The sequence below is a fragment of the Stenotrophomonas sp. 364 genome (assembly GCF_009832905.1).
Classification (GTDB): domain Bacteria; phylum Pseudomonadota; class Gammaproteobacteria; order Xanthomonadales; family Xanthomonadaceae; genus Stenotrophomonas; species Stenotrophomonas maltophilia_AP.
The window spans coordinates 3,167,721-3,223,091 of the sequence record NZ_CP047135.1; the positions used below are offsets into that span (position 1 = coordinate 3,167,721).

General features: G+C 67.9%; 53 protein-coding genes and 1 tRNA gene (2 of these 54 running past the window's edge). 18 read left to right on the top strand and 36 right to left on the bottom strand.

Annotation, left to right across the window (positions count from 1 at the left end; all coding sequences use genetic code 11):
- From GQ674_RS14345 to GQ674_RS14375, 6 genes are all read right to left on the bottom strand, one after another.
- Positions 1-295, bottom strand: partial view of an ATP-dependent DNA helicase gene (locus GQ674_RS14345; protein ID WP_159497612.1) — the 5' end (the start) only. The gene continues 1,766 nt to the left of window position 1, outside the view; the window shows 295 of its 2,061 coding nt (coding positions 1-295); its start codon is at positions 293-295; its stop codon lies beyond the left edge, outside the window.
- A gap of 203 nt (positions 296-498) precedes the next feature.
- Complete coding sequence (locus GQ674_RS14350; RefSeq protein ID WP_159497613.1) at positions 499-1,029, bottom strand: hypothetical protein; 531 nt, start codon at positions 1,027-1,029, stop codon at positions 499-501.
- A gap of 23 nt (positions 1,030-1,052) precedes the next feature.
- Complete coding sequence (gene mrcB, locus GQ674_RS14355; protein WP_159497614.1) at positions 1,053-3,494, bottom strand: penicillin-binding protein 1B; 2,442 nt, start codon at positions 3,492-3,494, stop codon at positions 1,053-1,055.
- Positions 3,495-3,590: 96 nt separating this feature from the next.
- Complete coding sequence (locus GQ674_RS14365; protein ID WP_236546089.1) at positions 3,591-4,472, bottom strand: glycosyltransferase family 2 protein; 882 nt, start codon at positions 4,470-4,472, stop codon at positions 3,591-3,593.
- Positions 4,473-4,628: 156 nt separating this feature from the next.
- Positions 4,629-6,182, bottom strand: a complete 1,554-nt coding sequence (locus GQ674_RS14370) for a hypothetical protein (RefSeq protein WP_159497617.1) — start codon at positions 6,180-6,182, stop codon at positions 4,629-4,631.
- A 29-nt stretch (positions 6,183-6,211) separates the two neighbouring features.
- A complete protein-coding gene (locus tag GQ674_RS14375; RefSeq protein WP_159497618.1) occupies positions 6,212-8,365 on the bottom strand; it encodes a bifunctional (p)ppGpp synthetase/guanosine-3',5'-bis(diphosphate) 3'-pyrophosphohydrolase in 2,154 nt (717 codons plus the stop codon).
- 154 nt (positions 8,366-8,519) lie between these two features.
- Here GQ674_RS14375 and GQ674_RS14380 point away from each other — a divergent pair, with 154 nt between their 5' ends.
- Entirely contained in the window at positions 8,520-9,044 is a 525-nt protein-coding gene (locus tag GQ674_RS14380; RefSeq protein WP_128097907.1) for a hypothetical protein, read from the top strand.
- 30 nt (positions 9,045-9,074) lie between these two features.
- On the opposite strand, the gene hrpA is transcribed toward GQ674_RS14380, so the two are convergent.
- Positions 9,075-13,175, bottom strand: a complete 4,101-nt coding sequence (gene hrpA, locus GQ674_RS14385; protein ID WP_159497619.1) for an ATP-dependent RNA helicase HrpA — start codon at positions 13,173-13,175, stop codon at positions 9,075-9,077.
- Positions 13,176-13,264: 89 nt separating this feature from the next.
- On the opposite strand from hrpA, the gene GQ674_RS14390 reads away from it, so the two are divergent.
- The 6 genes from GQ674_RS14390 (at position 13,265) to GQ674_RS14415 (ending at position 20,611) form a co-directional block, all read left to right on the top strand.
- Positions 13,265-13,816, top strand: coding sequence for a Dps family protein (locus tag GQ674_RS14390; RefSeq protein WP_038686762.1), 552 nt, complete (start codon positions 13,265-13,267; stop codon positions 13,814-13,816).
- A gap of 780 nt (positions 13,817-14,596) precedes the next feature.
- Positions 14,597-16,399 (top strand): DNA helicase RecQ, encoded by a 1,803-nt coding sequence (recQ, locus tag GQ674_RS14395; RefSeq protein WP_128096813.1) that lies wholly within the window; start codon positions 14,597-14,599, stop codon positions 16,397-16,399.
- Positions 16,400-16,493: 94 nt separating this feature from the next.
- A complete protein-coding gene (locus GQ674_RS14400) occupies positions 16,494-16,886 on the top strand; it encodes a CopL family metal-binding regulatory protein (RefSeq protein WP_159497620.1) in 393 nt (130 codons plus the stop codon).
- Between the two features lie 104 nt (positions 16,887-16,990).
- Positions 16,991-18,769, top strand: a complete 1,779-nt coding sequence (locus GQ674_RS14405; RefSeq protein ID WP_159497621.1) for a copper resistance system multicopper oxidase — start codon at positions 16,991-16,993, stop codon at positions 18,767-18,769.
- Positions 18,766-19,821 carry a copper resistance protein B gene (locus GQ674_RS14410; protein ID WP_159497622.1) on the top strand — a complete coding sequence of 352 codons (1,056 nt, stop codon included), beginning with the start codon at positions 18,766-18,768 and terminating at the stop codon, positions 19,819-19,821. The genes GQ674_RS14405 and GQ674_RS14410 overlap by 4 nt, the downstream gene beginning before the upstream one ends.
- Positions 19,822-20,098: 277 nt before the next feature.
- Positions 20,099-20,611: a GNAT family N-acetyltransferase gene (locus GQ674_RS14415; RefSeq protein ID WP_159497623.1), complete on the top strand. Its 513-nt coding sequence runs from the start codon at positions 20,099-20,101 to the stop codon at positions 20,609-20,611.
- 22 nt (positions 20,612-20,633) lie between these two features.
- Here the strand turns inward: GQ674_RS14415 and GQ674_RS14420 are convergent, their stop codons facing one another.
- A complete protein-coding gene (locus tag GQ674_RS14420; RefSeq protein ID WP_159497624.1) occupies positions 20,634-20,927 on the bottom strand; it encodes a zf-TFIIB domain-containing protein in 294 nt (97 codons plus the stop codon).
- A gap of 154 nt (positions 20,928-21,081) precedes the next feature.
- Between GQ674_RS14420 and GQ674_RS14425 the strand changes: the two genes are divergently transcribed.
- From GQ674_RS14425 to GQ674_RS14435, 3 genes are all read left to right on the top strand, one after another.
- Positions 21,082-21,852 carry a CPBP family intramembrane glutamic endopeptidase gene (locus GQ674_RS14425; protein ID WP_328803784.1) on the top strand — a complete coding sequence of 257 codons (771 nt, stop codon included), beginning with the start codon at positions 21,082-21,084 and terminating at the stop codon, positions 21,850-21,852.
- Between the two features lie 75 nt (positions 21,853-21,927).
- On the top strand, positions 21,928-22,329 hold the full coding sequence (locus GQ674_RS14430; protein ID WP_128097278.1) for a response regulator: 402 nt from the start codon (positions 21,928-21,930) through the stop codon (positions 22,327-22,329).
- Between the two features lie 114 nt (positions 22,330-22,443).
- Positions 22,444-23,106 (top strand): DUF3011 domain-containing protein, encoded by a 663-nt coding sequence (locus GQ674_RS14435; protein WP_159497626.1) that lies wholly within the window; start codon positions 22,444-22,446, stop codon positions 23,104-23,106.
- 10 nt (positions 23,107-23,116) lie between these two features.
- Here the strand turns inward: GQ674_RS14435 and GQ674_RS14440 are convergent, their stop codons facing one another.
- A complete protein-coding gene (locus GQ674_RS14440; protein ID WP_159497627.1) occupies positions 23,117-23,785 on the bottom strand; it encodes an MliC family protein in 669 nt (222 codons plus the stop codon).
- A 79-nt stretch (positions 23,786-23,864) separates the two neighbouring features.
- On the bottom strand, positions 23,865-24,686 hold the full coding sequence (locus GQ674_RS14445; protein WP_159499464.1) for an alpha/beta hydrolase-fold protein: 822 nt from the start codon (positions 24,684-24,686) through the stop codon (positions 23,865-23,867).
- A gap of 260 nt (positions 24,687-24,946) precedes the next feature.
- On the opposite strand from GQ674_RS14445, the gene GQ674_RS14450 reads away from it, so the two are divergent.
- Positions 24,947-25,102, top strand: coding sequence for a hypothetical protein (locus GQ674_RS14450; protein ID WP_159497628.1), 156 nt, complete (start codon positions 24,947-24,949; stop codon positions 25,100-25,102).
- Between the two features lie 84 nt (positions 25,103-25,186).
- Here the strand turns inward: GQ674_RS14450 and GQ674_RS14455 are convergent, their stop codons facing one another.
- Positions 25,187-25,624, bottom strand: a complete 438-nt coding sequence (locus GQ674_RS14455; RefSeq protein WP_159497629.1) for a hypothetical protein — start codon at positions 25,622-25,624, stop codon at positions 25,187-25,189.
- Between the two features lie 216 nt (positions 25,625-25,840).
- Between GQ674_RS14455 and GQ674_RS14460 the strand changes: the two genes are divergently transcribed.
- Complete coding sequence (locus GQ674_RS14460) at positions 25,841-27,319, top strand: S41 family peptidase (protein ID WP_159497630.1); 1,479 nt, start codon at positions 25,841-25,843, stop codon at positions 27,317-27,319.
- A 10-nt stretch (positions 27,320-27,329) separates the two neighbouring features.
- Here the strand turns inward: GQ674_RS14460 and GQ674_RS14465 are convergent, their stop codons facing one another.
- From GQ674_RS14465 to GQ674_RS14475, 3 genes are all read right to left on the bottom strand, one after another.
- On the bottom strand, positions 27,330-28,220 hold the full coding sequence (locus tag GQ674_RS14465) for an NAD(P)-dependent oxidoreductase (protein WP_159497631.1): 891 nt from the start codon (positions 28,218-28,220) through the stop codon (positions 27,330-27,332).
- Positions 28,221-28,341: 121 nt separating this feature from the next.
- Positions 28,342-28,866: a hypothetical protein gene (locus GQ674_RS14470; protein ID WP_159497632.1), complete on the bottom strand. Its 525-nt coding sequence runs from the start codon at positions 28,864-28,866 to the stop codon at positions 28,342-28,344.
- Positions 28,863-30,092, bottom strand: a complete 1,230-nt coding sequence (locus GQ674_RS14475; RefSeq protein WP_159497633.1) for a PAAR domain-containing protein — start codon at positions 30,090-30,092, stop codon at positions 28,863-28,865. The genes GQ674_RS14470 and GQ674_RS14475 overlap by 4 nt, the downstream gene beginning before the upstream one ends.
- Before the next feature lie 344 nt (positions 30,093-30,436).
- Between GQ674_RS14475 and GQ674_RS14480 the strand changes: the two genes are divergently transcribed.
- A complete protein-coding gene (locus tag GQ674_RS14480) occupies positions 30,437-31,180 on the top strand; it encodes a hypothetical protein (protein WP_159497634.1) in 744 nt (247 codons plus the stop codon).
- 172 nt (positions 31,181-31,352) lie between these two features.
- Here the strand turns inward: GQ674_RS14480 and GQ674_RS14485 are convergent, their stop codons facing one another.
- Positions 31,353-31,724, bottom strand: a complete 372-nt coding sequence (locus GQ674_RS14485; protein ID WP_236546090.1) for an ankyrin repeat domain-containing protein — start codon at positions 31,722-31,724, stop codon at positions 31,353-31,355.
- A 198-nt stretch (positions 31,725-31,922) separates the two neighbouring features.
- Between GQ674_RS14485 and GQ674_RS14490 the strand changes: the two genes are divergently transcribed.
- Both GQ674_RS14490 and GQ674_RS14495 read left to right on the top strand, forming a co-directional pair.
- Positions 31,923-32,582: a DUF6058 family natural product biosynthesis protein gene (locus GQ674_RS14490; RefSeq protein WP_159497635.1), complete on the top strand. Its 660-nt coding sequence runs from the start codon at positions 31,923-31,925 to the stop codon at positions 32,580-32,582.
- A gap of 60 nt (positions 32,583-32,642) precedes the next feature.
- Positions 32,643-32,966: a hypothetical protein gene (locus GQ674_RS14495; RefSeq protein ID WP_201290164.1), complete on the top strand. Its 324-nt coding sequence runs from the start codon at positions 32,643-32,645 to the stop codon at positions 32,964-32,966.
- Positions 32,967-33,107: 141 nt separating this feature from the next.
- Here GQ674_RS14495 and GQ674_RS14500 read toward each other — a convergent pair.
- The 20 genes from GQ674_RS14500 to aspS form a co-directional block, all read right to left on the bottom strand.
- A tRNA-Lys gene (locus GQ674_RS14500) sits at positions 33,108-33,183 on the bottom strand.
- 74 nt (positions 33,184-33,257) lie between these two features.
- A complete protein-coding gene (gene queC / locus GQ674_RS14505; protein WP_159497637.1) occupies positions 33,258-33,923 on the bottom strand; it encodes a 7-cyano-7-deazaguanine synthase QueC in 666 nt (221 codons plus the stop codon).
- A 108-nt stretch (positions 33,924-34,031) separates the two neighbouring features.
- Positions 34,032-34,730, bottom strand: a complete 699-nt coding sequence (queE, locus tag GQ674_RS14510) for a 7-carboxy-7-deazaguanine synthase QueE (protein WP_159497638.1) — start codon at positions 34,728-34,730, stop codon at positions 34,032-34,034.
- Between the two features lie 135 nt (positions 34,731-34,865).
- Positions 34,866-35,675, bottom strand: coding sequence for a tol-pal system protein YbgF (gene ybgF / locus GQ674_RS14515; protein ID WP_201290165.1), 810 nt, complete (start codon positions 35,673-35,675; stop codon positions 34,866-34,868).
- 3 nt (positions 35,676-35,678) lie between these two features.
- Positions 35,679-36,197 (bottom strand): peptidoglycan-associated lipoprotein Pal, encoded by a 519-nt coding sequence (pal, locus tag GQ674_RS14520; RefSeq protein WP_038686727.1) that lies wholly within the window; start codon positions 36,195-36,197, stop codon positions 35,679-35,681.
- Positions 36,198-36,262: 65 nt separating this feature from the next.
- Positions 36,263-37,582: a Tol-Pal system beta propeller repeat protein TolB gene (gene tolB / locus GQ674_RS14525; protein ID WP_159497640.1), complete on the bottom strand. Its 1,320-nt coding sequence runs from the start codon at positions 37,580-37,582 to the stop codon at positions 36,263-36,265.
- Between the two features lie 155 nt (positions 37,583-37,737).
- Complete coding sequence (locus tag GQ674_RS14530; RefSeq protein ID WP_159497641.1) at positions 37,738-38,109, bottom strand: TonB C-terminal domain-containing protein; 372 nt, start codon at positions 38,107-38,109, stop codon at positions 37,738-37,740.
- 43 nt (positions 38,110-38,152) lie between these two features.
- Positions 38,153-39,211, bottom strand: a complete 1,059-nt coding sequence (tolA, locus tag GQ674_RS14535) for a cell envelope integrity protein TolA (RefSeq protein WP_159497642.1) — start codon at positions 39,209-39,211, stop codon at positions 38,153-38,155.
- On the bottom strand, positions 39,201-39,629 hold the full coding sequence (tolR, locus tag GQ674_RS14540) for a protein TolR (RefSeq protein WP_159497643.1): 429 nt from the start codon (positions 39,627-39,629) through the stop codon (positions 39,201-39,203). Before tolR ends, tolA begins: the two co-directional genes overlap by 11 nt.
- 24 nt (positions 39,630-39,653) lie before the next feature.
- Positions 39,654-40,433, bottom strand: a complete 780-nt coding sequence (gene tolQ, locus GQ674_RS14545; protein ID WP_038686716.1) for a protein TolQ — start codon at positions 40,431-40,433, stop codon at positions 39,654-39,656.
- A gap of 10 nt (positions 40,434-40,443) precedes the next feature.
- Positions 40,444-40,875, bottom strand: a complete 432-nt coding sequence (ybgC, locus tag GQ674_RS14550; RefSeq protein WP_128095693.1) for a tol-pal system-associated acyl-CoA thioesterase — start codon at positions 40,873-40,875, stop codon at positions 40,444-40,446.
- Positions 40,865-41,905 (bottom strand): Holliday junction branch migration DNA helicase RuvB, encoded by a 1,041-nt coding sequence (gene ruvB / locus GQ674_RS14555; protein WP_159497644.1) that lies wholly within the window; start codon positions 41,903-41,905, stop codon positions 40,865-40,867. The genes ybgC and ruvB overlap by 11 nt, the downstream gene beginning before the upstream one ends.
- Before the next feature lie 497 nt (positions 41,906-42,402).
- Positions 42,403-44,253: a potassium transporter Kup gene (locus GQ674_RS14560; protein WP_185753526.1), complete on the bottom strand. Its 1,851-nt coding sequence runs from the start codon at positions 44,251-44,253 to the stop codon at positions 42,403-42,405.
- Between the two features lie 118 nt (positions 44,254-44,371).
- A complete protein-coding gene (ruvA, locus tag GQ674_RS14565; RefSeq protein WP_038686709.1) occupies positions 44,372-44,962 on the bottom strand; it encodes a Holliday junction branch migration protein RuvA in 591 nt (196 codons plus the stop codon).
- Positions 44,963-44,972: 10 nt separating this feature from the next.
- Positions 44,973-45,494, bottom strand: a complete 522-nt coding sequence (ruvC, locus tag GQ674_RS14570) for a crossover junction endodeoxyribonuclease RuvC (RefSeq protein WP_038686707.1) — start codon at positions 45,492-45,494, stop codon at positions 44,973-44,975.
- A 129-nt stretch (positions 45,495-45,623) separates the two neighbouring features.
- Complete coding sequence (locus GQ674_RS14575; protein ID WP_128097646.1) at positions 45,624-46,355, bottom strand: YebC/PmpR family DNA-binding transcriptional regulator; 732 nt, start codon at positions 46,353-46,355, stop codon at positions 45,624-45,626.
- A gap of 93 nt (positions 46,356-46,448) precedes the next feature.
- Positions 46,449-47,081, bottom strand: a complete 633-nt coding sequence (locus GQ674_RS14580) for an alpha/beta fold hydrolase (protein WP_159497645.1) — start codon at positions 47,079-47,081, stop codon at positions 46,449-46,451.
- Positions 47,082-47,207: 126 nt separating this feature from the next.
- Positions 47,208-47,732, bottom strand: a complete 525-nt coding sequence (locus tag GQ674_RS14585; RefSeq protein WP_159497646.1) for a GNAT family N-acetyltransferase — start codon at positions 47,730-47,732, stop codon at positions 47,208-47,210.
- Positions 47,733-47,751: 19 nt separating this feature from the next.
- A complete protein-coding gene (locus tag GQ674_RS14590; protein ID WP_159497647.1) occupies positions 47,752-48,093 on the bottom strand; it encodes a DNA primase in 342 nt (113 codons plus the stop codon).
- Positions 48,094-48,153: 60 nt separating this feature from the next.
- Entirely contained in the window at positions 48,154-49,905 is a 1,752-nt protein-coding gene (gene aspS, locus GQ674_RS14595) for an aspartate--tRNA ligase (protein ID WP_159497648.1), read from the bottom strand.
- A gap of 203 nt (positions 49,906-50,108) precedes the next feature.
- Between aspS and GQ674_RS14600 the strand changes: the two genes are divergently transcribed.
- Positions 50,109-51,050 (top strand): DUF3011 domain-containing protein, encoded by a 942-nt coding sequence (locus GQ674_RS14600; RefSeq protein ID WP_236546091.1) that lies wholly within the window; start codon positions 50,109-50,111, stop codon positions 51,048-51,050.
- A gap of 210 nt (positions 51,051-51,260) precedes the next feature.
- Here the strand turns inward: GQ674_RS14600 and GQ674_RS14605 are convergent, their stop codons facing one another.
- Entirely contained in the window at positions 51,261-51,890 is a 630-nt protein-coding gene (locus tag GQ674_RS14605; protein ID WP_159497649.1) for a hypothetical protein, read from the bottom strand.
- 126 nt (positions 51,891-52,016) lie between these two features.
- Between GQ674_RS14605 and GQ674_RS14610 the strand changes: the two genes are divergently transcribed.
- Both GQ674_RS14610 and ggpS read left to right on the top strand, forming a co-directional pair.
- Complete coding sequence (locus GQ674_RS14610; protein WP_159497650.1) at positions 52,017-53,282, top strand: MFS transporter; 1,266 nt, start codon at positions 52,017-52,019, stop codon at positions 53,280-53,282.
- 62 nt (positions 53,283-53,344) lie between these two features.
- On the top strand, positions 53,345-55,371 hold the 5' portion of the coding sequence (gene ggpS / locus GQ674_RS14615; RefSeq protein ID WP_159499470.1) for a glucosylglycerol-phosphate synthase. The gene runs 205 nt beyond the window's last position; 2,027 of the gene's 2,232 nt are visible here — the first part of the coding sequence; its start codon is at positions 53,345-53,347; its stop codon lies beyond the right edge, outside the window.

Below are 55,371 nucleotides of genomic sequence, written 5' to 3' on the forward strand. Positions count from 1 at the left end.
CGAGCGCGGCGCGCACCCGCGGCAGGTCGCGGTGGTACAGCTGGTCCTGCAGCGCGCGGGTGCCGGTGGAAATGATGATCTTCAGCCCCGACAACAGCGCCGGCACCAGGTACGCATAGGTCTTGCCGGTGCCGGTACCCGCTTCGGCCAGCAGCACGTCGCGCTGGTCGAAGGCCTCGGCGATGGCGGCGGTCAGGCGCAGCTGCGCCGGGCGTGCAACAAAGGCATCCAACTGGCTGGCAAGCGTCCCGCCCTCGCTGAGGGCTTCGCTGCTGGCATGGGCAAGGCGTGACATGTGCCCATGATAAAGGGTGCCACCCGCCTGATGGATCGCGCGCACGCGGAAGACAAAACCCGCATGAACCAGGCGCACGCGCGGAACGCAACACCCACATGGACTGCGCGCACGGAACGTAAACCCCGCGTAGAGCGGGGCTCTGCCCCGCTGCACCGGGCGCAGGCAGCGGGGCAGAGCCCCGCTCTACGGGGTGCCTGCGGTCAGTACCGCTTGATGCCCGGCACCGTGCAGCCTTCCAGCTGGGCGTGCGCGGAGGCGGCGTTTTCCTTCTGGCCACGGGCCAGGCGCGACTGCTCGATCGTGGCCCAGTGGCGGCGGCACAACGGACCGGTCTTCGAGCCCAGGTCAACGGCCTTGCGCGCCAGCGCTTCGGCACGTGCCCAGTCGCCCTGCAGCAAGGCGATTTCGGCGCGTTCCTGCAGGATCGACGGATCGCCTTCGGAGATCAGCAGCGCCTGGTTCAACGCTTCGGCGGCGGCGGGCAGGTCGTTGGCCTGGCGACGCATCTGCGCGGTCAGGCGCAGGTCTTCGATCTCGGCGTCGCGCAGCGGCTGTACGGCCAGCTCCTTGTCGTCGGCACCCACGGCCACGGCCTCCACGGCCGCCATCCGCTGGGCCGGGGTGGTGGTGTCCACCGGCGCCTTGACCGGCGGTGCCGGGGTGACGCAGGCGGTCAATGCCATGCCCAGGGCGAGCACGCAGGTGGAACGGATCAGGGTTCGGATAGTCATGGCGGGCCGGCCTCGCTCCGGAATCATCGCGCTGGGGGAGTCGTTGCAGCGGCCGGCGCCGGCTCGGCGGCCGGTTCGGGCTTCTTGCCCATGCCGAACCAGCTGCGCCAGCCACCACCTTCGGTGCTGCCTTCGCCGCCCTCTTCCTCCGGCAGGGCGGCCGGCGGCGGCGCACAGGGCGCATACGCCGGTGCATAGCCCACCACGAACGGGAAGCGGCGCGCGCCCGGGCAGCTTTCATCGGTGCTGGCCGTGCCGCTGGCCTCCACGTACTGCCAGTCCAGGCCCTTGCTGCTGACCTTCAACGGCGCACTCGGCAGGCGCTGGAAAATGCTCGACCACACGCGCATCGAACCGGTGGCGCCATACAGCCCGGCCTGCTCGTTCTGGTCGTTGCCCATCCAGATCACGGCCAGGTGGTCGCCGGTGTAGCCGGCATACCAGCTGTCGCGGCCATCATTGGTGGTACCGGTCTTGCCGGCCGGCTGCAGCCGGCCCAGGCCGTCGGCGTTCAGGCGCTGCGCGGTGCCGCTGGCCACCACCTGCTGCAGGCCGATGCTGATCAGGTTGGCCGCAATCGAGTCGCCTTCCTGGGCCGGTGCGGGCGACTTGTCGTAGCGCTTCATCAGCTTGCCCTGCGGGTCCAGCACGCCACGCACGGCATGCAGCGGCTGGATCTCACCGCCGGAGGCGAGGAACTGATACAGCTGGGCCATCGCATACGGGCTCTGGTCGGTGGAGCCCAGGATCACCGCCGGATTCGGCTCGGCCTTTATCCCGGCCAGCACATGGATCAGCTGGGTCACGCGCTCCGGCCCCACCTGCATGCCTACCCGAACGGTGGCCTGGTTGTAGGAATGGGCCAGCGCGTCGATCAGGCGCACGGTGCCGTGGCTGCGGTTGTCGGCGTTGCCGGGCGACCAGTTGCGGCCACGCGACAGCTGCACCGTCACCGGTGAATCGTCCACCCAGGTGGCCAGCGAGTAGCGGTCCGGCTGGGCCAGTGCCAGCAGGTACACGAACGGCTTGAGCAACGAGCCGACCGGGCGCTGCGCCTCGATGGCACGGTTGAAACCGGGCTCGGCGAAATCGCGGCTGCCGACCACGGCCAGCACGTCGCCGTTGTGCACGTCGGTCAGCACCATGCCGGCCTGCAGCTCGGGGCGCTTCTTGCTCTCCAGCGACTTGATGGTCTTGGTGACCGCGCCTTCGGCGTACGCCTGGGCCGACGGCGCCATGCCGGTCATCACGCTCAGGCCGGCGCCCTGCAGCACCGATTCCGGGTAGTCGTGGCCCAGCTGGCGGCGCACCAGGTCCACGTAGGCCGGGAACCGGTTGGCGGCGATCAGGCCTGGCACCTTGGGCACGCCGAGCGGCGCCTTGAGCGCGCGCTGGTACTCGGCGTCGTCGATCAGCTGGCTTTCGTGCAGCTTGCCCAGCACGAAGTTGCGGCGGTCCAGCGCGCGTTCGGGATTGCGTCGCGGGTCGTAGTAGGACGGGCCTTTGACCAGGCCGATCAGCAGCGCGACATGTTCGGTGTTGAGCGAGGACAGGTCGCGGCCAAACCAGAACTCGGCGCCGGAGGACATGCCATGGATGGCCTGGCTGCCCCGCTGCCCGAGGTACACCTGGTTGAGGTAGGCCTCCAGGATGGTGCGCTTGTCGTAACGCGCTTCCATGATCAGCGCGTACAGCACTTCATTGAACTTGCGGGTGACGGTCTGTTCCTTGCCGATGCCCAGCAGGCCGCTGCGGGCCAGCTGCTGGGTCAGCGTGGACGCACCCTGGCGGCTCTGGCCACCGGACCGCACGGTCACCCAGATCGCGCGGGCGATGCCGCTCAGGTCGATACCGTGGTGACGGTTGAAATCCTTGTCCTCCACGGCCTGCAGGCCGGTGACCAGCAGTTCGGGGGTTTCTTCGATGCGGACCAGCCGCCGCTCTTCCTGCTTCTGCCCGTACAAGGTGGCGATACGCGCCGGGTCCAGCCGCGCGGCCTTCAGCGCCTTGCGGGTGTCGGCATCGCGCAGCGAGGCGATCTGCCCGCCGGACAGGCTCAGCTCGACGCGGCGCGGCGCCACCGGGCCATCGACGTCGCTGTAACCACGGCTGGCAATGACGAAGCGGCCCCCTTCCTGCTGGTAGGTGGCGGCCGATTTGCCGGTGCCGTCATCGCGGTAGGCTGCGGCGGCCAGCTCGGTCTTCAGCGTGGAGGCATCCATCGCCACGCCCGGCGCCAAGGCCAGGGGGCGCGCATACACGCGAGTCGGGATCTGCCAGCGCAGCTCACCGAACCGCTGGGTGACCTGCTTGTTCAGATAGACCGTGTACGGAATCAGGAAGCCCAGGGACAGCGCGACCGCGGCCATCCCCCAGGTGATCAGCCGACGCCGCCACAGCGGGCCGGGGCTATCGGTGTCGTCGTCGAACTCGTCGGTGTCGTCGGTATCGTAGCGTCGGGGCACGGGCATCTGGAAACAGTGGGCTCGGCGCAGTCTAACGCAGCACACCTGCGTCGGCGGCATCGCCGTGGCGGCCGTTCCGGCGCACTACAGCAAGTGTTATGGCGCCGGCATGGGCCCGCTACGACCGCGGATCCCATCCCACAGCCCCCGGAACATGAACCGCAGCCGAATCCAACGGGGCGCAATGAACAGACCATTGCCAATCAGCTTGAGCACCAGCCGCGGCAGGTCCTGGGCCACCCACACCCGCGGCGTGCTGGCACGCGGATACAGCAGCAGCCGGTTGCGCATGATGTAGTACAGCCGGAACGGCTTGTGCACCACGACCCCATCGCGCTTGACCCGCGAAGCACGCAGCTGTTCTCCGATGCGGTGGTGCATCTGTGCGTCGCACACGCCATGCAGAGCAAGCCCGGCCGCCTTGGCCCGGAAGCACCAGTCCATGTCGATGTTGTCGATGAACAACGATTCGTCCATGCCACCGACCCGGTCCAGCATCGCCAGTGGAATCAGCGAACCGGAGGTGATCAGGAAATCGCAGGACACGGTCTGCCCCGGCGCGCCGTAGTCCTTGACGTTGAGCGGAAAGCCCATGCGCACGAACGGGGCGGCCTTCCCACTGCGCGCATCCACGAACTGCGGCCCCACCGCTGCCACCGGCCCGTGCTGCAACAACGTGGCCAGGGCCTGCGCCAGGGTGGCCACCATGCCCGCATCGAGCACGCTGTCCTGGTCCATCAACAGCACATGACCGAAACCCAGCGCGCGTGCGCGTTCAATCGCACGGTTCAGCGCCGCCGCCAGCCCCACATTGGATGCCGAGGCGACCACACTGACCGCCTCCCTTCTCGATAATGCGGCGGCGACATCCAGGCCGGGGCTGCCGTTGTCGAACACCACCACATGGCCCACCTGCGGCTGCACGCTGTCCAGCACCTGGGTCAGCAGCTCCGGTTCGGGGGCATAGGTGACGATCACCGCGCAGATGTCTGCTGCAGTGATGGCCGGTTGCCCGCAAATCGGGAGGGACTGACGGGTCGCTGCGGGATCTTGAGAGGTCATACCGGAGAAAAAGGCGGGCGAAACAGCGCCCGCACTATAGCCGACCCACCCCGCCCCGGTTGTGCGCCGCGTTCAGCGTTCCAGCGTGGCTGCGTCGCGCAACCGCGCCTGCAGCGGTTCGATCTCACTGGCCGGCACGCCCAACGCGGCCGCCTGCTCCAGTGCCTCGCGGGCGTAGCGCGCATCGCCGGCGCCCAGGCGTTCGCTGCCGATGGCCAGCCAGCGTCGTCCCAGGCGCCGTCGCGCCTCGCCCAGTTCGTTGTCGTGTGCGGCCAACGCCTCCCAGGCCTGCAGGCAATCACCGGCTGCGCGCACCCGGTTGCGGCGCAGTTCATCGTCAAAGCACGTCACCAACACCGGCACCAGTTGATGCGCAGCCGCCCGCACGGCCGGGTCGGCAGGGGCCAGCGCCTGCGCGGCGCGCAATGCATCGTAGGCACTGCGCCCCGGCGGCAGCAACCAGTCGCCACGTGCCTGCGCCTGTTCGAAACGCTCCAGCAGCACGCGCAGCTCGCCCTTGGTGCGGGTCGACTGCGGGGCGCGCAGCGCCTGCTGGGCATGCCGGGCCTGCTCGATGGCGGTGCGCGCAGTGGCCAGCGACGGTGCCTGCGGGTCGATTGCCTTCGCCTTGTCCAGCGCCTGGGTGGCCTGCGGGAATCGGAAATCGCCCGCCAGCCGGGTCGCGTGGCGGGCTTGGCGATCGGCCAGTTCGCGCAGCCCGGCCTGGGCGCGCGGGTGGCTGGGTGCGGCAGCTGCGACCTGGCGATAACCCGCCCAGGCCGCGTCTGTACGGCCGCGGGCAAGATCGCGGTCGGCGCGCATCAGCGCCTGCTCCAGCGCGGCATTGAACTGTGCCTCGGTCTGCGGCAGATCCACATGCCCGGGGTCGTAGCGGCGGGCACTGCCGAGCAGGGTTGCCGCCGTGGCCAGCTCACCGCTGGCGCACGCGCTACGCGCCTGCAGCAGCAGGTCGGACAGTGCATCTTCGCGCCCTTCCAGCGCGCGCAGCTGGTTGGGCGCCACCGCCAGCACCTGCTGGAACAGGGGCAACGCGCTGTCCGGGCCATCATCCAGGCGCTGTGCCTGCAGCGCCGCCTCGGCGCGCCCCAGCAACACCGCGATGCCGGCGTGGGCGCCGCCCCGCTGCTGCAATTGCTGCGCCAGCTGGTCGGCATCGCGCTGTGGCACCTGCAGTTCGCGCGCCAGCGCCAGGGCGCGCCGTGCCGCGTCCAGGTCGCCGGCGTCCAGCGCATCGCGTGCCTGCTGCAGCGCCGCCTGCGCCGTGCGTGCCAGGCCGGTGCGTGCCTGGCTGCGGTCACCGTCCAACGCCAATGCGGCCTGGTACCACTCGCGCGCGCCGCTGCCGTCGGCCGCGCTCAGGCGACCGGCGGCCAGCGCGCGATCACCCTGGTCCAGCAGTTGTTCGATCTGGGGTTCGTTCCAGAACCAGTTGGCCAAGGGCCGCCGCAGCAGCACCAGTGCCATGAACAGCAGCACGGCCACCAGCAATGCCCAGCGCCACACGCGCCGCGCATGGCGCGCCTGCAGCCACCACCAGCGCCCTTCACGGCGCACCCGGCGCAAGGCGGCGTGCGCAGCGTCCTGCTGGTCGCGATGGGGGCTCATCCGCTGAGCCTAGCCGCTGCCACGTGATGTCAGCCTAGACGCCGGGCTTCGCTGACGCCGGGCAACGCATCCAGCTTGCCCAGCAGCGTGGACAGCTGGCCGTAGTCGCTGACCTTCAGGCGCAGGCGCAGATGCGCACGCCCGCTGTTGCGCACGTTGTCGCTGTGGATGTCCAGCACATAGGCATCTTCCTGTGCGATCAGGTTGGTGATGTCCTTGAGCAACCAGCGCCGGTCCACCGCATCGACCACCACGTCCACCTCATAACCACCGCCGGCCTGGCCCCACTCCACCGGCAGGATCCGCTGCGGACTGGCGGCCGACAACCGCGCCAGCGCGGCGCAGTCGGTCCGGTGCACGGTCACGCCGCGGGTGCGGGTGAGGTAGCCGACGATTGGCTCGCCGGCCACCGGTTGGCAGCAGCGCGCCAGCTGCACCAGCAGGTTGCCCACGCCCTGCACGGTGAACTTGGAGGTGCCCAGGCTGTTGCGGCGCGCGGTCGGGCGCGGCAGCGCCGGGGCGACGGGCTGGCTGGCGGCACGCTCGGCTTCCAGCAGCGCCCGGCTGACCTGGTTGGGACCGGTGTCGCCCAGCGCCACCTGGATGTACAGGTCGTCCACGCTGTCGGCATGGAACTTCTTCGCTGCCACGGCAAGGTCGGCATGCTGCAGGCCGAGCCGCTTCAGTTCGCGGTCGAGCAGGTCCCGGCCGGCCTGCACGTTGCGCGCACGATCCAGCTTGTGGAACCAGCCGCGCACCTTTTCGCGCGAACGGTTGCTGGCCAGGAAGCCGTTGGACGCCAGCAGCCAGTCGCGGCGGGGATCGGCTTCCTTGGAGGTCAGGATTTCCACGCGGTCGCCGCTGCGCAGCCGGTAGGTCAGCGGCACGATGCGGCCGTTGACCTTGGCCCCGCGGCAGCGGTGCCCGACCATGGTGTGCACGTGATAGGCGAAGTCCAGCGGGGTGGCACCCTGCGGCAGATCCATCACCTCGCCCTTGGGGCTGAGCGCGTACACCCGGTCTTCGGTGAGCTCGGCATCGAGGGCACCGGCCAGTTCGCCGGCGGGACTGTCCTGCGAATGTTCCAGCAGCTGCCGCATCCAGGTGATCTTGCGATCGAACGCCTTTTCCGCGCCTTTGCTGCCTTCCTTGTAACGCCAGTGCGCGGCCACGCCAAGTTCGGCCTGGGCATGCATGTCGTGGCTGCGGATCTGCACTTCGATGGTGCGCCCGTCCGGACCGATCACCGCCGTATGCAGCGAGCGGTAGTCGTTGGCCTTGGGCCGGGCGATGTAATCGTCGAACTCGCTCGGCACCGGCGCCCACAGCGAATGCACCACGCCGAGCGCGGCGTAGCAGGCGGCCACGTCATGCACCATCACCCGCACCGCGCGGATGTCGTACAGCTGCTCGAAGGCGAGCTTCTTCTTCTGCATCTTCCGCCAGATGCTGTAGATGTGCTTCGGACGGCCACTGACCTCGGCGTCGATACCCTGCGCGAGCAGTTCGCGCGACAGCACCTTTTTGACCGTCTCGACGTAGCGTTCGCGCGCCAGCCGGGTCTCGTCCACTTCACGTGCGATGCGCCGGTAGGTCTCCGGCTCCAGATGGCGGAAGGCCAGGTCTTCCAGCTCCCACTTGAGCTGCCAGATGCCCAACCGGTTGGCCAGCGGTGCATGGATGTCGCGGGTCAGCTGGGCCAGCGCGCGGCGCTCCTCTTCGGGCAGCCGGTCGGCGCCACGCATGCGCGCCAGCTGACGGGCGAGCAGGATCGGCACCACCCGCAGGTCCTGGATGATCGACAGCAGCAGGCGGCGCAGGCCTTCGCTGTTGCGCCCGGCATCGCGCCCGGCGTGCAGTGCCCAGACCTGGTCGGCCGCATCCTGGCCGTCCAGCAGGCCGACCACCGCAGGTTTCAGCGCGCCCAGCGGCAGCGTGTCCAGGCCGGCCCGCAACCCGGGCAGGTCGAACAACACCGTGGCCAGCAGCGCGCTTTCATCGGCAGACAGCAGCGCCAGCGCATCCAGCGTATCGGCCAGTACCGACCAGCTGGAGTGCATCTGCCCGTCGGCATCGGGCAGCTGCCAGCGCTGCAGCAGCGCCTCGCGCAGGGCGGGCGGCAGCGACGCCGCCGAGGGTCGGTTCAACAAGGCATCCAGGCCGGGGACAGAAGCGCGGTTCACAGCATCGTGCAGGCAAGACAGAGACCCCTACACTAGCGCCGAGGCCGGTCGCGGACAATCAAAACCACCGCATCGGCCGGCATGTCCTCATGCCGGGCCCGCACCACCACCACCCCGCTGGCCCTACACTGCGGTAAACCCAAGGAGATCTGCCATGCGCTTTTCGCGTCTTCGCCTGCTGGCCAGTGCGGCCGTCCTGTTGAGCCTGGCCAGCCCGGCGCTTGCCCAGCGCGTGGTCGAAGGCGACCTGCAGCAGCAGATGTCGCCGGCCGAATTCAAGGCCGCCGGCCTGGACAAGCTCAGCCCGGCCGAACTGACCGCGCTCAATGGCTGGCTGCAGGGCAAGGTGGCGGCAGTGGCTGCCGATACGCGCGAACAGGTGCGCGAACAGGCGCGTGAGGAAGGCCGCCAGGAAGTCATCGTCAAGAACCGTGGCTTCTTCGACTTCGGCAGCAACGAGCCGATCACCAGCACCCTGCAGGGCGAGTTCCGCGGTTTTGGCAAGGCGCGCAGGTTCGTTCTGGCCAATGGCCAGGAGTGGGAGCAGAGCGATGACACCGTGCTCTCCGGCGTGCGCAAGACCAATCCGGCGGTGTCCATCAGCCCCGGCCTCCTGGGCGTCTGGTATCTCCGCGTGGACGGGGTGAACACCCGCGCCAAGGTCCGCCGCACCAAGTAGGCGGGGCATCGACCCGGGCACGGGGCGTTCTCAGAGCTGGCGCAATGCGTCCATCCGCTGCGCCAGCTTCTTGGCCGAAATCCCGGTTTTGGCCCCCAGTTCCTGCGCGAACAACGACACCCGCAGTTCCTCCAGGTCCCAGCGCAGCGCCTGCCATTGCGGGCGCTGGCGCAGGCCGCGGCGGTCCGCATCGGCCAGCGCGTCGATGAACGGCCGCAGTTCCAGCATGCGTGCCTGGTCACGCGGCGGATCGCGCTTGGCGCGTTCGCTGCGCAGGATCATCGCGCGCAGGTAGCGCGGATACTGGGCCAATGCATCGGCTGGGGTATCACGCAGGAACCCGGGGTGCACCAACCCGGCCAGCTGCTGCTCCAGGTCGTCCAGGTTGCCGCGCGCCCAGCCCATCAGCGTGGACTGCAGTGACGGCTTGAGCTCGGCCACGTGGGCCAGGATGTTCTCGGCCAGCTTCAGGCGCGCCATCGCTTCGGCGAACAATCCCTTGCCGGCCGCATCGCGGCGCTGGGCAAAGGCGGCCGGGTCGCGGATGTCGCCCAGTCCGTCGGCCAGAACCGCGTTCATCGCGGCATCCACCAGGTCGCCGCGCAGGCGCTCCTGCGACTCGATCGCGGCGTACAGCAGCCCGGTCTTGGGCGGCACCGGCAGCTGCTTGCGTGCCTGCTTGGCCTTGTCGGCCAAGGCAATATCGAACAGGCGACGCACCCCCTGCGGATGCTGCTCGGCCGCTTCGTTGCGGTCGGCGAAGATCCGCAGCGCAGCACTCTCACCGGTATCCACCAGGGCCGGGTAAGCAGGAACGCCGGCTTCGCCCGGCACCTGCACCGGGATCGGCGTGGCCGGGAAATCGCGCAACCCTTCAACGGCCAGGGCGCGTCCTGCGCGGGCGGCAAAGGCCTCGCCGGCCTGCCCGCCGAAGCGTGCGCGCAATGCATCCAGATCGCGCGCACTGGCCAGCAGTCTGCCCTGCGCGTCGAACAGCCGCAGGTTCATGTGCAGGTGGTTGTCCAGCGCGGCCAGGTCGAAATCGGTGGCCGCCACCTGTGCCCCGGTGGCTCGCGACAGGAACCGCGCCAGCTCGCCGCGGATGTCATCCGCACTCGGGTCGGGGAACGCTTCGGCGAAGGCACGCCCGAAATCCGGCGCCGGCACGTAGTTGCGGCGCATCGCCTTGGGCAGGCTGCGGATCAACGCGGATGCCTTGTCGGCGACGAAGCCCGGGGCCAGCCACGACAGGCGCGCGGCATCGAGCGCGTTGAGCAGGTGCAGCGGCACGTCCAGGCTGACGCCATCGTCGTCGCTGCCCGGCTCGAAACGATAGTGCAGCGCCAGGCGTGCATCACCCAGCGGCAGGTACTTGGGATAGCGTTCGGCATCGCTGCCTTCGCCGGGCAACAGGTCGGCCAGCGACCAGGCCAGGCCATGCCGCTTCTCCGGGGTCAGGCCCTTCCACCAGGTATCCAGCGCGGTGGCCGAGTGGATCTCCGACGGCACCCGGTCCAGGTACCAGCGCGCCTGCCAGGCTTCGTCGGCGACGATACCGGCGCGTCGCAGCTTGGCCTCCTCCTCGCGCGCCTGTTCGAGCACGGTGAGGTTGTCGGCGATGACACTGGCGCGGGTGTTGATTTCGCCGGTCACCAGGCCTTGCCGGACGAAGATGTCGTGCGCTTCGCCGGGCGCGATGCGGCCGTAATGCACCGGCTTCTTCGGTGCCAGCACCAGCCCGAACAGGCTGATCTGCTCCGACGCCAGCACCTGGCCCTGCGCACGTGACCAGTGCGGGTCGAAGTGCTTGCGCAGCAGCAGGTGCGGCAGCTCGGCGATCACCCAGTCCGGTTCGATTGCTGCGTTGGTCAGGCCCCAGATCTTCTGCGTATCCAGCAGGGTGGCGGTGAGCAGCCACGGCGGCGGCCGCTTGGCCAGCACCGAGCCGGGGAACGGCAGGAAGCGGCGCTGGCGCGGCGCCAGGAAATCGCCCTTGTCGCTGCGATGCCCGATCTGCGTGGGCAGCCCGGCAATCAGCGCGCGGTGCAGGGTCTGGTAGGCCGCGGCACGCACCTTGTCACTGAAACCACTGCGCGTCTCGCGCCCCCCCACCTCCGGCGCAGCGGCCGGCGCCGGGGCGGCCGGCTCGGACTTGCCTTCGCGGGCCAGGCGCGCGGCGCGGTGCTGCTGGCCGCGCGTGGCCTTGGCCTTGGCTTCGTCATCGCGTGCCGGGGCGGGCGCCGACGAACCGGCCAGCAACGGGTCCAGCGCAGTGGCCGCCGCTTCTTCGGTCCAGCCCAGCTCCTCGCACAGCACGCGCAGCTGGCGATGCAGTTCGCGCCATTCGCGCATGCGCAGGAAGCCCAGGAAATGCCGCTCGCACCAACTGCGGAGCTTGGATTGGGTGAGGTCCTCGTGGGCCTGGCGATAGGCATCCCACAGGCGCAGCACCCCCACGAATTCCGACCGCCCATCGGCGAACAGCGCATGCGCGGTGTCGGCCGCGCCACGTGCTTCGGGCGGGCGCTCGCGCGGGTCCTGGATGCCCAGGAACGAGGCGATCACCAGCATCGGCCGCAGGCAGCCCTGCGCCTGCGCGGCCACCAGCATCCGCGCCAGCTTGACGTCCACCGGCAACCGCGCCATCTGCCGCCCGACCGGGGTCAGCCGGCGCTGGTCGTCCACCGCGCCCAGCTCGCCCAGCTGCTGCCAGCCGTCGGCGATGGCGCGCTCATCCGGCGCTTCCAGGAACGGGAAATCCTCGATCCGGCCCAGGCCCAGCTGCAGCATCCGCAGGATCACCCCGGACAGGCTGGAGCGGCGGATTTCCGGATCGGTGAAGGCATCGCGCGACTGGAAATCGGCTTCCGAGTAGAGCCGGTAGCAGATGCCTTCGGACACGCGTCCGCAGCGGCCCTTGCGCTGGTTGGCGCTGGCCTGAGACACCGGCTCGATGTGCAGCCGGTCCAGCTTCTGGCGCGGGCTGTAGCGCTTGACGCGGGCCAGGCCGGGATCCACCACGTAGCGGATGCGCGGCACCGTCAGCGAGGTTTCGGCCACGTTGGTGGCCAGCACGATGCGGCGCTTGCTGCCGGGATTGAAGACTTCGTCCTGGTCCTTTACCGACAGCCGCGCATACAGCGGCAGCACTTCGGTTTCACGGTACTTGCGCCGCTCCAGCGCCTGGTGCGCGTCGCGGATCTCGCGTTCGCCGGGGAAGAACATCAGGATGTCGCCGCGCGGATCCATGCGGGTGATCTCGTCCACCGCGGCCACGATGGCCTCGTTGACGGTGCGCTCGCCATCGCGGCCACCGTCTTCATCGCCACCGCCCTCGCCTTCCAGCGGGCGGTAGCGCACTTCCACCGGGAAGGTGCGGCCTTCGACGCTGATCACCGGCGCATCGTTGAAATGCTCGGCGAACCGCGAGGTGTCGATGGTCGCCGAGGTGACGATCAGCTTCAGGTCCGGGCGTTTGTGCAGCAACTGCTTGAGGTAGCCCAGCAGGAAGTCGATGTTGAGGCTGCGCTCGTGCGCCTCGTCGACAATGATGGTGTCGTACTGGGACAGATAACGGTCGCTGCTGATCTCGGCCAGCAGGATGCCGTCGGTCATGAACTTGATGCGGGTGTCGTCGCCGACGCGGTCGGTGAAGCGCACCTGGTAGCCCACCACCGTGCCCAGTTCGGATTTCAGCTCCTGCGCGACGCGGGTGGCCACTGCACGTGCGGCAATCCGTCGCGGCTGGGTGCACCCGATCATGCCGGCCACGCCGCGACCGGCGGCCAGGCACAGCTTGGGCAGCTGGGTGGTTTTGCCCGAGCCGGTTTCGCCGGCGATCACCACCACCTGGTGGTCGCGGATCAGGGCGGTGATGCGTTCGGCTTCACGCGCAATCGGCAGGCTGTCGTCCAGAGTGATCGACGGCTGGTGCCGGGCGCGGCTCTCGCGCCGCTGCACCGATGTCTGCAGGGCCTGTTCGAACGCGGCGGCCACGCCTGCATCGTTGGGCTTGGACTGGCAACGCGAGAGCAGGCCGAGCAGACGACCCCGGTCGCGGCTCATGCCAGCATCGATCGCGGCGCGAAGTTGGCGCAGGCGGGAAGCAGATTGTTTGTCGATAGTGCTCATCAATCGAATCGGTTAGAACTTTGATTACTACTGAAAGGTTAGTCTGATCTATTGTGAAGGCCATCCATTCCACAAGGAGCATCATCCCCATGGCGAAGACCAAGACACCGGTGAAGAAGACCCAGACCGGTAAGCAGAAGCTGGCATCGGCCGCCCCCTCGGCCCCGAACATTGATATCGGGATCAAGGAAGGCGATCGCAAGAAGATTGCCGATGGGCTGGCCTCTTTCCAGGCCGATGCGTTCACGCTCTACCTGAAGACGCACAACTTCCATTGGAATGTCACCGGGTCGATGTTCAACTCGCTGCACACCATGTTCGAGACCCAGTACACCGAGCAGTGGGCAGCCCTGGACGACGTTGCTGAACGTATCCGCGCATTGGGCTTCAATGCCCCGGGCTCCTACCGCGAGTTCGCGGCCCTGACCTCGATCGCCGAGGAGCCGGGCCTGACCGACAGTGCGGACTGGCGTGAGATGGTACGCCAGTTGGTGGCCGCCAACGAGGCGGTGTGCCGGACGGCGCGCAAGGTGCTGGACGTGGCCGACGACGCCGACGACGCCCCCACCGAAGATCTGATGACCCAGCGCCTGCAGACGCACGAGAAGTACGCCTGGATGTTGCGGTCGTTGCTGCAGTAAAGCGCGCTGGCGCTTTAGTTATCTGCGCGCGGCGAGGGTTCCACCCCCTTGCCGGGACACGCCGTAAATCCATCCTTGGAGGCTCGTGGGCGCCATCCATGGCGCCCAACGGTCCCGGCAAGGGGGTGGAACCCTCGCCCAGATGGATGTGTGCATCCGGCGGTTGGGAAGAGTGAGAAGCATGCAGAACAGGCGCCCGGTGGCGCCTGTTCTGCGTTTTGGCCCCCCTCTTCAGCGATTGGGGAAAAAAATCCGGCTCTGGCTCTAGCTCTGCCTTTTGCCCTTGATTCTGCCATTTGCCCTTGCCTCTGCCTTTGCCCTTGCCTCTGCCTTTGCCCTTGCCTCTGCCTTTTGCCCTCGCCTCTGCCTTTTGCCCTCGCCTCTGCCTTTTGCCCTCGCCTCTGCCTTTTGCCCTCGCCTCTGCCTTTGCCCTTGCCTCTGCCCTTTGCCTTCGCTTCGCCTTTGCCTTGCCTCAGCCTTGGCCTCGGCTCTCCCCCCATGAGCACCAACCAACCGTCGGGGCGTGGGGTGGGTGGGTTGGCGGGACCGTTGGGCGCCATGGATGGCGCCCACGAGCCTCCAAGGATGGATTTACGGCGTGTCCCGCCAACCCGCCCACCCCGCGCCAACCATCGGCAGTGAAAACCATTGGCTCTGGCTCTGGCTTTGGCTCTGGCTCTGGCTTGAGATTCGGCTTGGGGAGACCCGTGGGCAAGCCCCTACCCACTGATCCTCTGTTGGAGGACACGGCCGGCGCGCGTGGCGGGGTAAACTAGTCCGATGTCTTCCCGCCCCGCGCACGACCTGCTCAGCCGCATCTTTGGTTACGACGATTTCCGCGGTCCGCAGCAGGCGATCGTTGAACATGTCGCTGCCGGCAATGACGCGCTCGTATTGATGCCCACCGGCGGCGGCAAGTCGCTGTGCTACCAGGTGCCGTCCCTGCTTCGCGAGGGGACCGGCATCGTCATCTCCCCCCTCATCGCCCTCATGCAGGACCAGGTCGAAGCCCTGCGCCAGCTGGGCGTGCGCGCCGAATTCCTCAATTCCACCCTCGATGGCGACACCGCCGCCCGCGTCGAACGCGAACTGCTCGCCGGCGAGCTCGACATGCTCTATGTCGCTCCAGAGCGCCTGCTCACCGGCCGCTTCCTGTCCCTGCTCTCGCGCAGCCGCATCGCCCTGTTCGCCATCGACGAAGCCCACTGCGTCTCCCAGTGGGGCCACGACTTCCGGCCTGAATACCGCCAGCTTACCGTCCTCCACGAACGTTGGCCCGACGTCCCGCGCATCGCCCTCACCGCCACCGCCGACCCGCCCACCCAGCGCGAAATCGCCGAACGCCTCGACCTGACCGGCGCCCAGCACTTCGTCAGCTCGTTCGACCGGCCCAACATCCGCTACACCGTCGTCCAGAAAGACAACGCCAAGCGCCAGCTGCTCGACTTCCTCAAAGTCCACCGCCAGGAAGCCGGCATCGTCTACTGCATGTCACGGCGCAAAGTCGAGGAAACCGCCGAGTTCCTCTGCAAGGAAGGCCTCAACGCCCTGCCCTACCACGCCGGCCTTCCCGCTGAAGTGCGCGCTGCCAACCAGCGCCGCTTCCTGCGCGAGGATGGCATCGTCATGTGCGCCACCATCGCCTTCGGCATGGGCATCGACAAACCCGACGTCCGCTTCGTCGCCCACACCGACCTGCCCAAGTCCATGGAAGGGTATTACCAGGAAACCGGCCGTGCCGGCCGCGACGGCGAACCCGCCGAAGCCTGGCTCTGCTACGGCCTGGGCGACGTGGTCCTGCTCAAACAGATGATCGAACAGTCCGAGGCTGGCGAAGAACGCAAAAGCCTCGAACGCAACAAGCTCGACCACCTGCTCGGCTACTGCGAATCCATGCAGTGCCGGCGCCAGGTGCTGCTCGCCGGGTTCGGCGAAACCTACCCCCAGCCCTGCGGCAACTGCGACAACTGCCTGGTGCCGCCCGACGCCTGGGACGCCAGCGTGGCCGCCCAGAAAGCGCTCAGCTGCGTCTACCGCAGCGGCCAGCGCTTCGGCGTGGGCCACCTGATCGACATCCTGCGCGGCGGCGAGAACGACAAGATCCGCCAGTTCGGTCACAGCGAACTGAGCACCTACGGCATCGGCAAGGACCTCGACGCCCGCACCTGGCGCAGCGTGTTCCGCCAGCTGGTGGCCGCCAGCCTGCTCGAAGTGGACACCGAAGCCTACGGCGGCCTGCGCCTCACCGACGGCAGCCGCGAGGTCCTCAAGGGCCAGCGCAAGGTCATGATGCGCCGCGAAAGCCCCAAGACCCGCGAGCGCGACCGCAGCGGCCAGCGTACCGGCCTGTCCGTGCTGCCCGAGGATCTGGTCCTGTTCAACGCGCTGCGCAGCCTGCGCGCCGAACTGGCCAAGGAACAGAACGTACCGGCCTTTGTGATCTTCCACGACAGCACCCTGCGCAATATCGCCGAACAGCGTCCCACCAGCATCGACGCGCTTGGCAAGGTCGGCGGCATCGGCGGCACCAAGCTCGCCCGCTACGGCGAGCGCCTGGTCGAGATCGTGCGCGAGGAAGGCTGATGCCCCCCCGCGCCCGCACGGACCCGCATCCAGAGTTGAACGCCGCGTTCAGCCACAGGTGCGGGCGCCCGGTTTTGGCGCTAGGGTGACGCCCATGACCCCCGGTGGCCTGCTCCTGCGCGTGGTACTGATGCTCAGCCTGTTGCTCAACGGGCTGAACGCGGCCATGGCCGGCCCGATGACCCTCGCCATGGCCCACGCCGCCAGCGCCGAGCCGGCGGTGCCGCCATGCCACGGCGATGCCCCGGCCATGCCCGCCCATCATGACCACGCCGCTGCCGACACCGCCGGCACGCACGCGCCGCACGACGGCGACCACTGCAAGATCAAGGACTGCCTGCGCAGCTGTGCGCAGCAGCCCAGCCTGACTGTGTCCGTCGCGTGGCTGCCCAGCCCGCCGCCGCCCGCGCTGGCGCCCCTGGGCCACACCCGCGCGGCATTGCCGATGCCGCCCCTGGACCGCATCACCCGCCCTCCGATCGGCTGAGCCTGCGCTCACTGCGAGCGCCTGTGCGACGCGATGCCGTGCGCTGCCATGCGTACGCGTCTTGATGGCACCTGTGTGCCTTTCGAATCCGATGCGGAGTTGCAATGTCCTTTTCCCCTCCCCCCGGCCCGGGCGCCCCGCCCATGCCGTCGCGCCGCCTGTTCGTGCAGGGCGCTGCCGCCGGTGGCGTGGTCGCCGGCCTGGTGGCCAGCGGCCTGCCCAGCCGCGCCTTCGCCGCCGCCGGCCCTGTCGTGGCTACGGCCCCGCAGGTGCTCAGCGGCCCCGATGTCCAGTTGAGCATCGGCGAATCGCTGGCCAACTTCACCGGCCGCACCCGCCCGGCGATCACTGTCAACGGCAGCCTGCCGGCCCCGATCCTGCGCTGGCGCGAAGGCGACACCGTCAGCGTGCGCGTGGCCAACGCGCTGCAGGCGCACCCCACCTCGATCCACTGGCACGGCATCCTGCTGCCGGCCAACATGGACGGCGTGCCCGGCCTGAGCTTCAACGGCATCGCCCCGGGCGAGGCCTACCAGTACCGCTTCACCCTCAAGCAGTCCGGCACGTACTGGTACCACAGCCATTCGATGTTCCAGGAACAGGCGGGCCTGTACGGCGCACTGATCATCGACCCGCTGCAGCCGGCGCCGTTCCACTTCGACCGCGAGCACGTGATCATGCTGTCGGACTGGACCGACATGGACCCGGGCGCCCTGTTCCGGCGCATGAAAAAGCTGGCCGAGTTCGACAACTACTACAAGCGCACCCTGCCCGATTTCCTGCGCGACGTGCGCCGTGACGGCTGGGCCGCGGCCACCGCCGACCGCGGCATGTGGGGCCGCATGCGGATGACCCCCACCGACATCTCCGACATCAACGCGCACACCTACACCTACCTGCTCAACGGCACCGCGCCCGCCGGCAACTGGACCGGGCTGTTCCGCAGCGGCGAGAAGGTGCTGCTGCGCTTCATCAACGGCGGCTCGATGACCTACTTCGACGTGCGCATCCCCGGCCTGAAGATGACCGTGGTGGCCGCCGATGGCCAGTACATCCATCCGGTCAGCATCGATGAGTTCCGCATCGCGCCGGCCGAAACCTTCGACGTGATCGTGGAGCCCACCGGCCAGGACGCATTCACCATTTTCTGCCAGGACATGGGCCGGACCGGCTTTGCCGCCGGCACCCTGGCGGTGCGCCACGGCCTGCAGGCGCCGATTCCCGCGCGCGATCCCCGGCCGCTGCTGACCATGGGCGACATGGGCCATGACATGGCCGGCATGGGCCACGACATGAAAGGGATGGAAGGCGGCTGCGGCGCCAGCATGGGCCACGGCGCGCACGGCAGCAATGACAAGGCCCCGCGCCACCCAGCCAGCGAGAAGGGCAACCCGCTGATCGACATGCAGAGCATGGCCACCGCGCCCAAGCTGGATGACCCCGGCATCGGCCTGCGCGACAACGGCCGCACCGTGCTCACCTACGGCGCGATGCGCAGCCTGTTCGACGACCCGGACGGCCGCGAACCCAGCCGCGAGGTCGAGCTGCACCTGACCGGCCACATGGAGAAATTCAGCTGGTCGTTCGACGGCATCCCGTTCGCCAGCGCCGAACCGCTGCGCCTGAATTACGGCGAGCGCATGCGCATCGTGCTGGTCAACGACACCATGATGCAGCATCCCATCCACCTGCATGGGGTGTGGAGCGACCTGGAGAATGCCGACGGCCAGTTCCACCTGCGCAAGCACACCATCGACATGCCCCCGGGCACCCGCCGCACCTACCGCGTGCGCGCCGACGCGCTGGGCCGCTGGGCCTACCACTGCCACCTGCTGTACCACATGGAAGCGGGCATGATGCGCGAAGTGAGGATCGAAGAATGAGCCGCTTCCCCACGCCAACCCGCCGCCTGCTCACCGCCGCGCTGCTGATCGCGCTGACCACCCCGGCCTGGGCGCAGTCGCATGTACACGGCACCGCCGCTGCGCCCCCGGCCACCAAAGAAATGCCGGTGGATCCGCCGGTCGACCACGGCAGCATGGACCATAGCCAGATGGACCATTCGATAATGGATCACGGCAGCACGGACCACAGCCAGATGGACCATTCGACAATGGACCACGGCAGCATGGACCACAGCCAGATGGACCATTCGACAATGGATCACGGCAGCATGGACCATGCCGCGCACAAGACAACCGCGCCAACCGCGCCAAGCGAACCGCGCGAGCCGATTCCCGCCGTCACTGCCGCCGACCGCCTCGCCGCGTTCCCGCCGATCGAACACGGTGCGATGGAACACGCGCCGGAAATCCACAGCATGCTGCTGGTCAACCGCCTGGAGCAGTGGGATGGCCAGCACGGCAACGGCCAGGCGTGGGAAGCCAGCGGCTGGGTCGGCGGCAACATCCACCGCCTGTGGGTGCGCAGCGAAGGCGAACGCAGCGGCGGGCGTACCGAAGCGGCCGATGTCGAAGTGCTGTACGGGCGCAGCGTCTCACCGTGGTGGGATGTGCTGGTGGGCGTCAAACAGGACCTTGGCCCCGGCGATTCCCGCACCTGGGCGGCGCTGGGCATCCAGGGCCTGGCGCCGTACAAGTTCGAGACCTCGGCCACCGCCTACGTGGGCGAAGGGGGCCAGATGATGGCCACGGCCGAAATCGAGTACGAACTGCTGTTGACCAACCGCCTGATCCTGCAGCCGTTGCTGGAGGCCACGCTCGCGGCCAAGGACGATCCGCGCCATGGCACGGGCAGCGGCTTGAACAAGGTCGAAGCGGGGCTGCGCCTACGCTACGAGTTCAACCGGCGGTTCGCGCCGTACATCGGCATCAGCCATGAACGCCTGTTCGGCGATACCGTCGATTACCACCAGGCCGCCGGCGAGCGTGCGCGCGATACCCGCTGGGTGGCCGGCGTACGCGTCTGGTTCTAAGGCCAAGGCCTGCGCAAAAAAAAGTCCCGGGCGCGGCATGCGCCCGGGACAACACAACAGGGATGGTGCAAGCCGGATCCGACGGGCCCGAACGGGGCGTCACAGGGCGCGCGCGTACCGCAGCGCACCCTGCCCGACACCCGGGTGCCGTGCTCAGCGGCGCTCCCGGATAGTGATGTGATGCGCCGGGGCCAGGGTTCCGCCATCCTCGCCCCGGTTTTGTCGGGGGCGCCCCGGATGGCGTACGCTGCCACCCCCCTTCCGTGCCCCCCCTGCCATGTCCCTGCAGATCCGTCGCGCTACCCCGGCCGATGCACAGGTTGTGTCGGCGATCGCCATCGCCACCTACACCGAAACCTTCGGCGATTCCTACCCGCCGCAGGACCTCCACGCGTTCCTGGACGAGCATTACAGCCCGGCGCCGCAGCGGCGCGAACTGGAGGACCCACGCAGTGCGGTCTGGCTGCTGGAAGAGGACGGGCGCGCGGTGGGTTATCTGGCCGCCGGAGCGAATACCCTGGCGCACGCCGATGCCGTCGACGGCGATGTCGAACTCAAGGGCTTGTATGTGCTGGCCAGCCACCAGTCCGGGGGGCACGGTGCACGCCTGATGGAGGCATTCCTGCAGTGGCTGGATCGCCCCGCACGCCGCACCCTGTGGGTGGGCGTGTGGTCGGAGAACTTCGGCGCACAGCGCTTCTATGCGCGCTACGGCTGCGTCCAGGTCGGCACCTACTACTTCGTGGTGGGCGACAGCCGCGACCTGGAATTCATCCTGCGCCGGCCCTGATCAGACAGGACCGGCACCCGGCTCAGAAATCGAACAGGTCCGACAGGAAGCCTTCTTTCTTCTTCTTGCGGTAGCCGTGCTGGTCGCCGTACTGCTGCTGCCCCAGGTGGCGGGTATCACGGTGCTGCACGGCCTGCGGCGGCGGTGGCGGTGTAGCGGCACGCATCGGCGCAGCGGAATCGGTCGAGCGCTCGATGATTTTGTCCAGTTCACCGCGGTCCAGCCACACGCCGCGGCACTGCGGGCAGTAGTCGATCTCGATGCCCTGGCGCTCGGACATCACCAGCGCCTGGGTCTTGCATACGGGGCATTGCATCGTCGCGGCTCCATCGTTCAAACCCCGACTCTACCCTGCCGCGCCTGAGCGCCGCGCAACGTGCGCATGACCGAGGTCCCCCTGACCTATGCCCCATGGCGACGCCTGCCTGACCTGCCGACACTGTGCGGCACACACGCCAAGGATGTCGCCCATGACCCCCCACCCGTCCCGCCCCCGCTGGCTCACCGTCGGCCTGATCGTCATCACCCTGGTGGCCTCGATCAACCTGCGCGACATCGCCGCATGGGCCGGATGGACAGTGCCGGGCCGGCCGATGCCATTCGGGGGCGCGGTGGTCGACAACGGACTGGGCGTGCTGCTGGCACTGGCGGTGGCCGCCTGGCTGCTGCGCCCCGGGCACTCGCTGGTACGCGCCGTGGGGCTGGCCGGCACTGGCTGGCAGGGCCCGGCGGTGGTGCTGCTGGCAACCCTGCCGTGCTGGTTCGGGCTGTGGTGGCTGGGCGGTGTCGGCACGGACTGGACCTGGCTGTCGCTGCTGATGTTGGCGGTGCTGTTTCCGCTTGCCGAGGAAGTGATCTTCCGCGGCGTCGGCTTCATCTTCGTGCGTCGCCAGATGCGCTGGCCCTGGTGGCCCGCAGCGCTGCTGCAGTCGGCGGTGTTCGGTGCGATCCACTGGTGGTCGTTCGGCGGCGGTGGTGGCGTCGCGCTGCAGGTGCTGGCGATGACGTTCATCGGGGGGCTGGTGTTCGCCGCGTTGTGCAGCCTGGACCGCGATACCGTATGGAGCGCGGTAGTGCTGCACGTGTCCCTGAACATGGCGTGGAATGTCATGCAGGTCAGCGAAACCACGGCCATCGGCTGGCAGGGCAACAGCCTGCGGCTGTCGGCCGCGCTGCTGGCGGTGCTGGGGCTGGTGGCGCTGCGGCGGTGGCGGCGACGCACGGAATGCCGCCAACGCTGACGTGCACGATCCCCTCACCCGGTGACGCCGCATACTTGCGCGCCATTCCGAACCACTGCCAGGGAACACTGCGTCATGTTGCTGTCCAAGCGCCACGTTGCACCGCGCGTGCTGTTGATCGAAGACACCGAAGAAACCCGCGAACTCAGCCGCATGGTGCTGGAAAGCCAAGCCTGTGACGTTGCCGCCGTGAGTTCGGCCGAGGCCGCGCTCGGCCTGCTGCAGGCCGGCGAACGGTTCGACCTGGTATTCACCGATGTGTGCCTGGGCGGCGTGAGTGGCATTGAGGCGGCGCACCGCATCAAGCAGTACCAGCCCAGCCTGCCGGTGCTGGTGACCTCGGGGCTGGAGCCGGCCGACGTGCTGCCGCAGCTGCGCCCGGGCATCCACTTCCTGCCCAAGCCGTATTCGATGAGCGAACTGCTGGACGCCATCCGCGCGTGTTTCCAGCAGCAGGACGTCGGCCAAGCCGCCTGATCGGCGGTCTTCATCCGGTTTTCATCGGCAACTGTCATCGTCCGGTTCGACAGCCCGCTGTCGCGCCCGCCCGGGCCAGCGGTGCAACGCTTCCCTGCCACCGGAACCGCCACCATGCAGATTCGCCTGTTGCTGACCGCTCCGCTGTTGTTTGCCGTGTCGATCGCCGACGCGCGCGCCGATGACCTGGTGACCTGCGAAAGCCGCAACAACCGCTACCAGTCGTGCGACCTGCCCCGCGCCGGCTACGTCAGCCTGGAGCGCACCTTGTCCGGGGCGGACTGCCGGCAAGGCCGAAGCTGGGACTATGACCGCCGCCAGGTGTGGGTGGATGACGGCTGCCGCGCCACCTTCCGCGTCCACGACGGTGGCTCCCGCGACGACGACCGTGGCGACAACCACGACGCCAAGGTCGCCGCCGGCGTGCTGATCGGCGCGGCCATCCTCGGCGCGCTGGTGCACAACGCAAACAAGCAGGACGAGCGCTATGACGACGACAACTACCAGGGGCCGCGCCACAGCTCCTATGTGCCCGGCTGGATGGTGGGCGAGTTCGAAGGCTACAACCCCATCTACGGCGCCGACATCCGCATGCGGATCGACAGCGACGGGCGCATGTCCGCCCAAGCACGCGGGCAGAACCTGAGCGGGTGGGTCAACGGCGGCCAGCTCAACGTGGGCGGCAGCGTGTTCGACATCAACCAGAGCCGGGACGGCTTCGTCACCACCGAAGTGGGCGATCGCCAGAACGAAGTGCGCTACCGCCGGGTGCGGTAGCGCAGCGGCGTCAACCGGCGGCCTTGCAGCTCAGCGTGGTGCCGTAGAAGTCCAGCGTGGCCTCGCCCTGGTGTTCCCAGAACTCCACGCCTTCGCGGGTGTAGCGGCTGCCGCTTGCGGCCTGGGCGGGGAAGACGATGGCCTGGTCCTTGCCCAGGCTGACCACTGCGGCCTGCGGGTCCAGTTCGTTGTAGAACACCACGCTGACCGGCTTGCTGGCGTCATCGCACTGGTAGTGCACAGGCGTGGGCGCAGGCACGCCGCCGCTGCCGATGTTCAGTTCGACGATGCGGGTCTGGTAGGACTCGATCAGGCACCGGTGGCGGTCGACCGCCTGCCAGCAGGCATCACGGCCCTTGACCCAGCCCCGTTGCTCGGCGGCGATATCCAGTTCGTCCGGGCTGGTCTGCACGCGCTTGTAGAGCGCGGCCAGCTGGCGGTCGAGCGCGGCCAGGCGGGCGTCGCCGCAGACCAGTTTCTCCGACTCGGACTGCGCCTTGGCGCAATCGAACGAGGGCGGCTGCAACGTGGCATCCGTGGCGGCAGCCGGTGCGGTCGGCGTCGGAGCCGGCGCAGCGGTGGCGGGCGGTTGCGCCGGCGCGGCGGTATCGGACGGGGCCGGTTTGGAACAGCCCGCGAGCGCAAGCGCCCCCACACCCAGCAGGACGAATCGGTTCATGGCACCTCCAACAACAGTCAGCAAAAGACGCGCTATTGTGCGCCCGCCGCCGCGTGTTGGGTGTGCACAAACAGATCGCTCAGGGCGCGGCGGCCGGCGGGGTGAACAGGCTGCGCAGCGCCAGCAGCGCGGCCGGGTGGTAGAGCGTCTGGTGGCTTTCATCGGGCAGCGCCACGTAGCGACGCCTGACTCCCGGAGCATGGGCCGTCAGTGCCTCCATGAAGCGGGCGCTGGGCACGGCGATGCCGCGCTCGGCACTGGTGGCCACGAACACGGTCTTGCCCTGTGGCGCGTGGAGGGCCAACAGCGCCTCGGCTTCATCAACCAGCCCGCCCCGGTTCCACCACAGGCTGGGATCCAGCGCGATGTAGGTATCGAACAGCGCGGGCTCGCGAAGCAGCGTCTCCACCACGAACAAGCCGGCCAGCGATTCACCCATGATCGCCGTTTCCGGCGTGGTCGCGTACCGCCGCCGCACCTGCGGCATCAACTCGTCTCGCAGAAAGCGGCGGAACGCGGCCGATCCGCTCACCCGCGGCGCGATCCGGCGGTCGTCCGGATCGGAGGTGGGGCCGGTCATGTCGCGGCGACGCTCGGTATTCTCGATTCCGACCAGCAGGAACGGGCGCATGCTGCCGTTGGCCACCAGTACCTGGACCAGGCCAGCCACGTGCAGAAAATCCTCGCCGATGCCACCGTCGGGCATGTACAACACCGGCAGGGGCTGGTCGGCCGGCACGTTCCAGGCAGAGGGCCGGTAAACGTTGATGCGTCGGGTTTCCCCCACTGCCTGCGACACCAGCACGAAGGTCTCGCCGATCACCAACGGCGTTGTGTCGCCTGCAGACACGGGTGTCCCGGCACGCGCGTTCACCGTACCCGCCAGCCACACCAGCAGCATCGCCACGCATACCAGCGCGCCGCGTATACCTGCCCGCCACCACGTGCGCCCCTGCTGCCTGCCCGGAAGTGCTGCCATGCGTTGTCGCCCGTCATCGAAGGCCCCATCGGCCCGCGCGCATTATGAACACTGCGCCGCGCATGAACGCCAGTCCGTGCTCAAAGCCACCCTGACCCTACCCTCATGCCAGTGTGACCGCTGCGTAACAGCACCCGGTCCAGTGTGGATCGCACGACATCACGTCGTCCTGGAGTACCGCAATGTCCACCATGCAGAACAACGAAAACAACGTCCAGAAAAATGCCGCTGCGCAGATCGACCAGCAGAAGGAGCAGGAGCGCAAGGACACGTTGGCCAAGCAGCAGAAGCAGGAACAGGGCAACAAGGACGCACCGAAGAACCCGCAGCAGAAGTAACTGCGACGCAGACAGTGGGGCTGCGCGCTACGCGCAGCCTCATGCCGCCGGTGATTCCTCCCGGCCCCTCAGGTGTGAACAGCACTACACCTCGCGCGCGCGAAGACCGTCCAGCCAACCATGCAGTTGCTGCCAGTCGTGCTGTGCGTGGCGCATCATGTCGTCCAGCATCGGCCGTGCATCCTCCGGCAACGTCGCGTCGTTCAACGCAGCCTGCAGAGCGCGGATCAGCCTGCCCCTGCACGCCTGCCCCTGGCTGGCGTACTGAATGCCGGCATCCCCCAGCACCGTGCCCCACCAGCCGAAGCCTGCGCGCACCCCACCCAGCAGTGTGCCGTGCCGTGCGGGTCGTCCGCCAGCCTGCCGCACGCGTCTGCCCAGGGTGGCGATGATGGCCGCGCTTGAGCCCGCCATGTGCATCATCACGGCACACAGGGCAGCATCGCTTCCCTGCAGCCGGGCCGCGGCGTGGGCATGCAGGGCATGGTCGTCGCGCGCCACCGCGACGATGCGGTTGAGCATGCGGACCTGCCGTTGTCGCTCAACAATGTGCGTGGACATCACACGGCTCCGCTGGAGTGCAGTCCCAGCTGTTGAATCGCCTTCAACCTGCGCCCCGGCACGGGACGGCGGTGTGAGGCCAGTATTAGCCCGACTACCCGCCCTTCCGCCCCCGTGCCGGCGGGGCTAGGATCGGGGTTCGCAGGCGCAGGCAGCGCCTTGGCAGGGAGCACGGCGATGTGGGCAGGACACACACTGAAAGCAGGGGCGCTGATGGTCATGGCGCTGTCGATGGCCTTTGCCAGCCACGCAGCCCCGGGCATTGATCGCGAGGCCTGGCGTGGCGATCTGGCGGTCCTGAAGCAGACGCTGCAGAACGATTATGCGCACTTGGCCTGGGTCGCCTCCGCGCAGAGCGGCGTCGACCTGCCCGCACTCGAACGCGATGCGCAGCAGGCCATCGCCACGGCCGGCAGCGATGCGCAGGCGGAACAGGCGCTGCGCACCTTCCTGGCCGGGTTTCACGATGGCCACCTGAGACTGCTCGATCGGCAGGCAGCCGGCGCGCCCGCCGCGGCCCCCGCCGCAGTGGATCCGCGCACGCTGGATGCGTCCACCGGCTGCGCGGCGCTGGGCGTACTGGACGAGGGCCGGCACGACTACAGCGTGCCGCTGCAGGCCCTGCCCGGCTACCACGCCACCGCCGGTGGGGCCGACCCGGCACTGCGCAGCGGGGTGATCGCGCTGGCCGATGGCCACCGCCTGGGCCTGCTGCGCCTGCATGAATTCGATGCGCTGCGTTACCCCGGCCTGTGCCACCGCCTGTGGGGTCAACTGCGGCATGCCGACGCGGTGAACGACATGCGGGCCACGTTGAATGACGCGTGGGTGGCCGAGATCGCCGGGACGCTGCGTCGCTTCCAGCAGCAGGGTGTGGATGCGGTACTGGTGGACGTGGGCACCAATCCGGGCGGCGACGACAGCGGCGACACGCTTGCCCGCCTGTTCAGTAACGCGCCGGTGCAGTCGGCGCCGCTGTGGGTCAGCCAGTCGGCAGCCGGTCGCGACTACCTGCAGGAGCAGTACGAGCGCATTGACGACGCCCTGCGCCACCATCATCCCGACGCCACCGCGCGCCCGCTGCTGGTGCAGCAGCGCGACCGCTTCGCCGCGTCCCTGCGCGCCACGCGGGCGCCGCCCTGCGACATGGCGTGGGTGTGGCAGGCACCGCGCGACTGGCCGGCGCTGCCCTGCCGGCAGCTGGTCGCCGCCGGCAGTTCGGGCGGCCCGCTGGCCACCCCGGCGGTGGACGCGATCAGCGATTTCCTGATTGCCCACCGGCTCGACTGGGCGCAGGACCTGCGCCGACACTGGGCCGCCTGGCAGGGGCCGGTGTACGTGCTCACCGATGCGAAAACCGCCTCTTCGGCGGAAATGTTCGCCGCACGGCTGCAGGACAACCGTATAGCACGCGTGGTCGGCAGCACGACCGGCGGCTACGGCTGCGGCTTCATGAGTCCGCCGCCACCACGCGCCTTGCCGCACTCTCAGCTGCGCATGCGTATTCCGAACTGCGTGCGCCTGCGTGCCGATGGCAGCGACGAAATGGCGGGCATTACGCCGGACCTGCCCATCGACATGCGCGCCGATGAATCGGCCCGCGCCCGCGCGCAGCGGATGCTGGATGCGGTGGCCGTGGACCTGGCCCGGCACTGACCCGCGGCGGTCAGTCCACCGTGCAGTCTGCGTCGCGCATCGGATGCGGCAGCACTTCGATGGAGTGCTCGGCCAGTTGTGCCAGCACCGCTTCCGGCCCGCGCTGGCTGCGCCAGCCCAGGCCGATGCTGGCCGCGGTGGCGTCGTGGATGCGGTCGATCACCGGCAGCGCCCAGCCGCGCCGGTCGTACTCGGCCAGCCACTGCGGGCAGCGCCGCGCCAGCACCGCGCGCGGCTCACTGACCAGCCGTTCGCAGTCTTCCGGGCCGAACGGCGTGGCGCCGCTGGCGATATAGCGCTGGAACATGGGCCCGGTGTTGCGCAGTGCCGCCGCGTGCGCATCGGCCACGTCGCGCACGTCGATGCCGCGATGCAGGCGATACAGCAGCATGCGCTGGGCGGTTTCAGGGAAGCACCGCGACATCCGGATCACCCGCACCTGGAAGCCGGGGCTGGCCGCCTCCTCCAGCCAGTGCTCGGCCGCCAGCTTTGACCGGTGGTAGACCGTGCGCGGTTGTGGCGGGGTACGCTCGTCGATCCACGTGCAGCGGCCCGGCACAATCGCATGACCGTACAGCGCGGTGGTGCTGGTGAACACGAAGCGCGACACCCCCGCATCGCGGGCCAGCATCGCCAGGGTGCGGGTGCCTTCCACATTGATGCGGTGGAACTCGGTGTCGGGCATCAGCCCCACGTGCGGGGCGTGCAGCGCCGCGCAGTGGATCACGGCATCCACGCCCACCAGTGCCGTGCGCAGCGTGCGCATATCGGTGATATCGGCCACGTGCCGGGTGGTGTTGAAGGGGCTGCGGTCCAGCCCGACTACCTCGTGCCGTGCGGACAGCGCGCCGAAGATCGCGCGCCCCACCCGGCCTGAACTTCCTGTCAGGAGAATCTTCACTGTGTGGCACTTGGTCAGCGCCCGGGAGCTACCGGGATGATTTGATTGTAGCCAGAGTCGGCGCCCGGGCGTCCACGGCTGCGGCCGGCCAGGCGTCGGAATCGTTGCGACCTGCGCGCGCTCAGCGCCCGGCCTGGCCTACCGGCTGTGCAGGGGACCCGCAGGTGTCCCAACGCAGCGCGCCGTCCTTTCCCTGCTGGACCGCGTTGATCTTCGCTACTCCGCCTGCGTCAACTACGCAGAAGTAGCCGTTGAACCAGCGCGACTGGGGCGCCCCGCGCTGTGCCCGTGCACTGCCCCACATTTCCACCTGGTACCGCTTGCCAGGCTGCAGGCGCGGCGGTGGCGACGTTCCCCCGTCGCCGTAGCGCAGGCATTGATCCGGCGCGAGCGTGGGTTCGGCCTGGCCATCCCGCAGGAAATCACGTTCCCAGATCGCCGCGCCGCCCGAACCGACCTCCATCACCGACACCCCGGTTATCTTCGCAGGCGCGTCGCCCGTGCGGATTGCCGGCACGCCAAAACAGGGCGCCCCCTGCTGTTCCTTGACCAGCGCCTGCTGATACCGGCCGGCGGGCGAGGCGCAGCTTGCCAAGCCCGGCACCAGGACACCGATCAACAGCAGGGAAACATGCAAACGGCTCATTGCGTCGTCCTGGGCAGGTTGTTTTTGTCACTGCGCGCGGCAAGGAAGGGCTGCAAGGTGCGCTCGAGCTGCGCACCGATATCGGGCACGGTACGGTAACGCACATTATTCATGCGTGACTGGGAGCCGCGGAAGGCCACCAGAAAATAGTCGGCCAGCATGTCGCCCTGCGCTTCCATGTTGTAGTCAGGGAACAGGCGGATCTCATCCAGCACGTAGTCGTAACTCATGTTGGGGCGCGGCGCGCGGACCAGTTTGACGTTGTAACCGAGCTGGTACTGCCAGACATGGGTCATTTCATGGATGAAGAACTGCTGGAAGCTGACGCTGTCGGTCGAATAATCGTCCTTGTAAATGCCCTTGGGGAAATACATCTCCCCGTTGGGCGTCACCGCGGTGTCCTTGTTCTGGAAACCGAAGAACATCCAGTAGCCGTGGTTGTGGACCTTCACCTGGGCGTAGTCGACCGCATCGCCAAAGACCAGGCGGGCCATGTCGATCTCTCCGGGCGTCAGGCCGCGCTCGTGGCCGGGTGCGGTGACCGGGGCTATCGAGGTGCCCAGCGCTTCCGATGTGGTCACCACGCCGTCAACGTCGAAGACCTCGGCGTCCTCGGCGTCGTCCGGCGCCACGCGCGCGCAGCAACCGACCGGCTGTGCGGGTGCGCGTAGTTCAGCGCGCACGATGGTCTGGCTCTGCTCTGTCGAGACGCGCGTGGTTTCTCCTTGGGCATCGGTGGTCCCAGACACCGTGCGGCCATCGGCCAGGTGCAGGGTGTACGGCACCTCGGCCAACGGCGTCCCCTCTTTGCCAACGAAGCGGATTGCCTGATCGAACGTCGCCGCCGAGGCCAACACCGCTTTCAGGACACCTGCTGCGCCCGCCGCCGCACTGCCCGCCCCTGCGGCGGCGCCGGTGCCTGCGCTGGCGGCGGCAGCGCTTCCCGCGGCCGCACCACTGTCAGCGAAGACGTTGGCCTGCTTGCCGGACAGTACGCGACACCCACAGGCCAAGGCGCAACCGTGCAATGCCACGGGCTGTCCATCCACCAGGATCGTGATATCCCCATCGACAATGGGGAAAATACCCTTGTGCAGCTTCGGGCAGGTGGCCTTGTCGCCTATCCGCGCAACGCCCATTCCCATGATGTCGGTTTCGTTCGATGCCGTGATGACCTGTCCCCCAGTGCTGGTGGGGTCTCCCATCACAATCCAGTTCCGTGCCATGGCGCCATCCTTGGATACGTCAGAGTAAATGGAGGGAATAATCACCTACTGCTTTATCACGCCGATTGAACCCCAAACCGCGCGATTGATCACAAAACCTACTATACATAATCCCCGTGGGAGGCAATGGAGGCTGCCGCCCCGGCCGGAAGCCGCGCAGCACATTGCCCCCGCGGTTGCCGGCATGCGCCCGGCTCACCTATCCTGCGTGCGGAATCGATCCCAGGAATGCGCCACGGATGAGCGGCACCCCAGTTTTTTCGTTCGCCCGACGTTGGGCGTGGCGCGCGCCTGCACGGACACCGCTGCTACTGGGCGCAACGTTCCTTGCAGCGCTGCTGGCCGTGGCGCCCGCCAAGGCAAACGACATCCCGCCGCAGTTCATGACGCAGTACGAAGCCGCGCGCGACTACCTGCACCTGGTCCAGGCGGCCGAAGCTGCCAATGCGCCCACGCAACTGGACAGCGCCGATGCCATGCAGTTGCTGGCGGCGATCACCCACCGCGATGCGATCCTCGCGCCGGACTACGTACCCGCGGATCTTGGACTGCTGGTCAATGCGTGCGAGTACGGTAAAACCGTGTCCACCCAGCTGATGCAGTTTGGACTGGCCGCGATGCCCGCCGCCGTACGCATCCACCCCGGCGAGCAGGCAAGCCTTGGCCGCCGCAATGCAGAACGCTTCCAACCACAACTGGGCCTGCTGCTGCCTTACCTGCTGCGCTGCGGCGCACGGATTCAGCCGCTGTTGGACCAATGGCTTACGGTTGCCACGCCCGACGAACGGGCCGCGCTGGGACCTGACGGGACCGATACCCTGCGCCGCAACGCGCAACGCCAGTACCTGGATATGCTGGAGACAATGCGCGCGCAGCCTGCTGATAGCGCGCTGAGGCACACCCTGGTGCGCGCACTGGCAGAAACGGCGGCCCCCTACGCGCGCATGCTGCAGCCGGCGCAGCGCCTGCCCGTGCGCGACGCCTTGAAAGACGCGCGCCAGCAGATGGATGCAAACGATGCCGCACTGCTCCAGCAGGCCGTTGTGGCGTTCAGCGCCGACGGGTGCGGAACACTGTGCGCCTCCTGATCCAGCGGCGGAGCACCGCAGTCGAGTACGGCATCCACGCCCACGCCACGCGCACTGTCCACATGTCCAATGGGTAACGCTTGCCACGCTGCAGGCGCATGCTCTCTACCTGCGCGTTCCCCCCAGGGCCTCAGCTCTACTATCTGTCGCTCAAGTGCGCCGCACTATGTGTCTAACCAAGCAAAGAGGCCAACTGTCCCGGCGTCTCTCCCGCTTCGTTTCTTATTCCTCTCTGTGCGCCGTGACGCAGCAGCCACTCCACTGCTTCGTACTTGCCCTGCTCGACCGCATTGTGCAACGGAGTGCATCCATGCTCGCCAGCGCTATTTACATCGGCACCGGCGCCCAGCAGCGTCTCGAGCTCCTCGATTGAGCCCCGTGTTGCAGCAACGTTTATCGACATATCACCAAACGCACTCACCTGATCAACGTGAGTAATTTTGATGCCCATAAATTCTGGAAGCTCCCGATACAGCGAGAGAAGACGATCTAGCTCCATTGCTACTCTCAGTGCTCTGAGCAATTCAATAATATGATCGACCATATGTAGTCCCCGCGGAGGACGTGTGGTCGTCCAGCCGTGGCGGTAAACGGGCTCCGGTCACCCCCACCAACGCGTACCGAGCAGCCTTTAGCGACAGCGTTGCCCGCTGATGCGGCAGGGGCAGGCGGCGGATCCTCCATGCGCGCGTGTGTTTCGGCTACCCTCCATACGCTGCAACTTTTTCTTGATGGAGACCCCATGCTGCTGGATGCGTACCTGCGCGATCACTTTGTCGACACATCCACCTGCGCAGCGCTGGCAGGCATCACCGTGCAGCGTCTGGATGCGCTGATTGCGGCCGAGGCCATTCCCGCGCCGACGTACCGCTGCAATGCGGGGACGATCCACTCGGCCGCGTTCGGATCGATCGACACCGATTCGCGGGTATCCGGTGCGTTCTTCCGCCCCGAATGCACCCGCTGGGTCCGCATCGCCGCAGACGCCGCCGCAGGCGAGGAGCGCGCGGCAGTGGTCTCGACGTTGGCGGCCGAACTGGCGGCGCATCTGCGCACCTGCGACGACGACGCGCACCGGGTGGACGCAACGGTAGAGGCGCTGCTTCCGCACTTCTTCAACGGCACATTCGGCCTGTGCGTCGCCGATCCGTCCAGTGGCAAGGGCATTGTGCGAAAAGAGGTGCTCCAGAAAACCCTGGTTGCGTTGACCTGCAACGGAAGCAACCCCGCACCGCCCGGCATCGCCGCCGGCGAGTTGCTGGCGTTGATTGATGACTACGCCGACTCCGCCATGCCCTTCTCCCCTGCCGAGTACGCGCGCAGCAGCAGAAAGCGGCTGGTGGAGGACCTGCGTCCACGCGTGCTCAGCGCCCATCAAGCCACCCAGGAAGGGGCGGCATAGAGCCGCGGCGGGCCGCTACTTGCTCCCAGCGGGATGCATCACAGCAGCAGGGAGATGGAGATGTCAGCGGAGTTCGTGCTGTCGTTTGAGGATGAGGGATGGTATGCGTCCCATCGTGACGAGGTGAAGCAGAAAATCACCCAGCTTGAGACCTTTTCCCGCTGTGTTGGCGCGCACGAATTCCGGCTGGTAGGCACCGAGCCGAGGGGCGCGGATGCGTGGTGCCACGACGTACGCGTGTTCCTGGAAGAGGAACGCGTGTTTCTTGAGGTCAGTGCTCACCCGACCAGCATCGAAGCGGATCTTGCGCGGCTGTTTGCCTGGGTCCGCGCCTGCACCGGGATGTCGGTGGACGATGAGGATGGCGAGCCATCTGGCTGGTAGCAGCGATGAGCTGCGCTGCAGTAGCGGCGGCACGCCTTTCGATCCCTGACCGGGTCGTCGCGCGGTGGTACTGCCGAGCGGGCAGTGATGGCCCCAAGCCACAAAAAAGGCGCCCGGTAGGCGCCTGATTCGTTGCTGCAATGGTGGGCCGTGATGGATTCGAACCATCGACCAAAAGATTAAAAGTCTTCTGCTCTACCAACTGAGCTAACGGCCCATTGCATGCCCCGGCATCGCTGCCGGGGGTGCGCATTCTAACCCACAAGGCGCTCGGGCGAAACCACTTAGCGCTCAGGCGTAACGGGTCGGGTCGGCCACGCCGGCATCGGTGAAGCCCTGCGCGCGCAGGCGGCAGGCATCGCAGTGGCCGCAGGCCGCGCCGGTGTCGTCGGCGTTGTAGCAGGACACGGTCAGGCCGAAGTCCACGCCCAGGCGCACGCCTTCACGCACGATGTCGGCCTTGCTCAGGAACTGCAGCGGCGCGTGCACCTGGATGCCCGCGCCTTCCACGCCGGCCTTGGTGGCCAGGTTGGCCAGGGCCTGGAAGGCGGCGATGAACTCGGGGCGGCAATCGGGGTAGCCGGAATAGTCCACGGCGTTGACGCCGCAAAAGATGTCGCTGGCGCCCAGCACTTCGGCCCAGCCCAGTGCGACCGACAACATGATGGTATTGCGCGCCGGCACGTAGGTGACCGGAATGCCCTCCCCGCCCGCCTCGGGTACGTCGATGTCATCGGTCAGGGCCGAGCCGCCGATGCTGCGCAGGTCCACGTTGACGGTCTTGTGCGCCACCACGCCCAGCGCCTGGGCGACCGCGGCGGCCGCCTCCAGTTCGGAGGTGTGGCGCTGGCCATAGCGCACGCTGAGCGCGTGCACGGCGAAGCCCTGCTCCTGGGCGATGGCGATGACGGCGGCGGAGTCCATGCCGCCGGACAGGAGGACGACTGCTTTTTTCATGAGGGGGTGTTTCCGGTGGGTTGCGGGAGCCAGCACGCTGTCCCGCGCCGGGATGAAAACTGGAAATTGAGGCGTGGTGAGCGGTCGTTGCGCCCTCGACAACCGACCTCAGCGGCCGGGTTCGTCGTTCCAGAGCAGCTTGTGCAGCTGCATCTGAAAGCGCACCGGCAGGCGGTCTTCGACGATCCAGTCGGCCAGCTGGCGCGGGCTCACCTGGTCCTTGCTGGGCGAAAACAGCACCATGCTGCGCTGGTTGAGGCGGTGCTCGGCGACCATGCCGCGTGCCCACTCGTAGTCCTCGCGGCTGCACAGCACGAACTTGATCTGGTCGCGGCGGGTCAGCAACGGCAGGTTCTCCAGCCGGTTGCGGGCCATTTCGCCGGAGCCGGGGGTCTTCAGGTCCACCACCCGTGAGACGCGGGGATCGACCGCGCTGACGTCCAGCGCGCCGGAGGTTTCCAGCGACACGTCCAGGCCTGCGTCGCACAGCTTTTCCAGCAGCACCAGGCAGCGCTTCTGCGCCAGCGGCTCGCCGCCGGTCACGCAGACGTGGTGCACGCCCTGGGCCTGCACCTCGGCCACGATCGCATCGATGTCCCACCAGGTGCCGCCATGGAAGGCGTAGGCGGTGTCGCAGTAGGTGCAGCGCAGCGGGCAGCCGGTCAGGCGCACGAACACGGTCGGCCAGCCGGCGGCATCGGCTTCGCCCTGCAGCGAGGTGAAGATCTCGGTGATCTTCAGGCGCGGGAGGGGCGACTGCACGATCTCGCTGGGGAGCGCGGCGGCGGCGGACAAGGAAACGGTCATGGCGGTGATTCTTGGGAATACGGCATCGGAAACGACAACAGCCGGACGTGCCCGGCAGTTCATGCGGCCGGGCAGAGCCCGGCTCTACGAGGGATCATTATAGCGGGGCGGCCTGGGCGGCGCCCGGACGGCGGTTCAGCGGATCTGCTGGCCCAGCCGGATCGACTGCAGGCGGTCCTGCGCGGTACGCGCGGCATCGCTGCCGGGATAGGTGGCCACCACCTGTTCCAGGGTGGCCTGGGCCTGGTCGACCTTGCCTTCGCCATACTGCGACAGGCCGATCTTGAGCAGGCCGCCCGACGCCTTGTCGTGGGTCGGGTAGCGCGAGATGAGGTCGCGGAACTGCGCCTCAGCCAGCGGGAAATTTCGGGTGGCGTAGTAACTCTCGCCCAGCCAGTACAGCGCATTGGGGGCGTAGACGCCGTTGGGGTACAACTCAAGGAAGCTGAGGAACAGCTGCGCCGAGTCGTCGTACTTGCCGGCCTTGAGCGAATTGAAGGCGACGTTGTAAGCCGTACGCTCCTCACCACTGGCAGCCAGGCTGCCGGCATCGCCATGCACGGAGGGCGGCCGCTCGGAAGCGGCCGTTGCCGGTTTCGGTGCTGCAGCGGCGGGCGCAGGTGCGCTCGCGGCGGGTGCGGCAGGCAGCAGCGGTGCGCCACCTTCCAGTCGGTTCAAGCGGCTGTCCAGGTCCAGGTACTGGTCCTTGGCGGTCTGCTTGAGCTGCTCGTTGTCATGCTGCAACTGCTCCACCTGCGACTGCAGGGCCTGCACCTGGGTGCGAAGCTGGGTGAGCTGGTTGAGCATGTCCATGTTGGACTGGTTGTTCTGGGCCTGCTGCTCAAGCGCGCCAACGCGGTCGGCCAGGCTCTGGCGCTGCGCATTGGCCGGTGCGGCAGCCACGAGGGCTGCCGCAACGATCATCGATAGAAATCGAAAGCGCATCTATTACTGAGCCGTGTACACGATCTCGACGCGACGGTTCTGCGACCAGCAGGACTCGCCCGACTCGGTGCAGACCGGACGCTCTTCGCCGTAGGACACGACGGTCAGCTGCGAAGCCGAGCCACCGTTGGCCTGCAGAGCGGAGTTGACGCCGTTGCCACGACGCTCGCCCAGGGCCTGGTTGTACGCACGCGAACCGCGCTCGTCGGTGTGGCCCTGCAGGGTGATGCGCGAGGACGGACGGTCACGCAGGTACTTGGCGTGGCACGCCATGATGGCCTGGAATTCCGGCTTCACTTCTTCCTTGTCCAGGTCGAAGTACACCACGCGCTGGCGCAGGCAGGAATCGGTGTCCAGGTCGCCCGGGCCGTACAGGCCGGAGGTCGACGGACCGCTCGGGGTGGTGGTCGAGGAGCCGGTATCAACCGGGGCTGCCGGCTGTTCCTTCACCTTCTTCGAGCAACCGGCCAGGGCGGCCACGGACAACAGGGAGACAAGCAGAACGCGGGTGGTCTTGTTCATGGCGATACCTTTGAGGCTCCTAAAGCCGGATGTGGGATGAATACGGTGGAAATCTTAACACTCTGTTAGCGCTTTGTACGGTAAGGCGACCAAGAAGGCTCACGGACGTCACCGTCGGCCAAAACCAGCCGCTGGCGCACGCGCGCATCGGCCGAGACGGCGTACAAGACGCCGCGACCACCCTCACGGGCGGCGTACAACACCATGCTCGCGTTGGGCGCAAAGCTCGGCGATTCGTCCAGCGAACCCGGCGACAGCGTGCTCCAGCGCGCCGAACCCAGGCTGCTGTCCATCATCGCGATCTTGTAGGTATTGCCGCTACCCTGGGCCACCACCAGCTTCTTGCCGTCGAAGGACAGGCTCGGGGTCGCGTTGTAGTTGCCCTGGAAGGTCACGCGCGAGGCGCTGCCGCCACTGGAGGGCACCTGGTAGATCTGCGGGCGGCCGCCACGGTCGGAGGTGAAGTAGACGCTGGCCCCGTCGGCGCTCCAGGTCGGCTCGGTGTCGATGGCGAAGTGGTTGGTCAGCTGGGTCAGCTGCTTGCTGCCCAGGTCCATCACGTAGATCTCCGGGTTGCCGCTGCGCGACAGCGACAGGGCCAGGCGGCGGCCGTCCGGGGAGAACGACGGGGCGCTGTTGATGCCGCGGAAGCTGGTGACCAGTTCGCGGGCGCCGGTGGAGATGTTCTGGATGTAGATGGCGGAATTGCCCCGCTCGAAGCTGACGTAGGCCAGGCGGTTGCCATCCGGGCTCCACGACGGCGACAGCAGCGGCTCGGCCGAGCGCACGATGGTCTGCGGGTTGAAGCCGTCCGAATCGGCCACCATCAGCGCGTAACGCATGGCATCGCCCTTGCCGCTGGCGGTGACATAGGCGATGCGGGTCCAGAAGGCGCCGCGGACGCCGGTGATCTTCTCGTAGATGGCGTCGGCCATCTGGTGGGCGACGTCGCGCATGGCGTTGCCGCGGGCGGTCATCGCCAGGCCCAGCAGGCGCTCGCCCTTGGGCACGTCATACAGTTCGTACTCGACGCGGTAGGCGCCGGCACCGGCGTCCATGACCCGGCCCACCACAATGTAGTTCTGCTTCAGCGCGCGCCAGGTGGCGAACTGGATCTCGCTGCCCCGGGTCGGCTTTTCCACGATCTGCGCTTCCGGCAGGGTGCGGAACTGGCCCGAGCGCTCCAGGTCGGCGCGTACCACGGCCGCGACGTCGGTCTGCGGTGCACCGGCCGAGCCCTGGTAGGGCATGGGCACCACGGTGATCGGGGTTGCGGACGCATTGCCGCCGATGATGTCGATATCCAGCCCCTTCTGCTGCGCCATGGCAGCAAAGGGCAACAACAGGGCCGCAACAACGGCAAGCCAACGAGGCATTTTCTTCATGGACCACTCAAGGGAAGGAAAACCGGAACGAGGGATAGCAGGACGGCGGTGAACCGTTTCGCAATCATGAACCAACGGTGCGTGAAAGCAGAGTCACCACGGCAAAAAACTCACATTTCGTTAACGATTGGCATCCCTGCCAGCGCTCCATGGGGTCATGGCGCGGTAAAGCCGATGTTGAGGCTACGGTCGAACACGGCCTCGAAGCCCTTGTAAGGCAGCGGCTGGGCGCGCAGTACCGCACGTTCCAGCGTCGCCTTGCCGGCCGCATCGAACTGGCAGGCCGCATCCACCTTGACGCTGACGATCGTTCCGCCCGGCAGCTGGGTGATGCTCACCCGGCAGTGCTGGCCCGACGTCATCGAGGGCGGGGGCAGCCAGGACGCGATGATCCGGTCGCGGATCGCCATGGCATAGGCGGTGCGCAGGCTGACCTGGCCCGGCGCCGGGGCGGCATGCGCCTGTCCAGGCCCCAGCAGCCCCGGCACCAGCAGGATCACCGCCAACAGGGAAAGCATCTTCATCATGCGGGGCTCTGCGCAGGCGGGGCCCAGGGCAATCGGCCCGGGCTCAGTCCTGCGCGGTGAAGTTGAAGTTGATGGTGCGCTGGAAGACCGTCTCGAAGCCCCGGTACGGCAGCGGCTGGGCATTGAGCACGGCCGCTTCGATCGAGCGGCGGCCGGCCTCGTCGAACGGGCAGTCCGGGCTGACCTTGGCGCTGTTCACCGTGCCACCGGGCAGCTGCTGGATGACGATCTTGCAGCGCTGGCCGAACGGCACGTTGTCCGGGCGGGTCCACGAGGCCAGCACCTTCTGCTGGATCGCGGCGGCGTACTTGGCCTGCAGGTCGTCGCTGGTACCGCCGGCGCCGGCCGCCGGCTTGGCCGCGCCGGTGGCGCCCGTGGTAGCCGCCGTGCCGCTGGCCGCGCGCGCGGCGGCGACCTGGCGCAGCTTCTGCTCGGCCAGCTTGGCTTCCTTCTCGGCCTGCTCGCGCTTGCGCCGGATCTCGGCGATCTTCTGCTGACGCTCGGCTTCGGCCTTGGTGTCGTTGGCCTTCTGCTGCTGCTCGGCCAGCTTCTTCTTTTCCGCCTCTTCCTGCTGTTTGGCCAGGCGCAGCTTCTGCTCGGCCTGCTCCTGGCGCTTGCGCTCGGTGAGGTCGATCTGTTCCTGGCGGCGCTTGGCTTCCTGCTCCTGCTTGGCCTTCTCAGCCGAGATCGCCAGCGCGTTCACCGCCTCCTGGTCGATCTTGTCGGGCTGGGCCACGCGTTCCTGCGCCTGTTGCTGCTGCGGGGTGGGCGCGTCCTGCGGGCGCGGTTCCTCGATCGGCTGCGGCGGGGGCACGGTGTCTTCGGGGATGGGCTCGGGCTGGGCGACCGGCTCAGGCAGGTCGGGCAGCTTCTCCGAGGCACGCAGCGCCTGGCGCGCAGCGGCGGCCTCGGAGGCGGACAACTGCAGGCTGGCCTCGATCGCCGGGTCGCCGGCGGCGGCCTCGGTGGTGCGTTGCGGCGACCACAGCCAGGCGCCGATGAACACCAGCGCGAGCAGCAGGTGCACGCCAAGCGCCAGCGCGATCGGCAGACCCCACTTTTCTTCCGGCTGGCGCTGCGGTGGCAGGGCTTCAGCGTGCATCGGTCGCCAGGCCCACCTTTTCCACGTTGGCGCGCTTGATCACGTCCATCGCCGCGACCACCTTTTCATAGGCCACGGCCTTGTCGGCGGCCACGATCACGCGCAGGTTCTTGTCCTGTGCGGCCAACGCGCCCAGCTGCGCCTGCAGCTGGCCGGGATCCATCGGGGTCGGGTCCTTGGCCTCGGGCAGCTTCAGGCTGAGCTGGCCGTCCAGGCGCACCGACACGATCACCGGGTCCTGCTTGCTTTCCAGGGCCTTGGCCTGGGAGCTGGGCAGGTCGACTTCGAAGCTCAGCGTCAGCAGCGGCGCGGTGACCATGAAGATGATCAGCAGCACCAGCATGACGTCGATGTACGGCACGACGTTGATTTCGGATTTGAGCTTGCGGCGCTTGCGGCGGCCGATGGCAGCAGTCATGGCAGGGTCCTTGGTGCGGGGCGCTTACTCGTCGCCGGCGCTCTGGCGCTGCAGGATCGAGCTGAACTCTTCTGCGAAGGTCTCAAAACGGACCGACATGCGCTCCACGCGGGTGGTGAAGCGGTTGTAGGCCCACACCGCCGGGATGGCCACGAACAGGCCGATGGCGGTGGCGAACAGGGCTTCGGAGATGCCCGGCGCGACCGAGGCGATACCGGCCTGCTCACCGCTGTTGATCATGTCGTGCATGGTCACCATGATGCCGAACACGGTACCGACCAGGCCCACGTAAGGGGCGGTCGAACCGATGTTGGCCAGCAGCTCCAGGCTGCGTTCCATCTGGTCCACTTCGCGGGTGTAGGTGGTGCGCATGGCGCGCTGGGCGCCTTCCAGCTGCGCGCGACCGTCCAGCCGGCGCTTGTCGCGCAGGCGGGTGAATTCGCGGAAGCCGGCTTCGAAGATCGCTTCCAGGCCGCCCACCTTGCGGTTGCGGTCGGTGGCCGAGCTGTACAGCTTGCCCAGGTCGGCGCCGGACCAGAAGCGGCTTTCGAACTCGTCAGCTTCGCGGTTGGCGGCGTTGAACACGCGCGCCTTGCGGAAAATGATCACCCAGCTGATGAACGAACCGGCCAGCAGCAGCAGCACGATGATCTTCACCGGCAGGCTGGCCTTGACCATCAGGTCCAGGTAGTTGATGCCACCGCCATGCGCGGCCTGCGCAACCGTCTGCGCCGCAGCACTGGTCACTTCCTGCGGCAGCGCCTCGGTCACCGTGGCCTGCAGGGCCAGGAGCATTGCGATCATCCGTTGTTCCTCACTGTGCGGATACTTGAAGTTCGTAGGGTTTCAACGCGGCAAGGAGGACATCGTCCATGCCACGCGGTTTGAAGGTGGAGGCATCCAATGCCGCGATCCTGACCTGGGCGGTCAGCAGCGTTTCATCGCCGCGACACACGCGCTGGTCGAACACCATGCTGGCGCGCTTGCACTGCACCAGCGTGGCGGTCACCGCCAGCGCATCGTCCAGCCGCGCCGGCTTGAGGAAATCCATGGTCATCGCGCGGACCGCGAACACCAGGCCATGGTCGGTGCGCGTGCGCTCCTGGCCAAAGCCCAATGCCCGCATCCATTCGGTCCGTGCCCGCTCCATGAAGGCCACATAGCGTGCGTGGTAGACCACGCCGCCAGCGTCGGTATCTTCCCAGTAAATGCGTGTCGGCCAACTGAACCGGGGCTCAATTTCCATCCAGGGCCTCGGCAAACAGGTCCGCGGGGGGATTCTTCGGCTTCAGGCCCATGTGCCGGTACGCCTTGTGCGTGCACATGCGGCCGCGCGCGGTGCGGATCAGGAAGCCCTGCTGGATCAGGTACGGCTCGACCACGTCCTCCAGCGTGCCGCGCTCTTCGGACAGGGCCGCAGCCAGCGATTCGATGCCCACCGGGCCGCCGTCGAAGTAGTCGACCATGGTCCGCAGCATGCGCCGGTCCAGCTCGTCGAAGCCTTCCGGGTCGACCTTGAGCATCTGCATGGCCGCCTGTGCCACGTCCTGGTCGATATGGCCGGCGGCCTTGACCTGGGCGTAGTCGCGCACGCGGCGCAGCAGGCGGTTGGCGATACGCGGGGTGCCGCGCGAGCGCCGCGCGATTTCGGCCGCGCCTTCGGCGGTGCAGTCGATGTTGAGGATGGCGGCCGAGCGACGGACGATCTTGGTCAGCTCTTCCGGGGTGTAGAACTCCAGCCGGTGCACGATGCCGAAGCGGTCGCGCAGCGGCGCGGTCAGCAGCCCGGCCCGGGTGGTGGCCCCGATCAGGGTGAACGGCGGCAGGTCGATCTTGATCGAGCGGGCCGCCGGGCCCTCGCCGATCATGATGTCGATCTGGAAATCTTCCATGGCCGGGTACAGCACTTCCTCGACCACGGGCGAGAGGCGGTGGATTTCGTCGATGAACAGCACATCGTGCGGCTGCAGGTTGGTCAGCAGCGCGGCCAGGTCGCCGGCCTTTTCGATCACCGGGCCGGAGGTGACCCGCAGGGCCACGCCCAGTTCATTGGCGATCACGTGGCTCAGCGTGGTCTTGCCCAGCCCGGGCGGGCCGAAGATCAGCACGTGGTCGAGCGCGTCGCCACGGGCCTTGGTCGCCTCGATATAGATCGACAGCTGCTCGCGCACCGGCGCCTGGCCCAGGTAATCGGCCATGCGCTTGGGGCGGATGCTGGCGTCGGTGCCCTCGTCTTCGCGGGTGGCACCGGCACCGATGATGCGGTCGTCTGTCATGCGGCAATTATGCGGCAAAAGGGGCGCGATCCGCGCCCCGGTAGTGCCGGCCGCTGGCCGGCTCCACGCGTAGCGCCGGGCTCTGCCCGGCAAGAGCCAAGGCAACAGCCAAGGCAACAGCCGGTGTACTGAGAGACGGCGGGGTGGGTCCGGCTGCGGGGGACGCTGCAAGTACGTCCCTGTAAGCTCGGTCGCGCCATCCATGGCGCTCACGCCCCCGCAACCGGACCCACCCCGCCTTCGCCAACATTCCGTGCGCCGCCAGGCAAGCAAAGCCGTGACATGTTCGTCCACAGATCGCGCCGAGCGTCTGGAAGAGAGCCCCCTTGGTGTTCAAGGGGGCGCACCGAAGGTGGGGGGATTAGGTGGAATGCGCGGAACGCCGGCGCCAACGGCGACTGCGTTTCAAGGGGGCGCACCGAAGGTGGGGGATCAGGTGGAATGCCCCGGGGACCACGGTTTGCGTAGCAAAGCGTGGGGCGTAGCGCAGGTGGAGATTAAATCTCCACCTGCGCCCCAAGTTCGACCAGGCGGTTGCCCGGAATCCGGAAGAACCCGGTGGCCGGGGCCGCATTGCGGTGCATCAGCGCGAACAGCTTGTCGCGCCAGATCGGCATGCCCCGGTTGGCGGTGGCCACGATGGTCTCGCGGCTGGCGAAGAAGGTGGTGTCCATCGGGTCGAAGTAGATCCCGCCGTGGTCGCAGGAGCGCATCAGCGCCAGCGGCACGTCCGGGGTTTCCATGAAGCCGAAGCGCACGTAGATGCGATAGAACTCATCGCCCACCGACTCGATCTTCAGGCGCTGGCCCTCCGGCGCGTACGGCACCGGCAGGGTCACCACGTGCAGGAACACGTTGCGCTCATGCAGCACCTTGTTGTGCTTGAGGTTGTGCATCAGCGCATGCGGGGCCACGGTGGGGTCGGCGGTGAGGAACACCGCGGTGCCCGGCACCCGTACCGGCGGGGCCAGCATCAGCCCCGGCAGGAAGGTGTCGATGCGGATGCCGTCCTTGCGGATCTCGTCACGCAGCAGCTCGCGGCCGCGCCGCCAGGTGCGCATCATCGTGAACAGCACGATGCCCAGCACCACCGGGAACCAGGCGCCCTGCAGCAGCTTGGCGCCGTTGGCGATCACAAAGCCCAGGTCGATGATGAAGAACACCACGCACAGCGGGATGATCCAGTAGCGCGAGGTCGGCCACAGCGCGCGGGCCACCAGGGCCAGCAGCAGGGTATCGATCAGCATCGTCGCCGACACCGAGATGCCGTAGGCCACGGCCAGGTTGGACGAGCTGCGGAAGGCCAGCACCAGCCCGATCACCATGACCGCAATGCCCCAGTTGATGCCCGGGATGTAGATCTGGCCGATGGTGTCGTGCGAGGTATGGGTGATGCGCATGCGCGGGATGTAGCCCAGCTGCATGGCCTGGCGCGAGACCGAGAAGGCGCCGGTGATCACCGACTGCGAGGCGATCACCGCGGCCATGGTGGCCAGGATGATCATCGGGTACAGCGCCCAGTCGGGCACGGCCTCGAAGAACGGGTTTTTCACCGCCTCGGGGTTGTTGAGCACCAGCGCGCCCTGCCCCAGGTAGTTCAGCACCAGGCACGGCAGCACGAAGAAGTACCACGCATGGCGGATCGGCTTGGCCCCGAAGTGGCCCATGTCGGCGTACAGCGCCTCGCCACCGGTGACCGCCAGCACCACCGCGCCCAGGATGAAGATGCCGTGCCAGCCGTGCTCCATGAAGAAGCGGAGCGCCCACATGGGGTTGAAGGCCTTGAGCACTTCCGGCGCATCGACGATGTTCCAAATGCCGATCGCGGCCAGCGAAATGAACCAGATCGAGGTGATCGGCCCGAACAGCTTGCCGATCTTCTCGGTGCCAAAGCGCTGCACCGCGAACACCGCCAGCAGCACCACCACCGTGATCGGCACGATGAACGCATGCAGCCCGGGCGCGGCCACCTCCAGGCCTTCGACCGCACCCAGCACCGAGATGGCCGGGGTGATCACCCCGTCGCCGAAGAACAGCGAGGCCCCGAAGATGCCCAGGATGCCCACCACGTACGCCGAGCGCGAGCCGTGCCGCAGGGTGCGCTGGGTCAGCGCCATCAGCGCCATGATGCCGCCCTCGCCCTCGTTGTCGGCGCGCATGATGATGGTGACGTATTTGAGCGTAACGACGATGTTCAGTGCCCAGAACGCCAGCGACAGCACGCCCAGTACGGTGTCGTGGTCGCTGTTGAGGCCGTAATGCGGCGAGAACGCTTCCTTCAACGTGTAGAGCGGGCTGGTGCCGATGTCGCCGAACACCACGCCGATGGCGCCGATCATCAGGGCCATGCCGCCGGCCGCCGGCGCGTGGCCGTGCGCGGCGTGGCCGTTGTCGTGCTGGGTGGAAGAGGTGGACATGGTGCTCCGGGCGGACGCGGTCGGTATCAGGAAGAAGGCAGCGCGCGGGTCAGCGCAGCGCGGCCTGCAGGGCCTTGCGGATGACGGTGGCGACATCGTCGCCCTCGGCGTTGGCATCGCGCGCCATGCGCGCGGCCTCGGCCGGCTTGTAGCCCAGCTGCTGCAGGGCCACGGTGGCCTCGGAGACCGGGTCGGTGGCCGGCGCGGCACCGGCCAGGGGTGCGCCGCCCCCGCCGAAGTTGGCTGCGCGGTCGCGCAGTTCCAGCACCATGCGCTCGGCGGTCTTCTTGCCGATGCCGGGAATGCGGGTCAGCGCGGTGATGTCACCGGCCTGCAGCATGCGCGCGAACTCGTCCACGCTCACACCCGACAACACCGCCAGCGCGATCTTGGCGCCGATTCCGCTGACCTTCTGCACGTCGCGGAACAGGCGGCGCTCGCCCTCGCGCAGGAAGCCGTACAGCGACACGCTGTCTTCCTTCTGCGCGTAGTGGGTGAACAGGGTGACCTCGCGGCCCAGCTCGGGCAGGTCGTAGAAGGTGCTCATCGGCGCCTCCAGCTCGTAACCGACGCCATTGACGTCGATCAGCAGCCACGGCGGCGCCTTGTAGGCCACGATCCCGCGCAGACGACCAATCATGCAGCTTTCCTCATTTGCGGCTCCAGGCCATGCGGGCATTGACGCCCAGGCGCTGCGCCGTTGCCCGTACGTGGGCGTGGGTGATCGCCACGGCCAACGCATCGGCGGCGTCGGCCTGCAGCTTGGTTTTCAGGTTGAGCATGAGCCCGACCATGTGTTGGACCTGTTGTTTTTCCGCGCCACCGCGGCCGACCACGGCCAGCTTGATTTCGGTGGCCGCGTATTCGCTGACCGGCAGGTCGCGCATGACCACCGCCGAGATGGCCGCGCCGCGGGCCTGGCCCAGCTTCAGGGCCGAGTCGGGGTTGCGCGCCATGAACACTTTTTCGATCGCCACTTCGTCGGGGCGGTATTCCTCGACCAGGGCGTTCAGGCCCAGCACCAGCAGCTTCATGCGCTGCGGGAAATCGTCGGCGCCCAGCAACACCAGCGGCAGGTGGTGCACGTGCACGACCTTGCCGGTGGCATCCACATCAATGATGCCCACCCCGGTGCGTTGCGAACCGGGGTCGATGCCGAGGATGCGGGTCATGCGGCACGCACGCGGCCGGGCAGGACCCGGAACGGAGCAGTGCGGCGGCGATGGCAGGGAACGGCTGGAGTCATCATGGTCCGCATTGTCCGCCCACCGGTCGCCAAAGGCGACCGGCAGTGCGTCCGGTCAGGCGTAGGCGTCCGCGCCGAGGTCGGCGTTGGAGAACACGTCCTGCACGTCGTCCAGGTCTTCCAGCATGTCCAGCAGCTTCTTGACCTGCAGGGCGGTGTCGCCTTCGACCTTGATGTCGTTGTCGGCGCGGAAGGTCAGTTCGGCGTGGTCCGGGGTCAGCTTGGCCGCTTCCATGGCGTCCTTGACCGCGTGGTAGCTGTCGGCAGCGGTCAGCACGTCGATCGCGCCGTCCTCCGGGTACACCACGATGTCGTCCGCGCCGGCCTCGATGGCCGCCTCGGTGATGGTCTCTTCATTGGCGCCGGCGGCGAAATGCAGCACGCCCACGCGCTTGAACATGAAGGCCACCGAGCCTTCGGTGCCCATGTTGCCGCCGCACTTGCTGAACGCGTGGCGGACATCGGCCACGGTGCGCACGCGGTTGTCGGTCAGGCAGTCCACGATCACGGCCACGCCGCCGGGGGCATAGCCCTCGTAGCGGATCTCCTCGTATTCCACGCCTTCCAGTTCGCCGGTGGCCTTCTTGATGGCGCGCTCGATCACGTCCTTGGACATGTTCGAGGCCAGGCCCTTGTCCATGGCAACCCGCAGGCGCGGGTTGTTGTTGGGGTCTCCTCCACCGCCGCGCGCGGCAACGCCGATCTCGCGGATGATCTTGGTGAAAATCTTGCCGCGCTTCGCGTCGGACGCGTTTTTGCGGTTCTCGATCGAGGGACCTCTACCCATGGGTATTACCGTGCTTGCATGAGGAACAGGGCGCGGATTCTACCTGATCGCCCGCCGCGACCGTGTTAGTCGTGGCCGGGGGGCCGCCCGGGCTCAGGCGGCGTGGGCGGCGCGGTCCGGTCGAAAGCGGCCATCGCGCAGGAAGGCGGCGGTCTGGCGCGCCGCCTCGGGGGAAAACACCAGCCCGCTGTGGCTGGCCGGGACCACGCAATGGTCGGCCAGGCCCGGCAGGTGGGTCTCATCCAGCGCCACGGTGCCGTCGGAGGCCTCGCCAATGGCGCCCAGCAGGCTGCCCAGCCCGTGCGGGACCGATCCGGCAATCAACCCCACCTGCGCCCTGCCCTCCCAGGCGGGCAGCCCGTCGAGCAGCAATTCGCTGCTGCGCCCGAGCGCCAGCGACCAGCCGTGGTCGGCCAGCGAGCGGGCGGTGCCGCTGCCGCGCAGCGGCGAGCCCAGGCAGACCACCCGCGACACTGGCAGGTCCGGCTGCTGGCGCAACGCTTCCAGCGCCACCAGCCCGCCCAGGCTGTGTCCGACCAGCGAGACCGGGCCGCTGCCCTTGAGCCGTTCCAGCAGCTGCGGCACGGCCACGTCGGGCCCGCCGAAAACGCTGGAGTAACCGAAGGTGTCCACGCTGAAGCCGCGTGCGCGCAGCCGCCAGGCCAGCGGGCCCACCCACGCGCGCGCATTCCAGATGCCGTGAAGCAGTAAAACAGGGGGATTCATGCACTCAGCCTAGCCGGTTGGCTTGGGACCTGCGGGAGGAAACACGGCCATTAGACGAATAGACCGTGCAACGGCGGGTGAAGCCGTTGCGGTCCATTGCGATGGAGAAGGAAACGGGACGGGTGCTCAGCGCGCCGGGCCGGCCGGTCGGCGCAGGATGAACTCCAGGTCGCGTACGCTGCCGACCGGAAATTCGTAGGTGCCCACCTTGGTGAAGCCGTAGCGGGCGTAAAAACGCTGCGCGCCGAAGTTCTCCGACCACACGCCCAGCCACAGCGTGCGCGGGCCGTCGCGTTCGAGCCAGTCCAGTGCCGTTTCCAGCAACCGGCTGCCCCAACCGCAGCTCTGTTCGTCCTTGATCAGGTACAGGCGCTTGAGTTCGCGATCGCCCGGCTGCACGTCCGGGTGCGGCAGGCCGCAGGGGCCGGCCGCTGCATGGCCGACCGCCACGCCGTCCCGTTCCAGCAGCCACACCGCGTAATCCGGGTGGGCCAGGATGATGTGCTGGCGGTCGACCGCATAGGCCTCGTCCAGGAAATCCTGCAGGTCCTGCGCAGGATAGAGGTGGCCGAAGGTTTCCACGAAGGTACGCGTGGCCAGCACCGACAGGGTCGGTGCGTCGTCAACGGTGGCACGGCGGATGGTGTACATGGCGGGGTCCGGGCAGGCCTCAGGCCTGCGCTCCGTGGGGGGCGTCTTCTTCCTCGTCGCCCTCCTCTTCTTCCTCGTCCTCGTCCTCGTACTCTTCCTCGTCCTCTTCGCCTTCTTCCTCTTCCTCGTCGTCTTCCTCGTCGAGGTCGTCTTCGTCTTCTTCGTAGTCTTCCACGCCGAAGTCCTCGCCATCCCAGCGCCCTTCGCCGTCCTGCACGAAGGTCAACGCCATGGCGGCGGGATTGGTGCCCACGCGCACCAGCCAGCCACCGAACACGCGGGCGCGTTCGGTGACCAGGGTGGCGTCGGCGCCTTCATTGCCCAGCTTTTCCCATTCCAACGAAAACGCGAATTCGCTCATTGCAGGATCTCCGGGGTTTGGTGGGGCTTGCCGGGAAGAGCCCGGCACTACGTTGGCGGGTCAGGCCTTGCGCGGGCGAACCTGGATGTGCACTTCGGCCAGCTGCTCGTCCGGGATCGGCGACGGGGCGCCGGTCATCAGGCACTGCGCGCCGGTGGTCTTCGGGAACGGAATGACGTCGCGGATCGACTCGGTGCCAGCCATCAGCGCGGCGATGCGGTCGATGCCGAAGGCAATGCCACCGTGCGGCGGCGCGCCGAAACGCAGGGCGTCGAGCAGGAAGCCGAACTTGGCCTCGGCCTCTTCGGCACCGATGCCCAGCAGCTCGAACACCGCGCTCTGCATGTCCGAGCGGTGGATACGGATCGAACCGCCGCCGATCTCGTTGCCATTGAGCACCATGTCATAGCCGCGCGACACGGCGGTCTTGGCGTTGGCGCGCAGGTCGGCGATGTCGTCCACCGCCGGGGCGGTGAAGGGGTGATGCAGGGCGACGTAGCGCTGGGCTTCGTCGTCATACTCGAACATCGGGAAGTCGGTGACCCACAGCGGGGCCCACCCGTCGGCGACCAGGTTGAAGTCCTTGCCGGCCTTCAGGCGCAGGGCGCCCATGAAGTCGGAGACCTTGTTGTAACCACCGGCACCGAAGAACACGATGTCGCCGTTGCCGGCGCCCACGTGGGCCACCAGCGCGGCGAAGGCCTCTTCGCTGAAGAACTTGGCGATCGGCGAGCTGACTTCACCGGTGTCGCCAATCTTGATGTAGGCCAGGCCCTTGGCGCCGTACTTGGCGGCATGTGCGGCGTACTCGTCGATCTGCTTGCGGCTCAGCGTGGCACCGCCGGGGATGCGCAGCGCGGCCACGCGGCCGTCGGCGTCGTTGGCGGCGGCGGTGAACACCGGGAACTCACTGGTCTTGACCAGTTCGGCCACGTCCACCAGCTCCAGCGCGATGCGCAGGTCCGGCTTGTCCGACCCGAAGCGACGCATCGCCTCGGCCCAGGTCAGGCGCGGGAAGCTGGCGGCCAGCTCCACGTCCACCACTTCCTTGAAGATGGCGCGGATCATGTCTTCGACGAAGTCCTGCACGTCGCGCTCGCGCACGAAGGCGAACTCCATGTCCAGCTGGGTGAATTCCAGCTGGCGGTCGGCACGCAGGGCCTCGTCGCGGAAGCAGCGCGCGATCTGGTAGTAGCGGTCGAAGCCGGCCACCATCAGGATCTGCTTGAACAGCTGCGGGCTCTGCGGCAGGGCGTAGAACTCACCCGGGTGCATGCGCGCCGGCACCAGGAAGTCGCGGGCGCCTTCCGGGGTGGCCTTGGTCAGGATCGGGGTTTCGATGTCCTGGAAGCCGGTGGCGTCCAGGTGGCGGCGCAGCGCCTGCACCAGCTTGATGCGGGTGCGCTGCATGCGCTGCATTTCCGGGCGGCGCAGGTCCAGGTAGCGGTACTTCAGGCGGGTTTCCTCGCCCGGGTTCTCGTGGGCGTGGAACGGCAGCGGCTCGGCTTTGTTGAGCACCGTGATGGCCGTGGCGATCACTTCCACCTTGCCGGTGCGGATCTTGTCGTTCACCGCATGGCGCGCACGCACCACGCCTTCCACCTGCAGCACATCCTCGTAGCCCAGGCCGGCGGCCACGGCGAACACGGCCGCGTTGTCGACTTCCACCGTCACCTGCACGATGCCTTCATGATCGCGAAGATCGATGAAGCACACGCCGCCCTGGTTGCGGGCAACGTCGGTCCAGCCGGCGAGGGTAACGGTTTGGCCAATCAGGGTCTCATCGACCAGGCCACAGAAGTGGGTACGCATGGGGGTAAAGCTCCGCAGGAGAATGCCGGCACCAGGTTGCGCCGGACAGCCCTTTATTCTGCGGCGTAGCCTGCGCCGGGGCAAATGGGCCGTTGCCCGCCCCTGCCCGGCCGGGGCCTGCGGCCCGCCCGGCGGGCATCACGCGGCGTGAACCCGGCCCGTTCCTATAGTCCGCGCACCAACGACCGCAAGGGGATGTCGCTATGAACCGTCGCCTCACCGTTGTCTGCCTGGCCCTGGCACTGGGCTGTAGCGCCCCGGCCGCCCAGGCCCAGATGAGCACCCGCGCCTATGCCCCTGAGAACCTGTCGCAGCTGTCTTCCAGCGACCGCTCGCGGGTGATCACCCAGGAATATGCCGACCAGTCCAATGGCCGCCGCATTCCCGACGACCAGCTGCGCTTCTACTTGGCCCAGGTCAATTCGGGCTGGGGCTTCTCGCGGATCAAGCAGGACATCGCCACCTCGCTGCGCGGCAGCGGCGGCGGCTGGAACGGCGGCGGCGGGGGCAACAACGGCGGCACGGTGCGCTGCGAGAGCCAGAACAACCGCGAGCGGGTCTGCAACACCGGCTGGCGCAGTGCCCAGCTGTCGCGGCAGATTTCCGGCTCGGCCTGCCAGGAAGGGCGCACCTGGGGCTCACGCAACGGCACGGTGTGGGTCACCGGCGGCTGCCGCGCCGAGTTCGTCGAAGGGCGCGGCAACGGCGGCAACTGGGGCGGTGGCGGCGGCAGCACCGGCGGCACCATCCGCTGCGAGAGCCAGGACAACCGCGAGCGCAGCTGCAACACCGGCTGGCGCAACGCCACCCTGGTCCGGCAGATCTCGGGCTCGGCCTGCGTGGAAGGCCAGACCTGGGGCGTGCGCAATGGCGCGGTGTGGGTCAACCGCGGCTGCCGGGGCGAGTTCGCCGAGGCCCGGGGCGGCTGGGGCGGGGGCAACGGCGGCGGCAACGCCAATTACAGCGTGACCTGCAGCAGCAACAGCAACCGCCAGCAGACCTGCGCCTGGGACGCCCGGCAGGGCCGCCCGGTACTGCAGCAGCAGCTGTCCGGCAGCGCCTGCGTGGAAGGCCGCAGCTGGGGCTATACCAACAGCAGCCTGTGGGTCAGCAACGGCTGCCGTGCCCGGTTCGGGGTGCGGTAAACGCAGCAACGGGTAGTGCCGGCCGCTGGCCGGCAACCTCATGAACCCCCGGCAGGTGCGCGAACAGCAGCGGGGCAGAGCCCCGCTCTACGCGGTCTGGATGGCGCGGCGAACGGGTGCCCACCCCACGAACCGGTAGTGCCGGCCGCTGGCCGGCAACCTCATGAACCTGTCGAAGGTGCGCGAACGGGAGCGGGGCAGAGCCCCGCTTTACGGGCTGCTGCCCCAGGGCGCGGGCGGCAGCGCGACCGGCTTGCTCAGGTCGAACTCGACCTGGAAGCGGCGACCGCCCGGGCGGGTGAGTTCATAGATGAAGCGCTGGTCCGGCTCGATGTCCATCGCCCAGGTGTTGTGCACGGACGGCAGCATGTCTGCCTTGCGGAACATCGCCACCGAATCGGCATCCACCGGGAAGCTCTGGCGCTGCGCGGTACCCGGTGGCTTGCTGTCGCCGCCGTACATCGTCACCGCATCGGGGCTGCCGTCCTGGTGGCGATGATCGTGCTTCAGGCGCAGGCCGGTCTCGGTGCGGCTGATCACCCAGGTACGTGAGTGATCGTCGCCGACATGGAACGGAATGCGCAGCCCGTGGGCGGGGTCGTCGCACCCGCGCACATGCATCACCAAGCGCTTGCCGTCGAACGGATCGGGTGCATCGGTGCGTGGTTCGTTGGCAATCACCTTGCCTTCGTACGCCTTGCCGCAATGGGCGGCGACCGCGGCAAGGAACGCATCGGCCGGTGCATTGGCCACGTCGTGGGCCACGCTGTCCTGCCGCCCACCGCAGGCGGCAAGCAACAACGCAATGGCAAGCGGTGCAACAACGTTGGGAACATTCATCGCCCTACCCTAGCCTGCATGCACAGGCAGTGCAAACGCAGCGGCATGGCTGCCACCGGGGCTTCATCGTAGCTGTGCTACGGTAGATCAGGTGTTGTTTATTGCCTTCCCACCCAGGCCGCGCGCATGCTGCGGCTGACCGCCCTGCTCACCGGCGTCGCGCTGCTCCTTACCGGCAGCGGGCTTTTGGGTACGCTGCTGGCGGTGCGCGGCGGCCAGGCCGGCTTCGGTGCCGGTACGCTGGGGCTGGTGATGTCCGGGTATTTCGCCGGCTTCTTCATCGGTACCTTTTTCGCGCCCTCGCTGATCGGCCGCATCGGGCATATCCGTGCGTTCGCCTTCTTCGCCGCGCTCGCGGCAATCGCCGTACTTCTGCATCCGCTGTGGCTGCACCCCGTCGCCTGGGGAGTGCTGCGCATCGCCACCGGCATCGCGCTGGTCGGGCTGTATACGGTGATCGAGAGCTGGCTCAACGCCGAGCCCGATCCGGCCCGGCGCAGCCGCGCGTTCTCGCTGTACATGGTGGTCAATCTTTCTGCGCTGGCGCTGGGCCAGGTGCTGCTGATGCTGGGCGAGGCCAGCGCGATGGCGATGTTCATGCTGACCGCGATCCTGATCTGCGCGGCGGTGTTGCCGGTCACCGCAACACGCCTGCGCCAGCCGGACGTGCCGGTGGTGTCGCGGCTCACCCTGAGCCGGCTGTATGCGATGGCGCCGGTGGCCACCGTGGCGGCGGGCCTGTCCGGGCTGGCGATGGGCGCCTTCTGGGGCCTGCTGCCGGTGTATGCCGGCGCGGTGGGCTTGGATGGCAATGGCGTGGCGCTGTTCATGCTGACTGCGATTCTGGGCGGTGCGCTGCTGCAGTGGCCGCTGGGCCATATCAGCAATGGCCACGACCGGCGCAGTGGGCTGGTCGCCCTGAGCCTGGCCGCTGCCGGCATCGCGGTGGTGGCATCGCTGCCGATGATCCAGCTGCAGACCCACCTGCTGTTCGGGTTGTTCTTCTGCTACGGCGGGCTGGCGTTCGCGCTGTATCCGTTCGCGGTGGCCCACATGCTCGACTACCTGCCGCGCCAGCACCTGCTGTCGGGCTGTTCCAGCCTGCTGCTGGTGCACGGCGTGGGCGCGGCACTGGGTCCGGCGCTGGCCGGCGCGGCGATGCAGCGCTTCGGCCCTGCCGCGCTGCCCTTGTACTTCGCCGTGGTGCTGATGCTGCTGGCGCTGTTCACCGGCGCGCGCCTGCTGCGGTTCCAGCGGGTGCGCACGCATCCGGTCGGGTTCCGGCTGATGCTGCGCACCACGCCGTCGGCGCTGGAGCTGATGCCCGAAACCGACCTCGAGGCGCCGCCGGATACCCCCCCATCCACCCGTTCCGATAAGGAAGCCCATTGACTGTATCGACACCCGCCCTTTCCACTCCCACCCGTACTTCGCCGGCCACGCCGGCCCCGCAACTGATCCTGGCCACCGACCTGGATGGCACGTTCCTCGCCGGCGATGCCGCTGCGCGCCACCGGCTGTACCGGCTGGTTGACCAGCACCCGGGCATCGCCCTGATCTTCATCACCGGCCGCGGCCTGGAAGCGGTGATGCCGCTGCTTTCCGACCCGGCCATTCCGCGCCCGGACTACGTGGTCTGCGATGTCGGCGCGACCGTGGTGGATGGCCACACGCTGCAGCCCCTGCAGCCGCTGCAGTCGATGATCGATGCGCACTGGCCCGGCGAACACGTGGTGGCCGCGGCGATGCGCCCGTTCGCCGCGCTGCAGCGCCAGGACGTGCCCCAGGAGCGGCGCTGCTCGTACTTCTGCGATCCCCAGACGCTGGCGCCGCTGCGCGCGCAGATCCAGGCTGCCGCCCAGGCGCTGGGCTGCGACGTGCTGTATTCGGCAGACCGCTACCTGGACATCCTGCCGCCGGACACCGACAAGGGCCGCACCCTGGCCGCGCTTGCGCGCCTGCTCGACCTGCCGCGCGACCGCATCCTGGTGGCCGGCGACACCCTCAATGACCTGTCGATGTACACCGCCGGCTTCCGCGGCGTGTGCGTAGGCGATTCCGAGCCAGCGCTGACCGAAGCCACGGCCACGCTGACCAACACCTTCCATGCCCAGGCACCGGGCTGCGGCGGCATCCTGGAGGCGATCGAGCACTTCGCGCTGCTCGCCGACGATGACCGCTATCTTTACCCGCCCAAACAGGCCCGCGCCGCCGGCGCCGACCTGGTGATGGTCTACCACCGCCTGCCCTTCGACGAAGTAATGGAAAACGGTGTGCTGGTGCAGCGCCCGCCGCGCTCGCCCAACGGCATCATTCCCTCGCTGCTGAGCTTCTTCGAAGGCGGCCAGAAGGGCTCGTGGGTGGCATGGGGCATCGACGACCCCAAGCGCGGACCATTCCAGACCCACCTGGCCGTGGACGCCGAGCGCTACCCCACCCTTACCGCTGCGCGGGTGCCGTTGAGCCGGCAGGAAGTGGACATCTTCTACAAGCGCTTCTCGAAGGAAGCGTTCTGGCCGATGCTGCATGTGTTCTGGGAACGCGCGAAGTTCCGCGAGGACGACTGGCAGGTGTTCCTGACGGTCAACCGCAAGTTCGCCGAGGCCACCGCCGCCGAAGCCGCGCACGGGGCCACGGTGTGGATCCATGACTACAACCTGTGGATGGTGCCGGCCACGCTGCGGGAACTGCGCCCGGACCTGAAGATCGCCTTCTTCCACCACACCTACTTCCCGTCAGCGGACGTGTTCAATGTAGTGCCGTGGCGGCGCGAGATCATCGGCAGCCTGCTGTCGTGCGACTACATCGGCTTCCATATTCCGCGCCAGGTGGAGAACTTCGTGGACGTGGTGCGCGGCGCCGTGCCGGCCGAGCGCCTGGCGTGGGAAAGCTGCGCCCCGCGCTTCCTCACCTACGGGTGTGCGGTGGGGCTGGACACCATGACCACGCGCCTGCGCGTGGGCGACCGGGAGATCGCCCTGGGCGCACACCCGGTGGGCACCGACCTGCGCCGCATCCACAACGTGCTGGCGCGCAGCGACGTGCGCAATGACATCTTCAAGCTGCGCCGCGAGATCGGCGCGCGCAAGCTGGTGCTGTCGGTGGAACGCCTGGACTACACCAAGGGCACGCTGGCCAAGCTGGAGGCCTTCGAACGCCTGCTGGAACAGCATCCCGACCGCCAGGGCAAGGTGACCCTGCTGATGGTGTGCGTCCCGGCCGCGCGCGAGATGACCGTGTACCGCACGCTGCAGAACCAGATCGAGCAGGCGGTGGGCCGCATCAACGGACGCTTCTCGCGGCTGGACTGGACGCCGGTGCGGTTCTTCGCACAGGCACTACCCTTCGAGGAGGTGGTGGCGCACTACGCGGCGGCGCAGGTGATGTGGATCACCCCGTTGCGCGACGGCCTGAATCTGGTGGCCAAAGAGTTCGTGGCTACCCATGGCATCGAAGGCAGCAGCGGCGTGCTGGTGCTCAG

What these genes read in the sequence shown, in the direction of transcription:
- GQ674_RS14350 (WP_159497613.1), bottom strand. Translation starts at nt 1,029, where the DNA reads ATGACTATCCGAACCCTGATCCGTTCCACCTGCGTGCTCGCCCTGGGC.
- GQ674_RS14370 (WP_159497617.1), bottom strand. Translation starts at nt 6,182, where the DNA reads ATGAGCCCCCATCGCGACCAGCAGGACGCTGCGCACGCCGCCTTGCGC.
- GQ674_RS14380 (WP_128097907.1), top strand. Translation starts at nt 8,520, where the DNA reads ATGCGCTTTTCGCGTCTTCGCCTGCTGGCCAGTGCGGCCGTCCTGTTG.
- hrpA (WP_159497619.1), bottom strand. Translation starts at nt 13,175, where the DNA reads ATGAGCACTATCGACAAACAATCTGCTTCCCGCCTGCGCCAACTTCGC.
- GQ674_RS14390 (WP_038686762.1), top strand. Translation starts at nt 13,265, where the DNA reads ATGGCGAAGACCAAGACACCGGTGAAGAAGACCCAGACCGGTAAGCAG.
- recQ (WP_128096813.1), top strand. Translation starts at nt 14,597, where the DNA reads ATGTCTTCCCGCCCCGCGCACGACCTGCTCAGCCGCATCTTTGGTTAC.
- GQ674_RS14400 (WP_159497620.1), top strand. Translation starts at nt 16,494, where the DNA reads ATGACCCCCGGTGGCCTGCTCCTGCGCGTGGTACTGATGCTCAGCCTG.
- GQ674_RS14405 (WP_159497621.1), top strand. Translation starts at nt 16,991, where the DNA reads ATGTCCTTTTCCCCTCCCCCCGGCCCGGGCGCCCCGCCCATGCCGTCG.
- GQ674_RS14410 (WP_159497622.1), top strand. Translation starts at nt 18,766, where the DNA reads ATGAGCCGCTTCCCCACGCCAACCCGCCGCCTGCTCACCGCCGCGCTG.
- GQ674_RS14415 (WP_159497623.1), top strand. Translation starts at nt 20,099, where the DNA reads ATGTCCCTGCAGATCCGTCGCGCTACCCCGGCCGATGCACAGGTTGTG.
- GQ674_RS14420 (WP_159497624.1), bottom strand. Translation starts at nt 20,927, where the DNA reads ATGCAATGCCCCGTATGCAAGACCCAGGCGCTGGTGATGTCCGAGCGC.
- GQ674_RS14425 (WP_328803784.1), top strand. Translation starts at nt 21,082, where the DNA reads ATGACCCCCCACCCGTCCCGCCCCCGCTGGCTCACCGTCGGCCTGATC.
- GQ674_RS14430 (WP_128097278.1), top strand. Translation starts at nt 21,928, where the DNA reads ATGTTGCTGTCCAAGCGCCACGTTGCACCGCGCGTGCTGTTGATCGAA.
- GQ674_RS14435 (WP_159497626.1), top strand. Translation starts at nt 22,444, where the DNA reads ATGCAGATTCGCCTGTTGCTGACCGCTCCGCTGTTGTTTGCCGTGTCG.
- GQ674_RS14440 (WP_159497627.1), bottom strand. Translation starts at nt 23,785, where the DNA reads ATGAACCGATTCGTCCTGCTGGGTGTGGGGGCGCTTGCGCTCGCGGGC.
- GQ674_RS14445 (WP_159499464.1), bottom strand. Translation starts at nt 24,686, where the DNA reads ATGCTGCTGGTGTGGCTGGCGGGTACGGTGAACGCGCGTGCCGGGACA.
- GQ674_RS14450 (WP_159497628.1), top strand. Translation starts at nt 24,947, where the DNA reads ATGTCCACCATGCAGAACAACGAAAACAACGTCCAGAAAAATGCCGCT.
- GQ674_RS14455 (WP_159497629.1), bottom strand. Translation starts at nt 25,624, where the DNA reads ATGCTCAACCGCATCGTCGCGGTGGCGCGCGACGACCATGCCCTGCAT.
- GQ674_RS14460 (WP_159497630.1), top strand. Translation starts at nt 25,841, where the DNA reads ATGTGGGCAGGACACACACTGAAAGCAGGGGCGCTGATGGTCATGGCG.
- GQ674_RS14470 (WP_159497632.1), bottom strand. Translation starts at nt 28,866, where the DNA reads ATGAGCCGTTTGCATGTTTCCCTGCTGTTGATCGGTGTCCTGGTGCCG.
- GQ674_RS14475 (WP_159497633.1), bottom strand. Translation starts at nt 30,092, where the DNA reads ATGGCACGGAACTGGATTGTGATGGGAGACCCCACCAGCACTGGGGGA.
- GQ674_RS14485 (WP_236546090.1), bottom strand. Translation starts at nt 31,724, where the DNA reads ATGGTCGATCATATTATTGAATTGCTCAGAGCACTGAGAGTAGCAATG.
- GQ674_RS14490 (WP_159497635.1), top strand. Translation starts at nt 31,923, where the DNA reads ATGCTGCTGGATGCGTACCTGCGCGATCACTTTGTCGACACATCCACC.
- GQ674_RS14495 (WP_201290164.1), top strand. Translation starts at nt 32,643, where the DNA reads ATGTCAGCGGAGTTCGTGCTGTCGTTTGAGGATGAGGGATGGTATGCG.
- queC (WP_159497637.1), bottom strand. Translation starts at nt 33,923, where the DNA reads ATGAAAAAAGCAGTCGTCCTCCTGTCCGGCGGCATGGACTCCGCCGCC.
- queE (WP_159497638.1), bottom strand. Translation starts at nt 34,730, where the DNA reads ATGACCGTTTCCTTGTCCGCCGCCGCCGCGCTCCCCAGCGAGATCGTG.
- ybgF (WP_201290165.1), bottom strand. Translation starts at nt 35,675, where the DNA reads ATGCGCTTTCGATTTCTATCGATGATCGTTGCGGCAGCCCTCGTGGCT.
- pal (WP_038686727.1), bottom strand. Translation starts at nt 36,197, where the DNA reads ATGAACAAGACCACCCGCGTTCTGCTTGTCTCCCTGTTGTCCGTGGCC.
- tolB (WP_159497640.1), bottom strand. Translation starts at nt 37,582, where the DNA reads ATGAAGAAAATGCCTCGTTGGCTTGCCGTTGTTGCGGCCCTGTTGTTG.
- GQ674_RS14530 (WP_159497641.1), bottom strand. Translation starts at nt 38,109, where the DNA reads ATGATGAAGATGCTTTCCCTGTTGGCGGTGATCCTGCTGGTGCCGGGG.
- tolA (WP_159497642.1), bottom strand. Translation starts at nt 39,211, where the DNA reads ATGCACGCTGAAGCCCTGCCACCGCAGCGCCAGCCGGAAGAAAAGTGG.
- tolR (WP_159497643.1), bottom strand. Translation starts at nt 39,629, where the DNA reads ATGACTGCTGCCATCGGCCGCCGCAAGCGCCGCAAGCTCAAATCCGAA.
- tolQ (WP_038686716.1), bottom strand. Translation starts at nt 40,433, where the DNA reads ATGATCGCAATGCTCCTGGCCCTGCAGGCCACGGTGACCGAGGCGCTG.
- ybgC (WP_128095693.1), bottom strand. Translation starts at nt 40,875, where the DNA reads ATGGAAATTGAGCCCCGGTTCAGTTGGCCGACACGCATTTACTGGGAA.
- ruvB (WP_159497644.1), bottom strand. Translation starts at nt 41,905, where the DNA reads ATGACAGACGACCGCATCATCGGTGCCGGTGCCACCCGCGAAGACGAG.
- GQ674_RS14560 (WP_185753526.1), bottom strand. Translation starts at nt 44,253, where the DNA reads ATGGCCCTGATGATCGGCGCCATCGGCGTGGTGTTCGGCGACATCGGC.
- ruvA (WP_038686709.1), bottom strand. Translation starts at nt 44,962, where the DNA reads ATGATTGGTCGTCTGCGCGGGATCGTGGCCTACAAGGCGCCGCCGTGG.
- ruvC (WP_038686707.1), bottom strand. Translation starts at nt 45,494, where the DNA reads ATGACCCGCATCCTCGGCATCGACCCCGGTTCGCAACGCACCGGGGTG.
- GQ674_RS14575 (WP_128097646.1), bottom strand. Translation starts at nt 46,355, where the DNA reads ATGGGTAGAGGTCCCTCGATCGAGAACCGCAAAAACGCGTCCGACGCG.
- GQ674_RS14580 (WP_159497645.1), bottom strand. Translation starts at nt 47,081, where the DNA reads ATGAATCCCCCTGTTTTACTGCTTCACGGCATCTGGAATGCGCGCGCG.
- GQ674_RS14585 (WP_159497646.1), bottom strand. Translation starts at nt 47,732, where the DNA reads ATGTACACCATCCGCCGTGCCACCGTTGACGACGCACCGACCCTGTCG.
- GQ674_RS14590 (WP_159497647.1), bottom strand. Translation starts at nt 48,093, where the DNA reads ATGAGCGAATTCGCGTTTTCGTTGGAATGGGAAAAGCTGGGCAATGAA.
- aspS (WP_159497648.1), bottom strand. Translation starts at nt 49,905, where the DNA reads ATGCGTACCCACTTCTGTGGCCTGGTCGATGAGACCCTGATTGGCCAA.
- GQ674_RS14600 (WP_236546091.1), top strand. Translation starts at nt 50,109, where the DNA reads ATGAACCGTCGCCTCACCGTTGTCTGCCTGGCCCTGGCACTGGGCTGT.
- GQ674_RS14605 (WP_159497649.1), bottom strand. Translation starts at nt 51,890, where the DNA reads ATGAATGTTCCCAACGTTGTTGCACCGCTTGCCATTGCGTTGTTGCTT.
- GQ674_RS14610 (WP_159497650.1), top strand. Translation starts at nt 52,017, where the DNA reads ATGCTGCGGCTGACCGCCCTGCTCACCGGCGTCGCGCTGCTCCTTACC.